We start from the raw sequence: 57,671 nt of genomic DNA on the forward strand, positions 1-57,671 counted from the left end.
CGCGGTTGCGCTCCAGCGCGTTGGACCACCGCGGGATCTTCCACTCGAAGGTGGTCTCCGGCTTGGTCATGGTGCGGGGCAGGTTGATGACCACGCTGTGGCCGGTGGCCTTGATGTAGCCGATGTCGACGAGCCCGGACAGGGCGGTGGACCACAGGCGGGCGATGGGGCCGCCACCGGTGTCCAGGGCGAGGTGGTCCTTGCCGTCGAACCAGCGCGGGGACATGACCCAGCTGTACTTGTCGTCGAAGTTCCGCTTCTGCGGGGCGGGGATGGTGTGCTGGTTCCACGGGTGGCGCGGGTCCACCGGGTTGCCGAGCGGGTCGTGGGTGACGAACTGCTCCTGGCCCTGCCAGTCCTCGTAGTAGGAGCTGCCCAGCAGGATGCGGATACCGAGGTTGATCTCGGTGAGGTCGTTGGTGACGAGCTTGCCGTCGACGATGACGCCGGGGGTGACGAACATCTTCCGTCCCCAGTCGGTCATGTTGGCGTAGGTGAAGTCGCAGTACTCGGGGTCGTTGAGCGCGCCCCAGCAGCCGAGCATGACCCGGCGGCGGCCGACCTCCTCGTACCCGGGCAGAGCCTCGTAGAAGAAGTCGAACAGGTCGTCGTGCAGGGGCACGACGCGCTTCATGAACTCGACGTACCGCATGAGGCGGCTCATGTAGTCCGTGAAGAGCTGTACGGAGGCGATGGTGCCGACGCCGCCCGGGTAGAGCGTGGAGGGGTGGACGTGGCGGCCCTCCATCAGGCAGAACATCTCGCGTGTGTAGCGGCTGACCTGGAGGGCCTCACGGTAGAACTCGCCCTCCAGGGGGTTGAGCGAGCGCATGATGTCGGCGATCGTGCGGTAGCCGTGCTCGGCGGCGTGCGGGGCCTCGGTGCGTTCGGCGAGTGCGAGGACGCCGGGGTTGGTCTCCCTGACCATCTTCTCGCAGTAGTCGACCCCGACCAGGTTCTCCTGGAAGATGTTGTGGTCGAACATGTACTCCGCGGACTCGCCGAGGTTGATGATCCACTCGCCGAGGTGCGGGGGCTTCACGCCGTACGCCATGTTCTGCGCGTACACCGAGCAGGTGGCGTGGTTGTCGCCGCAGATCCCGCAGATGCGGCTGGTGATGAAGTGGGCGTCGCGGGGGTCCTTCCCACGCATGAAGACGCTGTAGCCGCGGAAGACCGACGAGGTGCTGTAGCACTCCGCGACCCGCTTCTGCTTGAAGTCGATCTTCGTGTGGATGCCCAGGCTGCCCACGATCCGGGTGATCGGGTCCCAGGCCATCTCCACCAGGCCACTGCCGTCGCCGGCCGTCTTCGTCCTCGGTGCCATCGTCTGTGCCGTGCCCTTCGTTGCGCGGTCGGTTCATGTGGGGGGGTGCACGAAGCGGGGAGCGGGTTACCTTCGGCGGTCGCTCACCACGGGGGTCGGTATCCGGTGGTGATCTTGTCTCCGGTACGGCGCCACTTGGGCTCCTTGTCCACCGTCTTGGCCGTGATCGACCGCAGCTTGCGCACCACGGCGCCGTACGCCCCACTGGCGTTGCTCGACACCTTGGCGCCGGGGGGCTCGTCCATGAACGGCATGAACTTGTCGGGGAAGCCGGGCATGGTGCAGGCGATGCAGATGCCGCCGACGTTGGGGCAGCCGCCGATCCCGTTCATCCAGCCGCGCTTGGGCACGTTGCACTTGACGACCGGGCCCCAGCAGCCGAGCTTGACCAGGCAGGTCGGCGAGTCGTACGACAGGGCGAACTGGCCCTGTTCGTAGTAGCCGGCGCGGTCGCAGCCCTCGTGCACCGTGGCACCGAAGAGCCAGGTGGGGCGCAGCTTGTCGTCCAGCGGGATCATCGGGGCGGAGCCGGCCGCCTGGTAGAGCAGATAGGTGAGCGTCTCGGAGAAGTTGTCGGGCTGGATCGGACAGCCCGGGACGCACACGATGGGGATGCCCGCGTGGGACTTCCAGTCCCAGCCGAGGTAGTCCGGCACACCCATCGCGCCGGTCGGGTTGCCCGCCATTGCGTGGATGCCGCCGTAGGTGGCGCAGGTACCGATGGCGACGACCGCCAGCGCCTTCGGGGCGAGCCGGTCGATCCACTCGCTGGTGGTGATCGGCTGGCCGGTCTCCGGGTTGTCGCCGAAGCCGCACCAGTAGCCCTCTGGCTTGATCGCCTCGTTGGGGATGGAGCCCTCGACGACCAGCACGAACGGGTCGATCTCGCCCCGCTCCCCCTTGAAGAACCACTCGATGAACGTGTCCGAGCCGCCGACCGGACCGCACTCGAAGTCGATGAGCGGCCAGTGGACGGCGATCTTCGGGAGCCCCGGCAGCACGCCGAGCACGATCTCCTCGATGCTGGGCTGCATGGCCGCCGTCAACGCGACCGAGTCGCCGTCGCAGCTCAGCCCCGCGTTGATCCAGAGGATGTGGATCGTGGGTGTCTCGTCGGCGGGCGTGTCGCCCGCGTCCACGGCATCGACCGTGCCCGGCGTCGCCTCAGTCATGGGACCGCCTCCTGGGGAGGTAAGGGATGAAAGCCTGTATTTCGAACGTCGCTCTTCTTCGTATCAGCCGGTCGGCCGTGACGAGACGCCATCGAGGGCCGTTCCGGTGACATCGGCGACGGAGGGGGTCCGGGCGAGGTGCGCAACCGGGGCGGAAGCGAGGTGCGGCGGGGTGCGCGGGGGCCGCCTCTTGTGGACGAAGGAGCGACGCAGAGCGTGATAGGGCGCGTCCGCGTCGTCGAAGGTCCGGCGCATCCGGGCCAGCTCCTCTTCACGGAAGCCGGCCGGTGGGGTCGTGCTCTCCAGCCGGTCCAGCTCCGTCTTCTTCGCGGCGACGCGGTTCGCCGTCGCCGGAAGTGACGCCAGACGCGCGGCCAGACCGGCCGCCTCGCGTGCGAAGGCGTCAGGCCCGCAGTCGAGCACCCGGTCGACGAGTCCGAGGCGCAGTGCGCTCGCCGAACTCACCGGCAGGGCCTCACGCATGAGCCGTTCGGCCGTCGCGGGACCCACCCGGCGCGGCAGCGTGTACGTCCAGTACTCCGAGCCGTACAGGCCCATCAGACGGTAGTGCGGGTTCAGCACGGCGCCCGAGCGGCACCACACCTCGTCGGCGGCCAGGGCGAGCATCACCCCGCCCGCCGCGGCGTTGCCCGCGACCGCCGCGACCACGAGCCGGTCCGTGGTCGTCAGGACCGCCTCGACCAGGTCGTCGATGGCGTTGATGTTCGCCCAGGACTCGGCGGCGGGGTCGGCGGCGGCCTCGATGACGTTGAGGTGGATCCCGTTGGAGAAGAAGTCCCGTTCGCCGCCCAGCACCAGCACCGACGTGGGCCGTGCGCACGCCTCGCGGTAGGCGTCGAGCAGACGCCCGCACTGGTCGGTGCTCATGGCGCCGCCGGGGAAGGAGAACGAGAGGAAGCCCACGTTCCCGTCCTCCCGATAGCGGATGTCCGCCCAGGCGAGGTGCCCGACCTCGGGCAACCGGGGCAGGGCGTGCTCGGGCAGCGGCGGCAGCCGGTCGCCCAGGGCCGCCACGGCGGGCAGTTTGAACGTGGGCGGCTGCCCCGGTGCGCGCCGGGGCCGCAGCTCGGGGATCCACACGGCGCCGTCCTTGGTGGCCCGGCAGACCGCCCCGGCCCGGGTGGCCAGCAGCTCGCCCGGACGGCCGCGCAGCACGCTCTCGGGATGGCCGCCGTGCAGGTACCACTCACCGCCGAGCAGCACGTCCAGCACACCGGGCTGCGAGTCCGCCGCCCTCAGCTTGCGCAGGACGTCCTGGGTGGAGTCCTCGGCCCAGTCGATCCGCCGAACGCTCTGGTCGAGGTACGGACGCGGACGCAGCCAAGTGTCGGCCGTCCCTGCCGCGTGCTGCTCGCGCGGTACGTACGTGCCCCCGGCGAAGCGCTCCACCGCGAGCAGGACGGCCTCGATCGCGGCGTCGGCGATCTCGCCCCGGTACAGCTCGCTCTTGGGCACCTGGGGAATCCGGCACGGTACGGAGGCCCACACGGCACCGCCGTCCATCTCCGCGTCGGCCTGCAGGACGGTGACGCCCCACTCCTCGACGCCCTCGTGGATCGCCCAGTCCAGGGAGGACGGTCCCCGGTCGCCGACGGGCCCGGGATGGACGACGAGGCAGGTGTAGGCGGTCCACACCTCCTCGGGAATCGCCGTCTTCAGCATCGGCGCCACGACGAGCCGCGGTGCGTGCCGCCGCACGGCCTCCGGCAACGAGGTTCCGGGCAGGGCGAGTTCGACCGCCACGGTGTAGCCGCGGTCGCGCAGTTCGGCGTGGGTGCGCTGGGTGAGGCTGTTGAACGCGCTGGCTAGGAGCAGGATGTGCACGGCTGCCTCCGGGCGGACGAACGGCAGGCAGGGATGGCCGCCGACCGAGAGCCTCGGCCATGGAGGCCCGCCGGCCCCGGCGACAGACGGTGAGGTCATCCGAAAGCGGGCGCCCATCCGCCGTCCGGCCTCACCGGCTCTCGCCCGCGAGGGCACCGGCGACCCGGCTCACCGAGCCGGCCGCCGCGTACGGTCAACGCCGTCGCAGGCCGCTGATGATGCGCTCCCACGGGGTGCGGGTGGCCCCGAAATGGGTCTCGTGGGCCCAGATGTGCGTGCACGACCGGCACTGCAGATGGAGCAGGCTGCCGGCGTTGGAGAGCAGGTAGCGCCAGTGCTCGGAACAGGTGCGGCCCTGCTCGCAGGTGGCGCACCCGCGCCGGTCGTCGCAGTTCGGGCAGGCCACCCAGGCGCGACGCCCGATGTCGGCCTGCGGGTCAAGCGGCAGCATGGCCGCCGCCTCCCCTGGGAAGCACACCGGCCGAGACCAGTTCGTCGTACACGCGCTGCTGCTCCGCGCTGAGGCCGGAGTACAGCAGCTCGTACGCCGCCTCCTCGCCGCGCAGTGCGTCCACGGGGTCCCAGTCGGCGCCGAGAGCGTCCAGGACATGAGCGCGCCGGAGCATTTCGTGTGCGCTCAGGTCGACGACCAGGTCGACCGTCGGGGAGGCGCCCGTACGGTCCGCGGCAGGATCGCTCTCTGCGGCGGGTCCGTCCGGTTCGCCAGGAAGGGCGCGGCCATCGTGGGACATGCGACCGAACGTAGGTAAGCGCTCCTCGCCCCGGCAAGAGCAGGTGGGCGAAGTCACAGCAGGTCCATGTGCCCGGGGCCCCAGGAGGCGGCTCCCGCATCGGCCGGGTGGAGCCGGGCGAACGCGTCGCGGCGAGGCCGGCTCCTGGGGCCCCGGCCCGCTCGGCGGGGTACGACCGGCCGACCGCGACCACGTGTCCGTCTACGTCTACGACGGCGACGGCCTCCCCGAAGCGTTCGTCGGACTCAGAGGCTGGCGAAGAGGTCGTCCAGCGGGGCGGGCACCTGGTAGGGGGTGAGGGCTTCGACCAGGAGGCGGCCGTAGCGGATCTTGCGCCCCTTCTTCGTGCCCATGAAGCGCCGCAGCAGCTGGTGCCGGGGCCGGCCGTGCTGGGCGGGCTGCTGGAGGAAGGTCTGCCAGGCGCGCATCTCGTCCTCGGCCCGGACGATCTGCTCGACCCGCGCCGGGCCCAGCGCACGGATGAGCTCGTCCTCCAGGTCCGCCGTGCAGACGAAGACACCCGGGCGCGAGGCGGAGGCCGGGTCGAGGCCCCGGTCGAAGAAGGGTTTCTCACGCTCGTCGCACAGACCTGCCAGGCGAAGGCCGAGACCGGACTGCCCGAGGAGTCCCGCATAGCGGCCGACGCTCATCGCCCCGCCCATCGACAGTACGCACACCCCTTCCGCCGCCAGGTCACGCCCCCGCCCCCTGGCCAGCGCCTCGACGGCCGCGAGATCGCTCAGCCCCTCCAGCAGGACCGCCGTGTGCACCCCCAGCAGCTCTGCCATCGCCTTCGCCGACCCGCCGGAGCCACCGGCCGCCCAGCCTGTGACCTCGTCCCGGAACATGCGCATGTCGACCATGCCGGGGAGTCTGCTACGTCCACCGACGCCGGCGCACGCGATATTCGGCCGAGGACCGCGCCGACGAGACACCGGCATTCCGCCCGGGACCCGGCGGAGGCCGACGGCACCCAGCGGCTGACCCTCGGCTCGGGCGCCGTCAGGCCGTCAGGCCGTCAGGCCGGCTCAGCGCCCGCAACCTACGAGCACCAGCCCCCGGCCGCCGAGAGTCCGGCGCGGGTGTCGGTGTCGGTGTCGGCGGGCTCGGCCCCGTTCTTCGCGCACCACCGGTTCACCGGCCGCGACTGCACCGAGACAGCCGGTGGGCTCAGGGCTTCCCTCACCAGGGCTGAACCGCTGAGGATGAAAGCATCCGCCGTCGAGATCCCGCGCCACCTGCGGCTCATGAACGCCTTCCCGGTGTCCGTCGGCGGCAGGGCCGCGGCGTCGAACTGCGGGAGGGCGGTGGCGCGGGAACTCGCGGCCGGGTGCGGTGCCGGATCAGCGGATCTCGTTGACCCGGTGCTCCTTCAGGGCGGCGCAGTTGGAGTTGTTCACCGACACGTACACGTTGTCGATGCTGCCGCCCCAGCTCACGCAGTGACCCTTGCCGTAGACGTATGCCGGTCCCGCATACGACGTGTAGCTCTCGGAGTCCTCGGCCCACTCCTCCGTGTCCGGGACGTAGATGTACGCGGACATGTACTTGAGAGTGCCCGGGTTGGTGCGGATGGTCGCGACGCAGTTCTTGCCGTTCGAGGAGTTGTACGTCAGGTAGACGGTGCCCAACGAACCGACGGGCGCGGAGTTCACGGTCTTGTAGGCACTGCCGCAGACACCCTGCGGGGTGACGTTGGGTGCGGCGGAAGCGGTCGTGCCGAGCGCGATCGAGCCGCCCACCGCCAGCGCGGTTAACGCCCCAACTGCCGCGACATTACGCATGATTCCCATATTTCCCCCTTGCATCCATGAGAGCACTTTGCTCCCACTCCAGGTGACCGTCGAACGGCACGAATGGTTGCGCCGGGTTCACACCGGGCTCTTGAGCGGTCACCTGCGCTCGGGGGGAGCCCTGGCCGTCCGGGACGGCACCCGTGGACCGCCCCTTCGCGCCCTCGGCTCGGGAGCTGATCACCGCGCCGCGCCCGTCGCGCCCGTCGCGGATGCGAGCGGCAGCGGAGCATTCACGGCCGACCCGGCTACCTTTATCCCCGCAGAGGTAAGCGATACCGGCAAATCAACCCTTCCCCGTGAGGTCCTCCCATGCGTCTGAGCATCCGCAACCAGATCCCTGGCACGGTCACCTCCGTCACCCCTGGCGAAGCCATGGCCACGGTCAAGGTCCGCCTCGACGGTGGCCAGGCCCTCACCTCGGCGATCACCCTGGACGCCGTCGAGGAACTCGGACTCGCCGCGGGCTCCGCCGTGAACGCCCTGGTCAAGTCCACAGAGGTCTCGCTCGCCACCGGCGCGGTGGAGGGCCTGTCCATCCGCAACCGGCTGCCCGGCACCGTGAGCGACATCGCCACCGGTGCCGCGATGGCCTCCGTCAAGGTCACCGTCGAGGGCGGCGAACTGACGGCCGTCATCACCAGGGACGCCGTCAGCGACCTCGGCCTCGAGGTCGGCTCCCCTGTCACGGCGCTGATCAAGTCGACCGAGGTCGCCCTCGCCGCCGTGTGACCCGACGGCAGTCGAGCACGCCGACGGGCCGGGGCGGGTCGCGGTTCGTCACGGCTGGAAGCGTTTCCAGTCGATCGGCGAGCGAGCAGGCCGAGGCCTCAACACCCATGAACTCCAGGGATGTTGTGACTCCGACCGCCTTGACGCGCCCTCCTCGCGGTGCTTCCATCGCAAGCGTGTAAACGGTTTAACTCGTCAGGGTTTCCGTTCCGGGTCGGAACCGGACACCCAGGCCGTACGCCTCGTACCGCCACCGCGAGCCACAGGAGGTTGTCATGCGCATGGCATTATGGTCTGGTCCCTCGGTTGCCCGTCGGAGGTCCCTCGGCGCCTCGGCGGTCCTGGCCGTCTGCGCCGCGCTGGCCACCGGGCCGACGAGCCTCGCCTCGCCCGGCGTGACCACGGCCGTGGCCGACGATCCGACGCTTCAGGCCGCGCGCGTGATGGAGAACCTCGGGCGCGGGGTCGTGGCGGTGCGCTCCGGCAGCACCCAGGTGCTGGTCTCCTGGCGGTTGCTGGGACTCGACCCGGAGGGCATCGGTTTCGACGTGTACCGGTCCACCGGCGGCGGCGCGTACGTCAAACTCAACGCGAGCGTACTGACGGGTGGAACCAACTACACGGACTCCACGGCCGACTTGACGCGGTCCAACAGCTACCGGGTCGTTCCGGTGGTGGGCGGGCAGGAGCAGGCGCCCAGCGGGGCCTTCACCCTGACGGCCGATCACGCCACGGAGCCGGTGGTCCGCGTGCCGTTGCGCTCCGGCGGCCCGGTGAAGTTCGTCTGGGTCGGTGACCTCGACGGCGACGGCGAGTACGACTACGTACTGGACCGGCAGACCTCCCCCCAGAAGCTCGAGGCGTACAGCGGCCGCGGGCAGTTTCTCTGGGAGGTCGACATGGGGCCGAACAGCCAGAACCAGGACAACATCGAACCGGGCTCGTCCGCGATCGACGTGGGCCACTGGGACGGCGTCACCGTGTACGACTTCGACAGCGACGGCCGCGCGGAGGTCGCCCTGAAGATCGCCGACGGAGTCAGGTTCGGCGACGGGACCACCTGGACCCACGCGGACGACGCGCGTCAGTTCATGGCCGTCCTCGACGGCCGGACCGGGGCGCTGCGCAACTGGGCAGCGGTGCCGACCACCTACCTGGGCGACGGCCCGATGGGCGGGCGCCTCGGGGTCGCGTACCTCGACGGCACCACGCCGAGCCTGGTCGCCTACATGAAGAACCGGCGCGACGACGGCTCCTTCAACCTGATGGTCGCCTCCTGGCGGTTCACCGGCAGTGCGCTGAGGCAGGAGTGGACGTGGCTGCGCGGCAGCCAGAACGCACCCGACGGGCACAACACCCGCGCCATCGACGTCAACGGTGACGGGAGGGACGAGGTCGCCGAGATCGGGTTCGTCCTCAACGGCGACGGCTCCCTGCGCTACTTGATGGCACCCCAGGGCATCATCCACGGCGACCGCTTCCACCTCGCGGACATGGACCCCGGCCGACCCGGCCTCGAAGGCTACGGCGTGCAACAGGACAACCCGAGCGGGCTGCTGGAGTACTACTACGACGCCGCGACCGGTTCCGTCATCTGGAAGCACAACGGGGGCCCCTCCGACGTCGGACGCGGCATGGCGGGCGACGTCGACCCACGCCACCCCGGCATGGAGGTCTGGTCCTTCTCGGGCCTGTACAACGCCCCCTCCAACAGGCTCACCGAGCCGAACACCTCACTGCGCCCGTGGCCACAGCTGGGTCTGTGGTGGGACGGCGACCTCACCATGGAACTGCTCAACGACGGCAAGATCGAGAAGTGGAACCCGCTGAACCCGACGTCGAGCGGCAGCCTGCCCCGGCTGGTCAGCACCTGGAACCACGGTGCGGTCACGGCCGCGCAGGGCGGGCCCACCCTCGTCGGCGACATCCTCGGCGACTGGCGCGAGGAGGCCGTGTACACCAACGCCTCCTACAACGAGCTGATCATCTTCACCACGAACCAGCCCACGACCACCCGGCTGTACACGCCGGCCCACAACCCCGCCTACCGCAACGCCATGACCTTCAAGGGCTACCTGCAGTCCCACCACGTCGACTACTTCCTCGGCGCCGGCATGGCCCGGCCGCCCCGGCCGAACATCGCCTACGCGGGAGGCGGTTCCCTCAAGTAGACAGGGCGGCACAGCATCGTCACTCGGTGAAGCCCTCGCGAAACGGCCTCGGAGGCTGTCGTCTCGCCCTCACCGTCGGCGTCAGTACGGCCGGCGCGGCGGCCCAAGCCCAATACCGTCGAACCTTGCCTTGCCCACGGGGCCATGACGGTCGGATCAGGCGCCCGTCAGCCGGCGGACCGGGCTACCGGCCAGGAACGCGGTGATGTCCTCCACCGCTTCCGTGTAGAAGGTGCGGTAGTTCCGCTCGGTGACGTAGCCGAGGTGTGGGGTGGCGAGGACGTTCGGCAGCGAGCGCAGGGGGTCGTCGGCGGGGAGGGGTTCGGTTGCGAAGACGTCGAGGCCCGCTCCGGCGATCCAGCCCTCGCGCAGGGCGCGCAGCAGAGCCGTACGGTCGACGATGGCGGCGCGGGAGGTGTTGATGAGGTGGGCGTGCGGACGCATCGCGCGCAGTTCCGGCTCGCCGAGCAGGCCGCGGGTGCGGTCGGACAGGACGAGGTGGACGGACACGAAGTCGCTGCGGCGGAGCAGATCGTCCTTGCTGTCGGCCGGTTGGGCTCCGGCCTCGGTCGCTCGCTCGGTGGTGAGGTTCTCGCTCCAGGCGAGGACCTCCATGCCGAAGGCGGTGGCGACGCGGGCCACCCGGGTGCCGATCTTGCCGAGTCCGAGCAGGCCCAGGGTGCGGCCGTGCAGGTCCTGGCCGACGGTGGACTGCCAGGGGCCGCCCTCGCGCAGGGCCCGGTTCTCGGCGGTGATGTGCCGGGCGAGGCCGAGGAGGAGCGCCCAGGTCAGTTCGACGGGCGGGGTGGAACTGCTCGCCGTACCGCACACGGTGACGCCCTGGGCCCGCGCCGCGGCGAGGTCGATGGAGGCGTTGCGCATGCCGGTGGTCACCAGCAGGCGCAGCCGGGGCAGTCGGCGCAGGAGGTCGGCGTCGAAGGGGGTGCGTTCCCGCATCATGACGACGATCTCGCAGTCGGCCAGCTCGGCCACGAGCTTGTCCCGGTCGGTGACGTTCTCGCGGAGCGTGCGCACCTCGACCTGGTCGGCGAGAGGGCTCCAGTCCGCCAGGGTCAGGGCGGCGCCCTGGTAGTCGTCGAGCACAGCGCAGTGGAGGGTCATACGGACAGTCTGCCTTTCCCCGGTCCGCGCGGGGGTGTGGGTGAGGTCGGAGTTGAGACACAGGTGAAGGAGCCCCGTCGCCGCTCCCGGCGGGTGGGCCGGCGGCGTCAGGACGCGGGCCTGCGCGGGCCAGGTTACCTTCAGCGGTATGGACGGTGATCCTGGACGCTGGCGCTGGTGCGTGCTCAGCGGGTCCGTGTTCGCCGTATGCATGGCCGGCACGACGCTGCCGACCCCCCTCTACGGCCTCTACCAGGAGAAGTTCGGTTTCTCCGAGCTCACGGTCACCGTCGTCTACGCCGTCTACGCCGTCGGCGTCATCGCGGTGCTGCTGCTGACGGGCAACGTCTCGGACGCCGTGGGCAGGCGTCCGGTGCTGTGGTGGGGCCTGGGCTTCGCGGCCGCGAGCGCCGTCTGCTTCCTGTGCGCCACCGCGCTGGGCTGGCTGTACGCGGGGCGGCTGCTGTCGGGGCTGTCGGCCGGCCTGTTCACCGGGGCTGCCACGGCCTACGTACTGGAGCTGGCACCGCACGGCGGCGCCTCACGGGCCACCTTCGTGGCGACCGCCGCGAACATGGGCGGGCTCGGCTGCGGTCCGCTGCTCGCCGGGGTGCTCGCGCAGTACGCCGACTGGCCGCTGTACCTGCCGTTCGCCGTCCACCTCGCCCTGGTGGCCTGCTCGGCCATCGTCCTGCTGCGGCTTCCGGAGACGGTGCGGGAACGTCGGCCGCTGAGCACCGTACGGCCGCGACGGCCCAGCCTGCCCCCGCCGGTGCGGGCGGTCTTCGGACCGGCGGCGGCTGCCTCCTTCGCGGGGTTCGCCCTGTTCGGGGTGTTCACATCCATCAGCCCGGCCCTCCTCTCCCAGTCCCTGAACGTGCACAACCACGCGGTGAGCGGGCTGGTCGTCGCGCTGGCCTTCTTCGCCTCCACCGTCGGGCAGCTGGCCGTCGGCCGGGTCGGCGTGAGCCGGTCACTTCCGCTGGGCTGCGGTGGCCTCCTGGCCGGGCTGGCTCTGCTGGCGGGCGCGCTGCGCTGGGAACTGCTGCCGCTGGTGGTGCTGAGCGCCGTCGTCGGCGGGGCCGGGCAGGGGCTGGCGTTTCGGGGAGCGCTGTCCGCCGTGGCCTCGGTGTCCGAGGCGGACCGGCGCGCGGCCGTGATCTCGGCGCTGTTCGTGGTGGCCTATGCGGGTATCTCGGTGCCGGTCATCGGCGTGGGGCTCCTGTCGGAGTCGATCGGCCTGGAAGACGCCGGGCTGGTGTTCATCGCGTGCATGGCTGTTCCGGTTTCGGCCGCAGGCGTCTATCTGCTCCGGCGGCCGGTTCCGGCGCCGGAGGCCGACAGGGTGCGCTGACCGAGCGTTCGGGCATCTGGTGCTGGGGCCCTGCCTGGGGGACCTGCGTCGCCGCCGGGCCTGGGGCGTCCAGGGCCCGGCGCATCACATGCTGAGGAGCGACGCGTTCGAGGACGGCACCGGCGGCGTGCCACGAGGGTGGCGCAGGGGCGCTCGGGTCGGGCGGCGCGGGTGCTGCCGCGTCGGCCGCCGTGCCCGGCATCGGTGACGTGCTCCAGCCGGTCGACGTCGTCCGACCCACGTCTGTCAACGTGCGGCCTGATGGCGTCCCTTGAGGCGAGGAGTCGTCGCTGCGGTCTCCGGCAGCACGACGCCGACCACGACCGGTCTGGTCAGGAGGCCTGCCGGGCGGGGCACGGGCGAGACGTACGGGCTCGACGGCGCCGTCGGCGCCGTCGGGGCCGTCGGGGCCGTCGGGGCCGTCGGGGCCGTCGGGGCCGTCGGGGCCGTCGGGGCCGTTCGGCCAAAGCGGGGCTCTTGCTAAGGCGTGTGGTGCACGACAAAGCTTGCGTGGTCCCTGCTCGCCGCCTGTGACCTGGAGTCCTGCCATGCCCCGCCTGATCCCGGACACCCGGCCGCAGCGCGTCCTCGCGGCCTCGAACTTCGTCTACACCATGGGCAGCGGCCTCTATCTCACTGCCGGAGTGCTGTACTTCACCCAGGCGGTTCACCTTCCGGCGGGCACGGTGGGACTCGGCCTGGGCTTAGCCGGTCTGGTCGCGCTGGCCCTGGGTGTCGGGGTCGGTCATCTGGCGGACAGACATGGAGCACGCGGGGTCTACACGGTCACCCTGGTGATCCAGGCACTGGCCACGGCCTGCTTCGTACTGGCGGACAGCTTCTGGCCGTTCGTGCTCGCGGTCTGCGCGGCCGCCGGGGCGAAGACGGCCGGAACCGCCGCACGCTCCCCGCTCATCAGGCACTACGGAGGAGACCGGCCGCAGGAGTTCCGGGCCTACCTCCGTGCGGTGACCAACCTCGGCATCTCGCTCGGTGCCGTGCTGGCGGGCTGGGTGGTCCAGGTCGGCACGCTCACCGCCTATCAACTGATGGTCGTCGGCAACGCGATCGCCTTCCTGGTCTCCGCGGTGGTCCTGGTCCTCCTCCCGCCGGTCGCCCCGCTCCCCGGCGTCGGCGGCCCCCGCTGGACCGCCCTCCGCGACCGCCCCTACCTGCTCCTCACCGCCCTCGACGGCGTCATGGCCGTCCAGTTCAAGGTGCTCACCGTGGGCATCCCGCTCTGGCTCGTCGGTGCCACCACCGCCCCGCACTGGCTCATCTCGGGCACGATCCTCACCAGCACCGTCATCGTCATCGCGTTCCAGGTGCGCGCGAGCCGCAGCATCGTTTCCCCGGCGGCCGGCGGAGACGCCTATCGCAGGGCGGGCGTCGCCTTCCTCGTCTCCTGCTCGCTGATCTCCCTGGCCGCCGGCATACCGGCGTGGGCCGCCGCGGCCCTGCTCATCACCGCTGCGGTGATCCACACGATCGGCGAACTGTGGTATTCCGCGGCGGGCTTCGAGGTGTCCTTCGCCCTCGCCCCGCAGCACGCCACCGGCCAGTACCTGGGCGTGTTCGGCCTGGGAGCGGGACTGGCCGACGCCCTCGGGCCGGCTCTGATCATCTCGCTCTGCATCACCTGGGGCCGCCCCGGGTGGTACGTCGTGGGAGCCCTGTTCGCCCTGACGGGCCTGGCGGCGCCGCTCGCCGTCCGCTGGGCGCAACGCACGCAGCACGCCCGGCGGACGCACCCCGAACCTGCGGAGAACGCGTCAGCCGCAGGGCCCGTGTGAGCTCAGCGGGCGACGAGGCGCACGGTGGCGTGCGCCGGGCCGTTCACCGTGATCGAACGCAGCGGTTCCGTGTCTCCGGCCGGTTCGACGACGGCGACCGACTCCGCGAGTGTCTCCAGGAGCATCCGCGTCTGGTGGCGGGCCATGGTGCTCCCGATGCAGACGTGCTCGCCCGTGCCCAGGGCCAGATGACGGTTGGGCTGCCGACCGAGGTCGAACCGGTCGGGTTCCGGGAACACCGACTCGTCCCGGTTGGCCGAGGGGATCCACAGCACGACCCGGTCCCCGGCGGCGATGCGCCGGCCCTGGATGCGGGTGTCCGTGGTGGCCGTCCGCATGCTGTGCGTGGCGCTGCTCGTCCAGCGCAGCACCTCCTCCGCCGCGGTCCTGACGAGTTCGTCGTCCCGCTCCCGCACCAGCCGCTGCCACTGCCGCGGATGCGCGGCGAGGGCGAGGATCCCCGAGGCCATCGACAGGCCCGCGTTCTCCGACGCCCCGACGAGGTTCTCGACCCCCAGCAGGATCTCGGTCTCGGTCAGCAGGTCGTCCTGCACCTCGTTGTTGACGAACATGCCCATCGCGTCGTCCGCGGGCGCCTCCATCCGCGCGTACATCAGGTCGATGAAGTAGCGCATCAGCATGAGGTGGCTGGTGAGGGGTCTGCCGGACTCGAACGCCTCCGTGGTCCACCTCAGCAGCCGCTCGCGGTCCTTGGGCGGTACACCGAGCAGCCTGCCGATGTTGTGGCTGGAGAGCCGGGCTCCGATGTCGTGGACCACGTCGCAGGTCCCCGAGGCGACGGCGCGGGTCACCACCGAGCGGATCTCGGCGCGCATCTCGTCCGCCAGGGAGCGGGCGCACCGTTCGCTGAACCGGTCGGCGACCTGCCCCCGCAGGGCGCGGTGCCGGGGCGGATCGGTCAGGGCCATGGTCAGACCGCTGCCGGGGTCCTCCCCCAGCTCCGTCGGCCGCAGCAGGACGCCCCGCGCCGAGCTGAAGACGGCCGGGTTCTGGTACACGTCCCGGATGTCCTCGTACCGGGTGAGCGACCAGAAGCCCGGCAGGTCGCCCGGTTCGTGCCAGTGGACCGGGGCGTGCCGTCGCATCCAGCGCCACAGCCCGTACACCTCGCCGGAGGCGTGCAGCTCCGGGTCGACGACGTCGGCGGGGGTGAAGGCGATGACGGTCATGGCGCGGCTCCCGCGGCGATCAGGGCAAGACGGTCATGGAAGCCGTTGAGCAGCTTCGGCGCGGTGGCCTCGGCGACGGCGTCACACCGGAAGGAGAGCACCACGTCGAGGGCGCCGTCCTCGTCGGGCCACACTTCGAGGTGCAGTTCCAGGGGAAGGGCCGCGTACGGCCGGCGCAGATGCGTGGAGACGACGCCGGGCAGGTCGAGCCGGGGCGGAGCGTTGTCCTGGAGGGCGAAGAGGGACTGGAACACCGGCGGCCGGCCGGGCGTCGTCGTCGCGACGCCCTGCGCGACGGCCGTGAAAGGGACATCGCTGCGGCCGAAGGCCCGGTGGACCCGTCCGCCGGTCTCCCGGATGCCGTCCTCGCCACCGCGCAGGGCGGCGCCGCGAAGGCGCACCGGCACCATGTTGATCCGACAGCCGATGGCCTGCTCCAGCTCCAGGACGGTGCGCTCGGCGACGGGCACGCCCACCGCGAAGTCCCGCTGCCGGCAGACCTCGGCCATCGTGTCCGCCCAGGCCGACAGGAGCACCACGAACCGGCTCACCCCGAGCGCCGCGCCCCGTGCGTCGAGGTGTGCCGTGACGGGCGCGGGAACGGACATGTGGAGGTGCCCCGTCCCGGTCTCCCCGGGGCCGGGCCGTTCGGGCCAGCGGATCTCGGGCACGTCCTGGAACTCCGCCGTCACCCGCGCCGTCCTCCCCGCCGCGTCCGTCCCGGCGGTGGCCGCCGCCGTCAGCCGGGCGCGCTCGGCCAGGGTGGGCGGGGCGTATCGCGGCTCGCGTCCGGCGTAGGCGTCGGACAGGTCTCGCGCCAGGACGGATTCCGACCGGCCGTCGAAGACGATGTGGTGGACGAGCACCCCGAACAGCCGGCCGCCCGTCTCCGTCACCGGCACCAGCGCGGTGCGCCACAGGTCGGCGTCCTGGGGTTCGAGGGGCTCCTCGAAGAGCCGCCGCAGCGCGCGGACCGCCTCGTCCACGGTCGGCCGGGCGTCCAGGAGTTCCAGGGGCGGGGCGGAGATGTCGGTGACCTCGGCGTGGGGCCGGGGATCCGGCCGGAAGGCCGTGCGCAGCGTCTGGTGCCGCTCGTGCACGGCGGCGACGGCCGCCTCCAGGCGGTCCTGGTCGAGCGGGCCGTCCAGGTGCCATGTCATCAGGCAGTACGGGGACCGGTCCTGCGGCGCCGTCAGATGGCGGGTGAGGAAGACCGACTCCATGGCGGTCAGCGGGACGTCACCGGTCGGCCGCGGTGCGGCGTCCGTGTCCCGCGCCGACCGCAGCCAGGAGCCGAGGTGTTCGGCCGACGCGTGCTCGTACAGGCGTGACAGCGGAACCGGCCGCCCGGCCTGCTTCCCGATACGCGTGCAGGCACGGGCGGCCTGCAGCGAGGAGCCTCCCAGCGCGAAGAACGACAGGTGCGGCGGTACGGCCGGTCTGCCCAGCACGGCGGCGAACGTCTCGGCCACCAGTCGGACGAGGGGGTCGCCGACGGGACCGTGGTGGCCCCCGACAGACGGCTCGGCGGACGGCTCGACGGACGCCCCGACGGACACCTCGGGCACGCTCGCCAGCAGCGCCCGGTCGTCCAGCTTGCCTCTGCCGGTCAGGGGGAAGGAGTCGACGAAGGCGACGTCGACCGGGCGTTGGTAGGCGGGCAGGTGGCGGGCGAGGATCGCCGGTACGTCCGCAGGCGCGCCGCCGGCGGCGCGGTGGGGCACGCAAAAAGCCACGAGTTCGAAGGCGCCGCCGAGTGCGTTCCAGCGCGGGACCACCCGGCAGTCGGCGACGGACGGGACCAGGCGCACGATCTGCCGCTCCACCTCGACGGGTTCGACGCGGTTGCCCCAGACCTTCACCTGCCGGTCGATCCGCCCGCGGAACTCGACGATCCCGTTCTCGTCCCGGACACCCAGGTCGCCGGTGCGGTACAGCCGGACCCGCTCACCGCCGATGTCGGCGTCCGTGAACTTCTCGGCGGTGAGAGCCGGTTCACCGAGGTAGCCGTGGGCCAGGCCGTCGCCCGCGACGCAGATCTCCCCCGGCTCCCCGGCCGCGCAGGGGCGTTCGCCCCGGAGGACGAAGACGGAGGTGCCGGGTACCGCCCGCCCCAGCGGGATGCCGCCGGGCCGGGCGCAGTCCGCGGCGGTGATGCGGTGCGTGGTGGTGAACACCGTGCTCTCGACCGGGCCGTAGCCGTTGATCAGAGCCGTGTCGGGGAACCGGTCGAGGAAGCGGGCGACGTGGCGCGCGGACAGGCGTTCACCGCCGATGACGACCTGGGACAGGCCGCTCATCGCCGCCAGGTCCTCGTCGACGATCAGGTTGAACAGGCTGCTGGTCAGCCACGCCGTGTTCACTCCGTGGTCGGCGACCAGCGCGCGCAGGGCCTCGGCCGTCAGGAACGGCTCGCCGATCAGGGCGCAGGTGCCGCCGTTGTACAGCGCGGCCCAGAGTTCGAGGGAGAACGCGTCCCACGGCAGCGCGGCCGCGAGGGGGATGACCGTGTCCCGGTCGAAACGTGCGAAGGTGCCGGGCCGGAAGAGTCGTGCCGTCGCCCGGTGCGGGGTGATCACTCCCTTGGGCCGGCCCGTGGTGCCCGAGGTGAAGAACACGCAGCAGGCGTCGGAACCCCGTACCGCCACCGCGGCGCGGGCGGGGCGCTCCCCCGTGCCGTCCTCGGCGGGTGTCCACAGCGGCGCGGACAGCTGTACCGCCGTGCCCGGCCGGGCGACGACGAGGGGCGGCCGGAGCTGTTCCACCACCGCGTCGAGGCGGGTGGGCGGCCAGTCCGGATCGAGCAGCGCGTACGCGGCGCCGAGTTTGAGAACGGCCAGCGCGGTGGCGACCAGGTCGACGGATCGCGGCATCAGGATCGGCACGAGATGGCCCTGTCCGACACCGGCGGCGGCGAGTCGGCCGGCTAATCGCTCGGCGCGGTCGTCCAATTCACCGTACGACACCCGGGTGTTACCGGCAATGAGGGCTATGCGCCCCGGTTGGGCGCGCGCGTGCGCGGCGAAGACATCGTGCAGTCCTTCCCCCGGTGATTCATTCGACTGCAACTCGTCGGCTCCCTTCGCAATCAGGAGCGTACGACGTTGCCATGTCTGATCGTTTCCTGCCAGCCTCCTTTTCATAAAAAGGGGTTGAGGATGACTGCATCATGAATATGATCACGGGGCGACACGGCATCAGCGCAGCATGAGATGGAAATATCCGATTTCCAACGGCATGATGGGGGACGTTGTGACGAGTCGGGATCGTTCCCTGGACATCGCGGTCACGGGCATCGCGGCGCGGTTACCGGGCCCCCGTGGACTCGACGACTGGTGGGATTCCCAACTCCAAGGGAGCGTGCACAGCAGGAGATACACGCGAGAGCAGTTGCTCGCGGCCGGAGTGCCCGCCGCGTTGGCCGCCGCCCCGGACTATGTGCCCGTACGCGGCCATCTCGACGACTGGGACCGCTTCGACCACGACTTCTTCCAGATCCGGGGGCGCGAGGCCGAACTGATGGACCCTCAGCATCGCTGGATGCTGGAGGTCGCCTGGAACGCCCTGGAGGACGCGGGGGTTCCGCCCCGGGACGGCACGGAGGTGACCAGCGTCTACGCGTCCATGACGGGCAGCGGCTACCTTCGCGCGATGGTCCGTGGCGGAGACCTCGACGCGGGCCTGCTGGACGATGTGATCCACGGGACCGAGCCGGACTTCATGGCGAGCCGTGTGGCGTACAGACTCGGTCTGACCGGACCGGCCTTCGCCGTGCAGACGGCCTGCTCCTCCTCTCTCGTGGCCGTACACCTGGCGGTCCAGGCACTGCTCGGCGGCGACTGCGACCAGGCCCTCGTGGTGGGAGCCGGCTTCGGCTACCCCCAGGCGGGCCATCTGCACCAGCCGGGCGGCGTCCTGTCCGCGACGGGTGCGTGCCGGCCGTTCGACCGGCACGCGGACGGGGTGATCGCCGGGTCCGGCGCGGGTGCCGTGGTGCTGCGCCGCCTGTCGGACGTCACCGGGGACGACCCCGAGCCGTACGGCGTCATCCTGGGCAGCGCGATCAACAACGACGGGCACACGAAGGCCGGTTACTACGCGCCCTCCTCCGCCGGGCAGGAACGGGTCATCGGCGCGGCGTTGAGCGCGGCGGACGTCGACGGCGGGTCCATCGGCTATCTGGAGGCCCACGGCACGGGCACCCGGATCGGGGACCCGATCGAGTGGACGGCGGCAAGCACCGCGCTGCGCGGGGCGGGAGCCCGGCCGGGCAGTGTCGCGGTGGGCGCGCTGAAGGCCGTCATCGGCCACCTGGACGCCGCCGCGGGCGTCGCGTCGCTGATCAGAGCCCTGCTCGTGGTGCGCAGCGGTGTGATCCCTCCCCTCGTGGGGTTCACCGAGCGCAATCCCCTGCTGGAGACCGAGGACTCTCCCCTGTACATACCCACCGAGGCCGTCCCCTGGACCGGGGAACGTCCGCGGCGGGCCGGGGTGAGCGCCTTCGGTATCGGCGGCACCAACGCGCACGTCGTGATCGAACAGGCGCCGCCGCGCGAGCCGCTGGGCTCCGGGGCAGGGGCGTCGCGCGAGCAGGCCGTCCCCTCCCCCGTACCCGGGGCACCGGCTCCCCGCGAACGCCTGGTGCTCCTGTCCGCGGCGGACCCCGAGGCGCTCGGCCGTGTGGCCGACGGCCTGGCCGCCCACCTCAGGACCCACGACCCGGATCTCGGCGAAGTCTGCGGCACTCTGGTCAACGGCCGCCCCGCCCTGGGCGAGCGTCTCGCGGTCACCGGCCGGACGAGTGCCGAGGTCGCCGAGCGCCTCGTCGGCCGGACCGGGGTGTCCCGGGGCACCGTGCCGGTGACGGGCCCCGCTCCCGTGGTCTTCCTCTTCCCCGGCGGAGGCACCCAACGCCCGGCCATGGCCGAGCCGTTCATCGCCCTCCCCGGGTTCCGCCGGGCGCTGGACCGATGCCTCGCGGCCTTCGCCGCCCCGTCGGCGGACCGGATCCGGCAGGCGCTGTTCGACCCGGACTTCCCCGCCGACGAGCTGAACCGGCCCGCACTGGCGCAGCCGGCCCTCTTCGCCGTCGGCCACGCGGCGGCGGCCGCACTCATGGAACTGGGGGTCCGGCCGGCCGCGGTGTGCGGACACAGTTCCGGCGAGATCACCGCGGCCACGGTCGCCGGGGTCTTCCGTCTGGAGGACGCGGCCGCGTTCATCGCGGAGCGCGGCCGGGCCATGCAGGACTGCCCGGAGGGCGCGATGCTGGCCGTCGGGGCGGACGTGAAGCAGGCCCTCGGCCTCGCCGAGGAGTGGGGTCTCGACCTCGACGTGGCCGCGGTCAACGGCCCGGACTCCTGTGTGCTGGGCGGGCTTGCCGAGGAGGTCGACGCGTACCTGCGGCGCGTCGGCGACACCTGCTTCGTACGGCGCCTGCGCTACTCCCACGCGGGCCACTCCCGGTTGATCGAGCCCGCGCTGCCCGCGCTCACCGGGGCGATGGCACGGATCGAACTCCGGCCGCCGAACCTTCCGATCGCGCTCAACGTGTCCGGACGGGTCGTCGTGCCCGGCACCCGCCTCCCGCGCGACATGTTCGTCACGCAGGTCCGGCAGTCCGTGCTGTTCGGCGCCGCCCTGGACTCGCTGGCCGAACACGTGCCGGGCGCCCTGGCCGTGGAGATCGGTCCGGGGCGCCCCCTCTCACCGGCGGCGGAGGCGGCCGGTTTCCCCGCGGTCGCCCTGGACCGGGCCAGGGACGCGCCGGGAACGACCGCGCTCGCCGGCGTCGGCGCCCTGTGGACCCTGGGGCAGCCGATCGCGCGGGACGCGCTGACCGGCGGCGGCCGCAGGACCAGGCTGCCCGGCTATCCCTTCTCGGGGCCGCGCTCGGTGGCCCCGGAAGCGCTGGCCCCTCCCCCGGACTCGCCCGCTCCCGCGCCCCGTCCGGAACAACCGGGCGAAGACCCGGAACCCGAGATCCCGGCCCCCGTCGACCCGGCGGAGGGAGTGACACGGATCTGGGCGGAACTGCTCGGCCGTGACGATTTCCCGGCGGACGCCGACTTCTTCGCCGAGGGCGGCGACTCGCTGCTGATCACCCGGCTCATTCGCAGGGTCAACAGCGAGTTCGACGTGCGTGTCCCCGTACGCGAGATGCTGGCCCGGCGAACGCTGAACGGCCATATCGCGGTGGTCCACCGAATCCGGGACGAAACCGACCGCTAATCAGAATCCTCGTCATGGGCAGGCGAACACAATTCGACTGCCCCGCAACACGGATTACCCAATTCCGCTTATTGCATGGGGGAGTTCATCTCTTGTCGGCCCTGCCACACATGAAAGCAACCGGCGAACCACTGCCCGAAGTCGCGTTCGTACCCGCACACGAAGTGGTGGCCCGCCTGGCCGCCGACCGTCCCGCGGCAGTCGCCGTACGCTGCGGCGGCGTCGCCGTCACCTACGGCGAGTTGATCTCCTGGTCCCGGCGGTTGTCCCACCGCCTCGCCTCCGCCGGCGTGGGCGTCGGCGACCGGGTCGCCGTCCTCGCCGAGCCCTCCGCCGCGATGATCGCGACCGTGCTCGGCGTCCTCGGCGCGGGCGCCGCCTATGTGCCCATCGATCCGGCCCAGCCGGATGCCCGCGTCGCCACGATCCTCCACGACGCGCGGGTGAAGGCCGTCGTGGCCACGGCACACACGCGACATCGGGCGACCGGTTCCCACACGCCCGTCGTGACGGTCCCGGACATCCCCGACGAGGAAGCGGACACCACGGCCTCCGGCTCCTTCGCCGCCCCCGTCGGACCGGCGGACCCGGCCTACCTCATCTACACCTCGGGCAGTACGGGCGAACCCAAGGGCGTCGTCGTCGAGCACCGCAATCTCGCCGCCTCCACCCGGGCCCGCCTCATGCTATACCCGGGGAACCCGACCTTCCTCCTGGTGTCACCGCTGGCCTTCGACTCGTCGGTCGCCGGGATCTGGGGGACGCTCCAGGCGGGCGGCTGCCTGGTCGTGGCGTCCGCGGACGAACTGCGCGACCCCGATCGGCTGGTCTCCCTCGTCAGCCGTCACCGTGTGACCCGCGTCCTGTGCGTGCCCACTCTCTACGGGCTGCTGCTCGACGCCGCCGAACGCGCCGGTACCGGTCCACTGGCCTCCCTGCGCCAGGTGATCGTGGCGGGCGAGGCCCTGCCGCGGTCACTGGTCGACCGACACTTCACGCTCCACTCCCCCGAGGTGGAGCTGGTCAACGAGTACGGCCCGACCGAGACGACCGTGTGGGCCACCTTCCACCGCTTCACCGGCGCCGAACCGGTCAGCATCGGCGGCCCGGTCCCGGGCACGCTGCTCCACGTCCTCGACGACGGGCTCCAGCCCGTACCGCCGGGCACGGAAGGCGAGTTGTTCATCGGCGGGGCCGGGGTGACACGGGGATACTTCGGCCGCCCCGAGGCCACGGCGGCGGTCTTCCTCGACGACCCCTTCGCCGGCGAGCCCGGCGCGCGCATGTACCGGACCGGTGACATCGTGCGCCGGAACACGAACCACGGGCTGGACTTCATCGGCCGCGCGGACGACCAGGTCAAGGTCCGCGGCCACCGCGTGGAACTCGGTGCGGTCGAGTCGACGCTGCGCCCGCTGGAAGGCGTCCAGGACGCGGTCGTCCTGCCCGACGCACGGGGATCGGGCCTGATCGGCTTCGTCGCCTCACGGGAGGGCGCGGACCCGGTCGCGCTGCGCCGCGCCCTCGCGCGGGAGCTGCCCTCCGTGATGGTGCCCGGCGAACTGCGGGTCCTGCCGGAACTGCCGCGCAACCTCAACGGCAAACTCGACCGCGCGCTGCTGCGGACGCTCGCCGCGGAACCGCTCACCCCCCGCCCCTCGGCCGCGCCCCTCTCCGACGAACCGCTCACCACCCGCCCCTCGGCCGCGCCCCTCCCCGACGAACCGCTCACCACCCAGGTGACCGCCGCCTGGTCGGAGGTGCTCGGCGTGGCCACGGTGCCGCCGGACGTCAACTTCTTCGATCTCGGCGGCCATTCGCTCGCCATGTTCAAGCTGCAGGACGCGCTGGAGCAGCACTGCGGGCTGCGGCCGTCGATCGTCGCCCTGTTCCAGGAAACCACCGTGGCGGCACAGGTCACGCTCATCCGGACCAGTCGTGAGCAGGGGGAGGACGCGTCGCCGTCCACCTCCGCCGAGGCGGCCCGCCGGGCCCGTACGGCCCGGCTCCGCCAGCAGCGCGCGCGGAAGGGGGCCCGCCAGTGACCGCGCACACCTCGCGCTGGCTCACGCGCGACACCGCCCGGCCCGAAGCCCCTATACGTCTGGTGTGCTTCCCGCACGCCGGGGGGTCGGCCGGTTTCTACCGTTCCTGGGGCCAGTCACTCACCGAGGTGGAGGTCCATGCCGTCCAGTACCCTGGGCGCGCAGAACGGCTCGACGAGGAACCTCCGCACGATCTCGTCCGGCTCGCCGCCGACATCGCCGAAGCGCTCGAACCGCTGGCTGATCTCCCGCTCGCCTTCTTCGGACACAGCCTGGGCGCTCCCATAGCTCTGGAGACGGCGCGCGCGCTGCAGCGCCGGGGCATCCACATCGAGCACCTGTTTGCCTCGGGCTCCCGTGACGCCCCGCTGCCCACCGGCCTCGTCGCCGAGGAGGACCCCGACCGGCTGCTCGACGATCTGGTCAGGATGGGCGGCACCGACGCGGAGATGGCGGCCGACCCCATCTTCCAGGAGGTGGTCCTGCCCTATCTGATCGCCGACGGCCGCATGTTCCACGACTACACCATGGCGCCCGAACCGTTGCTCGGCTGTCCGGTCACCACCATCGTCGGCGACCGGGACGACGACGCGGACCGCCGCCCGTGGAGCGCGTTGAGCACGGCTCCCGTCCAGGAGGTCAGCGTCCCCGGCAACCACTTCTACCTCATCGCCGACCCGCCCTACTCCGTCCTGCATAAGGCCCTCTCCGTACCGCGCCCCGATTCCTGCTGAATTGCGGAGAACGGCAGAAGTGAACGGCCGTAGCAATGCCGGAAACGCAAAGATTCGAACATCCGGGCGTGGTAGCGTGCTCCGGAGTTAACGGGGAGGGGGCATTTGTTGATCGACGTCGACATGGGCTCGGTGTTCGCGGAAGTCAATGAATTACGGGGAGAGCTCGGACCGCCTTCCTCGTTCCGCGAGGCGGACACCCTCAAGGAGTTGGCCCGCCGGCTCGAAGGATCCACTCACTTACGGCGACAGCCGATAGTCCAGGCCTTTCTGGAGGACCTCGGCACCTTCGTTCCCGGATCCAGACTCCGGGCCACGAAGGAACACATCAACAGCCGTCGGGACAACCACATCTTCTCGTTGTTCGACGCCTCGTACTTTCCGTCCCTGTCGCTCGACTACCTCACCTACGAGGTCCTTCCCTCCGACCCGCACCTCGCCGAGCGGTACTACAGCAACACCGCTCCGGTCACTGTCACAGGGCAGTCCGACGGCTTCCGGTCGCGGGTGGTGGTGGCCCTGTTCCCGGAGAACCACTTCGACGGGATCCAGGATCCGGACGACCTCATCTTCTATTTCATCGACAAGTTCGTCGAACGGCACAACCGGATCACCCGGAAGATGATCGACGCGGTGATGGCCGAGGGAAGCTTCCCGCTCCTTCAGGGAGCGACGGACAAGCAGGTGGAGCAGGCCTCTTCCTGGTGGGTGAGACTGCACGAATACCACCACCGGCAGGGCGACATGCCGATCCCCGAATTCCTGTCGGCGAAGAAGTACAAACCCCTGGCGGGACTCGAAGAACTGCGCGTGGACGTCTCCGCGATGCTGGTCCTGCTCAACGACCACAAGCTCCCGCGTGAGCAGGCGCGGACCGCGTACGAGTACATCCTCGCCGAGCGGCTGCTGCGCTACGCCGTCGAGGGCATCCCGCGGCCCAACTACGACGCCGTCGCCTCCCAGCTGCTCTTCGGGTACCTGAGCGAGCACGACGGGATCCGGGTGACCGGCGGCACGATCGGGCTGAGCCCGGACCTCCCGGTGGTCCTGGCACGGTTCCTCGGCGCGATCCAGGACATCGAGCGCAGGATCCACGAGGAGCCGGTCGCCGCCGTCCGTCAGCGGCTGCTGGAATTCACCAACCGGTACACGGACTACGATCCCGTGGCCCGCGACTACCGCTACATCCCGTTCTTCGCCGATGTGAAAGAACGACTCGGCGTCTGACCCCGGCCACGTATCGGCCGATTCAGCGAACCTCGTCATACTCACACTTCTCTGGAGTGATCGTGACTGCTGCAACCGAGTTCTCCCTCTCCGACCGGACCGAACTCGACGAGCGGGTGGACCAGGAAATCGACCGGGCGGGACTGCGGCGGGCGGACAACGAGTTCTTCGGCACCGCACGCACCGCCGTGTCCGTCTCCCCACAGGCCGCGCTCACCATAGGCGTGTGGTGGCGGGCGATGACCAAGAGCTTCATGTTCAGCACCATCGCCGGAATGGGCGAGATGGCCCGGGCCTTCTCGGCGCAGGACGCGCCGACGCACGACGTCCTCGGCGCCTTCCAGACGGTCTACCGGGTGATCGGCGACGACCTCGACAACGCTGCCCCGGAGTTCCGGGCCGTCGCGCCGCGCGGTCCGGCCGGCATCCACTACGTGTGGTGGGACGACACCATCGTCGCCCCGCTGGCGGCACGGCTGGGCGAGGACGAGCTGCGGAAGGCGGCGAAGCTGCCCGAGGGCATCGGCGAGCTCCTGGCGAACATGGACCGGCTCGCGAGCTCCCCGCTCGGGGCGGCGATCCAGCTCCGGGTGGTGGAGACCATCGCGCTGGACATCGCCGTGGCCTTCCGTCGGCTCTACGCGAAGGTCTCGGTGGACGGGGAGCGGGTCTTCGCCGACAACGACCAGTTCGCCTGGATCGACTCCCACATCAAGGCGGAGACCGTGCACGCGGCGCAGGTCAGCGACGACGAGACCGGCATGACCTGGGTGGTCACGGACCCGGCGCAGGCGGCCGAGTTCCTCGTCCTGGCCAGGGAGTACTCCGCCAACTGGTCCCGCGCTCTGGCGTGCTTCGCCGGCTGTCTCACCGACGTCCCGCCCGAGTCCGTCGGCTCTCCCGGGGCCGCGGACTCCGTGGCCGCGCGTGCCTGACCTGCCCGGCCCATGGAGATCGTGGACCGCTACGGCCTGGCGCTCGCCCTGATCGAGCCCTCGGAGCTGGCCGGGGAACCCTGGACCAGGTCCGATCAGTACATCGACGTCGTCCGACTGCCCAACCCCCCGGCCGACACCTGGGACGAACTCGCGCGCCGGGGGTTCGTCCGCAAGCCGTCCCTCCTCACCTGGGTGGCGGAGCTCGGCGCGGACGAGGACGGGTTCCTGGCCGGCCTCGACCGCTCGGCGCGCCAGACCGTCCGGCGGGCCCGGCGCCAGGCAGCCGCGGCCGGCGTGCGCGAGACGGTCGAGGACCCGGTGACACCGGACACGCTCGACCGGTTCCTCGCGCTCTACCAGGAACGGGTGGCCGACATGCGGTACGGCGTCCCGTTCGCGCTCGACCACCGGGACGCCATCCTGCACGGGCCGCGGAAGTTCTTCGGGGTCTTCGCGTACGACGGGGAGGAGCTGGTCGGCGGCTGTCTCGCGCTCGAATGCCCGGCGGTGAACACGCTGGTGCTCCGGTTCTCCGCGGTGAGCGCGGCGTACCGGCGGTCCAGTCTTCCCCGCGTCATCTACTTCTCCGTGCTGCGGGCGGCCCGGGCCAGGGGGTATGCGCGGGCGACGCTGGGAAACGAGCCGAATCTGATGGGCCATCTGACCCAGCCGGGGCTGCTCCGTTTCAAGACCGGGCTGGGGTTCCGCGCGGTGCCCTCCCACGAGTGCGCCGATCCCCAGGCCTCCGACGAGGCCGATCTCGTCCTGCGTCTGAAGGCCCTCAGCGATCCGACGCTCATCCTCGGGTACGCCGGGCGGCGGCTGGCCGCGCATCTGATCAGCGAGAAACCGATGGAGGCGGCGGAGGCACAGCTCTACACCGCGCCGTTCCTGGAGCCGACGCCCGTCCACCATCACCCGGAGTGGACGGACTGAACTCCCGGACCGACTCCCACTCCCGGACCCACAAGCCGATCCCCGGAACGGGCCCACGCGGTCCGCACCCACAAGCCGGACCCCTCGGACCGGACCCACGGTCCGAACCCGGCGGCTCAGGCCACGGGCACGACCGGAGCGACCACCCGGCCGGGGTCCCCGCCGATCAGGGAGTCCCGTACGAGACGGCCGATCTCGTGCGGGCTGCCCAGCTCTACGGCGCTCACCGCGTCCAGACGGGCCAGTTGCTCTTCCGTGAGCGTGACGGTGAGGGACGTGAGGTACTCCTCGAGCTGGTCGGCGCTGCGCGGGCCGATGACCGGTACGAACGCGGTCGTCGAGCCCGCCGCGCGGCCGCGCAGCCAGGCGAGCGCAACCTGGGGGGCCGAGAGTCCGGTCTCCTCGGCCACGGCGAGGACGGTGTTGACGACCGCCTCGATCCGGTCGGTGTCGTTGCGGGGGTGGCGGCGGTTCTCGTCGCTGACCCAGCCGGCCGCCGTACGCCGGTACTTGCCGGTGAGGAGTCCGCCGCCCAGCGGTGACCACAGGGCCGCGCCGAGGCCGAGCGCCTCCGCCATGGGCAGCAGTTCGCGCTCGCCGGTGCGGTTGACCAGGTTGTACTCCGTCTGGATGCCGATGACGGGGGCCCAGCCGCGCAGTTCCGCGATGGTCACGGCCCGGGAGACGCGCCAGGCGGGGAAGTTGGAGAGACCGGCGTAGAGGATCTTGCCGCCGCGTACGAGCTGGTCGACGGCGGTCAGGATCTCCTCGGCGGGGGTGAGCGTGTCGGGGAAGTGCGCCCAGTACAGATCGATGTGGTCGGTCCTCAGGCGTTTCAGGCTGGACTCGACGGAACGGATCATGTTCTTGCGGCTGTTGCCGGTGTCGGAGATGCCCGGGCGGACGGAGTCGCTGTTGGTGAACTTCGACGACAGGACGAAGTGGTCGCGGTCGGCGGCGAGGAACTCTCCGAGCAGCTTCTCCGACTCGCCGAACTGATAGCAGTCGGCGGTGTCGATGAAGGTGCCGCCCGCCTCGGCGAACCGGTCGAAGACCTTGCGGGCGTCCTCGCGTCCGGCGCCGTCGCCTCGTCTGGCCCACATGAGTCCGGCGGCCTCGGGATGTGCCCCGACGCCCGCGCCGAAGTTGGCCGTACCGAGGGCGAACTCCGACACACGCAGCCCGGTGTTCCGGCCGAAGGTCATGTAGCGCATGGCTCTCCTGGGGTCCTGGCGAGTACTGAGCTGGTGGCGGGACGGGGCAGGGCCTAGGCGGACGTCTTCGCCTCGACCCAGTCGAAGACACCGCCGAGCACCTCGCGGTGCTGCTCTCTGCCCAGCATCGAGAGGTAGCCGGGGACCGGGTTCACTTCGAGGATCACATAGCCGTCCGGGGCGGGGAGGATGTCCAGGCCGGCCAGGGTGATGCCCATGGCCCGGGTGGCGCGCAGCGACAGTTCGACCAGTTCGTCGGGGGCCTCGAACCGTTCGAAGGTCGCGCCCTCCATGGTCTTGCAGCGCCAGGAGCCCGGCGCCGGGAGCTTGAGCATGTTGATCGGGGTGGCCTCCCCGGCGACCGTGATCCGGTACTCGCCGCCCGCCGTCGGATAGAAGCGCTGGCACACCAGGGTCGGGTAGCGCGACAGCAGGTCCTCGGCGACGGCCTTGTCGGCGGCGAAGTCGGCGACGCGTTCCACGTCGGTGCCGCGATAGCCGAAGGAGGGCTTGAGGATGACCTCGCCCCACTCCTGGCAGGCCTCCTCGACATCCGCGAGCGAGGTCGCCGAGCGGATGGGCGGCACGGGCAGTCCGGCGGCGGCCAGCCGCTGGGCCATCAGAAACTTGCTGTATCCCGTCACCCAGACGTCCGCCGGGTCGAAGAGCCGCAGGCCGGGCACGTCGCTGAGCATGGTCAGCCGCTCGACGCGGTCCTGCCAGTCGTCGCCGTACAGCTTGGAGCGGTTGATGACGGCGTCGAAGGCCTCCGCGGGCTCCCCGCCCAGGGTGAGCGCCACGCCGGACGGGCCGGGGCGATAGGCGATCTCCTCGAGCGTGAAGAACGACATTTCATGCCCGCGCTCCCGACCGTACTCCACCAGGCTTATGCCATCGGGATCGATTCCCGAATAGTCCCAGCCGAGCAGGCCTATCTTCACCGTGCCTCCAGTGCTCTCGCGCATTGCCGTAGACAGAGCGGACGCCGTGGCAGCCTCACGCTCTCCGCCTCCGCCTGTCAAGTGCTTTATCGCTAAAGCGCACGGGACGCGGATCGCCGCAATCGTGGACACTGCACGCTTTTGAACGAAGGGTGAGGGCGCTGTGTGTTTGATAAACAGAATCGGATTTCCCCGTTCCGCCTACCGCGGCCTTCGGTCATCCTCTAGGCTCGGCCACCGGATTCGTGCTCACGTATCAATCTCGAAGTACGAAGACTCGAAGTACGGAGAGCGGGGGCGCTTCAGTGGGTAAATGGGACACGTTGGTTATTCCGGAACCCGAGACGGCCGCGAAATACCGGGCAGCCGGCTGGTGGCGGGAGGAAACGTTTCTGGCCGACTTGGCCGAAGCGGCCCGTACCAAAGCGGACCATCCCGCCGTCATCGCCTACGAGGGCCGGGAACTCGCCAGGGTGGTGAGCTACGCCGAACTGGCCGACCTGGTCGAGCGGTTCGCCGCCGCGCTCACCGAACTCGGCGTCGTACGCGACGACGTGGTCGCCTTCTACCTGCCGAACCGCTGGGTCCTGACACCCCTGTACCTGGCCTGCCACCGGGTGGGGGCCATCGCCTGCCCGGTGATCCCCGCGCTGGACGTGCGTGAACTGGCCCAGGTGCTGGAGGAGAGCGCCGCGCGGATCTGCGTCACGGTCGACCGCTTCGACGACATCGACTACGGCGCCCGGCTGGCCGAGGCGGCCCCCGCGTCCCTCGCCCATCGGGTCGTGGTGGGCGACGCCGCCGCCACCGGCGCGGTCGACTTCGACGAGTTCTTCGTCCGGATGCCGTGGGAGCAGCGGCACGACCTCCCGACAGCACAGCAGTCGGGCCCCGACGACCCGGCGCTGCTGCTCTACACCTCCGGCACCACCGGCCGGATGAAGGGTGTCGTGCACAGCCAGAACACCCTGCACGCGGCGGTGCTCGCGGTCTGCGAGCCCCACCGGCTCACCGGGGACGACGTCATCTCCATCCCCAACTTCGCCACACACATGGCCGGGCTGACCTACGCCTGCTACATGCCGCTGCTCCTGCACGCCACCTGTGTGATGCAGGAGGCCAACCGGGACATGGAACTGCTTCTCGATCTCATCGCCGCCCAACGTGTCACCTGGGCCTACGCCTCTCCCGCGTACCTCGTCGACCTGCTGGCCGCCCAGCGCAAGGAGCCGCGCGACACCGCGAGCGTGGCGCAGATCGTGTCCGGATCCGCCCCCATCCAGCCGCAGTTGATCGCCCAGGTGCGCGAGGTCTTCGACATCCCCGTGCGCGCCCTGTGGGGCATGACCGAGAACGGGGCCGTCACGGTGACCCGGGACGACGACCCGGAGGGCTGGGCAGGCCGCAGCGACGGCCGCGCGGAGCCCTGGATGGAGCTGCGGATCGCCGTCGAGGAGGGCGGCGACGCCGGGCGGCTGCTGGTGCGCGGGGCTTCGCAGTGCCTGGGGTATCTGGGCCGGCGCGAGGTCTACGAGGCCTGTCTCGACGAGGACGGCTGGTTCGACACCAGCGACCTGGCCCGTGACGACGGCCGGGGCGGCATCCGTATCGTCGGCCGCAGCGTCGACCAGATCACCCGGGGCAGCGGCCAGAAGGTCTCCACCCTGGAGGTCGAGTCCGTGCTGACCCGGCATCCGGCCGTCAAGGAGGTCGCGCTCGTCGGCTACCCCGACCCGCGGATCCCGGGCGGCGAGTTGGTCTGCGCCGTCATCGTGCCGGAGGGCGAGCCGCCCACCCTGGAGACGCTGCACGGCCATCTCGCGGACGAGCGGATGGCGAAGGTGCTCTGGCCCGACCGGGTCCAGTTCGTCTGGGAGCTGCCCAAGAACTCGCTGGGCAAGGTGCTGCGGCACCCCCTGCGCGATCGTCTCGAGATCGAATACGCCGCCCGCCGATGACGGCGTCCGCGCGCACCGCCGCCGACACCTCGGAGTCCCCCGAGGACGACAACGGCAGCCGGCGGCGGTCGGTCGCGCTCGCGGTGATCTCCTCGGCGCAGCTGATGTTCCTGCTGGACGCGACCATCGTCAATGTGGCGCTGCCCGACATCCAGGAGTCGCTGCGTCTGGACGGCTCCGCCCTGGAGTGGGTCGTGGCCTCGTACTCGATCGCCTTCGGCGGGCTGTTGATGCTGGGCGGCCGGGCGGGTGACATCCTCGGCAGGCGGCGTCTGTTCATGACCGGCGTGGCGGTCTTCACCGTCGCCTCGCTGCTCGGCGGGTTCGCCACCGAGGCGTGGCTGCTGACCGTGTGCCGTACGGCGCAGGGGGTGGGCGCCGCGGCGGCCTCGCCCGCCGCGCTGTCGCTGATCGCGGTGACCTTTCCGGAGGGGCCGGGGCGCAACCGGGCCGTGGGCTGGTACACGGCCGTGGCCACGGCCGGCGGCGGCGTGGGGCTGCTGGCCGGCGGGTTGATCACGGTGTATCTGTCCTGGCGCTGGGTGATGTTCGTCAACGTCCCGCTCGGCGTGGCGATTCTCGCCGTCGGCGCCGGGGTGCTGCGCGAAACACCCCGCGCACGTGGCGCGTTCGACGTCCTGGGCGCGGTCACCGGCACCCTCGCCGCACTCCTGCTGTGCTTCGGGCTGATCGACGGCGCCTCGGGGGGCGGCAACTGGTCCTCGGCCCCGGTCCTGGGCGCACTGGGCACGGCGGCCGTGCTGCTGCCCGTGTTCGTGCTGATCGAGCGGCGCAGCGCCCAACCGCTGGTGCCGTTACGGCTGTTCGTCGACCGCACCCGCTTGGGCACCTACGCCGTGACGGCGCTCATCAGCACAGCCGTGTTCGGCATCTTCTTCTTCCTCACCCTCTTCCTGCAGCAGGTCTGGGACTACAGTCCGCTGCGTACCGCGCTCGTCTACCTCCCACTGACCTGCCTGCTCGTCATCGGGGCCAAGGCCGGCTCCCCGCTCCTCGCACTGTTCGGCACCCGCGCGCTGGTCTGCGGCGGTCTACTGGTGGCCACCACCGGGATCCTGTGGCTGGCGAGGATCGGCGAGTCGGACGGTTACGCCACCGGGATGCTGGTGCCGACCGTGCTGACGTACGCGGGTCTGGGCGTCACCGGGGTGCCGCTGACTCTGGCCGCCCTCTCCAGGGTCGCCGACGAGGACTCGGGCGCGGCTTCCGGACTGGTCAACATGGCCCGGCAGATCGGCGGCGCGACCGGACTGGCGGTGCTCGGCGCGGTGGCGTGGTCGTCCGGGGCCGGGGGGTCGGGCGAGGCCGGGGCCGGACTGTCCACGGGGGTGGCCCGGGGGTTCGCCGTGGCGGCCGGTCTCACCCTGCTGGCACTGTGCGTGGCGGCCGCCACCCTGCCCAGGAAGGGCCGGTGAGCGGCTTGTCGGACGTCCTGGTCGTCGGGGGAGGCATCGCGGGCGCCGCGGCCGGGTACTTCCTGGGCCGCTCCGGCGGCCGGGTGACGCTGCTGGAGGCCGAGCGGGCTCCGGGCACGCACGCGACGGGGCGGTCGGCGGCGCTCTTCTCCGAGTACTACGGGACCACCGTCGTACGGGAGTTGACCGTGGCGTCCCGCGCCTTCTACGAGAGACCTCCGGCGGGGTTCTCGCCCGTCACCGCATTGCTGCGGCCGCGTGGTGTCCTCGCCCTCGGGACCCCGGACACCGGGCGGGAGTTCGACGCCGCGAAGGCCTCGGGCGCGACCGCTCCGCGGCCGGTGGTCGAGCTGGACCGCGACCAGGCGCTCGCCCTGTGCCCGGCGCTGCGGCCCGGTGCCTTCGACCGCGCGCTGTACAAGCCGGGGGCCCGCGACATCGACACGGACGCCGTACTCCAGGGCTTCCTGCGTGGTCTGAAGGCAGCCGGCGGGACTGTCGTGACCCGCGCACGGGTGCACGGCCTGACCTTCCGCCGAGGGCGGTGGCACGCCGCCACGGCGGCCGGGGAGTTCTCCGCGCCGGTCGTGGTCGACGCGGCGGGTGCCTGGGCCGATCAGGTGGCGGTGTCGGCCGGTGTCGCCGTCCAGGGCCTGGTGTCGTACCGGCGCACGGCGGCGCTCGCCTCCGTCCCGGAGGACCGGGCGTCGGCCTACCGGGCACCGGCGGACCGCTCCGGCGACGAGCTGGGCCGCGGCCACCCGGGGCCGCCCCACCCGCGTCGCCCGGGAGCCGAGGGCCCGCCCGGCGGTACGGCGGCCGGCGTCGCGGGCTGGCCGATGATCGCCGACGTGGCGGACACGTTCTACGCCCGCCCGGAGTCCGGTGGGCTGCTGATCTCGCCCGCCGATGCCACGCCCGTCCCGCCCGGTGACGTACGGCCCGACGACCACGACGTGGCGCTGGCCCTCGAACGGTTCCGGGCGGTGGTGGCGCTGCCGGTGCGGCACATCCGCCGGGCCTGGGCCGGGCTGCGCACCTCGACGCCCGACGACACCCCCGTCATCGGCCCCGACCCGGACGCGCCCGGCTTCTGCTGGCTCGCCGGACTCGGCGGCTACGGGATCCAGACAGCCCCCGCGGCGGGCGCGCTGCTCGCCGCGCTCATCGCGGGGCACGAGCCACCACCCGGGCTCACCACGGCCGTCGCGGGCGTCACCCCTGCCCGCACCGGCCGGTCGTGACAGCCACCTCTCTGGCGCCCCCATCCCACATCAGCATCAGCAGAGAGCTCGGAGGATATGTCGGAAGCGAACTGGCAGGTCGCCGGCGCGGAGGTCGACCACGGACCGTACCGTCCGGTGGCGGCCCTCATCGAGGAGCAGGCCGACCGCACCCCAGGCCGTACTGCCCTCGTCCACCGGGGCGAGACCGAGACGACCCTGACCTACGCGGAGTTCGACGCGCTCGCCAACGGGCTCGCCGCGGAGCTGACGTCGGCCGGTGTGCGTGACGGCGACTTCGTCCCGCTCCTGATCGGCAACAGTGTGGAACTCCCGCTGTGCATGGTCGCCCTGATGAAACTGGGCGCGGTGTTCGTCCCCTGCGACCCGGCCTGGCCGGAGGAGCGGCTGCGCACCGTCCTGAAGGTACTCGATCCCCCGCTGTCACTGACCACCGGGCCCGTCGTCCGCACGGACCGGCCGTCCCGTGTCGTCTCCCACCGGACCATCACCCCACGCACCGAACGCCCCGGGCCACGGCCCGCCGCCGGGCGTCCGGTGTACGGCGTCTTCACCTCCGGCACCACCGGCGTCCCGAAGTGCGCCGTCAACCTGCACGGCGGACTGACCAACCGGTTCCGTTTCATGTCCCGCCACTTCGGCGCCACCGGCGACGAAGTGGTGCTGCAGAACAGCCGCCACACCTTCGACTCCGCGATCTGGCAACTGCTGTGGCCCTTGACGACGGGCGGCCGCACGATCATCCCCGAGCAGGGCGAGTTCCTCGATCTCGAACGGACCGTGGACACCATCGCCCGGTACGGGGTGACCGTCACCGACTTCGTGCCGGCGATCCTCGGCATGCTGGTGGCCCTGCTGGAGGCCGAGCCGGCACATGTCGCCGAGATCGCCTCGCTGCGCCATCTGGTCGTCGGCGGCGAGGAGATCATCCCGCACGCCGTGCACCGGCTGAGGGAACTGGTGCCGGGGCTCGGCATCACCAACGGGTACGGGCCGTCCGAGGCGAGCATCGGCATGGTCTTCCACCGCGTCGACGGCACCGAGGGCGACCACATCCCGCTCGGGCGGCCCATCGACAACTGTTACGCCGTCATCGACGGGGCGAACGCCGACGGCATCGGGGAGATCCTCATCGGGGGTGCCTGCCTGGGCGCCGGATACCTCGGCGATCCGGACCGCACCGCCGAGGCGTTCGTCCCCAACACCTCCCCCGGCGTCCCCGGCGAGCGGTTGTACCGCACCGGTGACCTCGGATGGTTCGACGACGCGGGGCTCCTGCGCTTCGCCGGGCGCCGGGACCGGCAGGCCCAGGTCGACGGCGTACGGATCGAACTCCGCGAGATCGAGACGACCGCCGAGGCCTGTCCCGGCGTCATCCAGGCCAAGGCGCTGACGCTGCGGCGGTCCGGCCGCACCCGGCTGGTCGTGGCCGCAGCGTCCGAGGAGGGCACGACCCCGGCGACGCTCCGCGGGCATCTTGCGTCCGTGCTGCCGCGTATCCAGGTGCCGCAACACTGTTTCGTGCTGCAGGCACTGCCGCTCACCGACAACGGCAAGGTCGACCTGCGGGCGCTGCGCACGATCGTGGAGGAGAAGCTGGAGTCCGGCGCGGGTACCGGCCCCGGTTCCGACCCCGGCGGCACGGCCGGGCCCACCCGCGCCGAGCGGGTCGCCGGGGTCATGGGCGCCGTGCTCGGCCTGCCCGGCTTCGGCGTCCGGGACGACTTCCTCGACCACGGCGGGGACTCCCTCACCGCGCTGACCGCCGCCCTGCGCATCCGGGAGACGCTCGGCCTGCGCGTCGGCATCTCCGACCTCTACGCGCACCGCACACCGCTGGCGCTCGCCGCCGCCGTCCCGGACGACCGGACCCCGGACACCTCCACCGCCGACGACGCCGCCCTGATGGAGCGCGACGCCGAACTGCCGGAGGAGCTGGCCGCGTCGGCCCGCCGGGCAACGGGCAGCCGCCCGGCCGTGCCACCCCGCACCGTGCTGGTCACCGGGGCCACCGGCTTCGTGGGAGCCAGGGCCGTACACCGACTGCTGACGGCCACCGGGGCGCGGGTGGTGTGTGTGGTGCGGGCCCGCGACGACGCGCACGCCGGACTTCGGCTCGTCGAAGCCCTGCGCGCGCAGGGCCTGTGGGACGAGACAATGGCCGGACGGCTCGACGCCCGGCGCGGCGACCTCGCCCGGGCCCGGTTCGGCTGGACGCGGGAGGTCTGGGAGTCGTACGCCGACCGGTGCGACGCCGTCCTGCACATCGGGGCGCTCGTCAACTTCCTGCTCGACTACCGGGCCCACCGCCCGGCCAATGTCGCCGGCACGGTCGAGGTGCTGCGGTTCGCGCTGTCCGGGCGGGCCAAGGCGCTGCACCACGTCTCGACCCTCGGTGTACTCGACCGGCAGGCGGCCCGCGCGGGGGGCCGCCTCGGCGAGGACTTCGATCCCACGGAGGCGGTCCCGCCGACGAGCGGCTACAGCCGCTCGAAGTGGGTCGCGGAGCGACTGGTGCTCGCGGCCGGGCGGCTCGGCGCGCCGGTGACCCTCTACCGGCTCGGCGAGATCATGCCGGCCGCCGACAACGGCGTACCGAATCCGAAGGCGCTGACGCATCTGCTGCTGTCGGCGTTCCTCCGGCTGGGTCTGCGGCCCGACGTGCCCATGCGGTCGGACTACACGCCCGTGGACGAGACGGCCGCGCGGCTGGTGGCCGGGCTCGCGGAACCCGCCGAGGGTGCCGTCCACCATGTGTTCCGGGACGGCGGTGTGGACTTCGCCGCGATCGGTCTCGCGCGGGGCGAACGGACCGTGCCGCCCGCGGAGTTCATGGCGGCGCTGCGGGCCGCCGCCGACGAGGACGAGGGTTCCGCCGCGGCCGTGCTGGCCGCCGTGCTGACCATGCTGCCCGCCTCCGGGCGCGACGGCACGCCGGACTTCCGGCGGCTGCTGACCGACAACCCCGGCCTGTTCACCCGCGACTCCTGTACGGCGCTCGATGCCCGGCACGGCGTGCGGGAACCGCCGCTGGAGGCGGCCCTGGCCGCCTACCGCACCACCCTCACCCACTGAAACGAGAGGACGACATGCGCCATCGCACCATGGGCCGGCTCGGCTGGCAGGTCAGCGAGATCGGCTACGGCATGTGGGGCATCGGCGGCGGCCCCGGCGGGTTCACCGGCTGGGACTACGACACGGCGCCCGACTGTCTGGACCTGGCGGTGGAGGAGGGCTGCACCTTCTTCGACACCGCCTGGGTCTACGGCCGGGGCGTGAGCGAGCAACTGCTCGGCGCCCTGCTGCGCCGGCGTCCGGACCGGCGCCTCCGCGTCGCCACCAAGGTCCCGCCGCTCAACCGTGAGTGGCCGCCCGGCCCGCAGGACACCCTCGACGACGTCTTCCCGCCCGGCCACATCCGGGAATACGTGCACCGCAGCCTGGAGAACCTCGGCACGGACCGTATCGACCTGCTGCAGTTCCACGTCTGGGAGGACCGCTGGAGCGACGACGAGCGGTGGCAGCGAGTCATCGCCGACCTCAAGGCGGAGGGCGTCATCGAGGGCTTCGGCATCAGCGTCAACCGCTGGGAACCGGCCAACTGCCTGCGCGCGATCGACACCGGACTCGTCGACGTCATCCAGGTGATCTACAACATCTTCGACCAGGCCCCGGAGGACGAACTGTTCGAGCGGGCGCTGCGCGACGACATCGGCATCATCGCCCGCGTCCCCTTCGACGAGGGCGGCCTCACCGGCCGGCTCACCCGGGACACGACGTTCCCCGAAGAGGACTGGCGCGCCGTCTACTTCGGCCCGGAGAACCTCGGCCCGACCGTCGAACGCGCCGATCTCCTCAAGAAGATCCTCCCAGTCGGCGTCACCCTGCCCGAGCTCGCGCTCCGCTTCATCCTGCACCACCCCGCCGTCAGCACGGTCATCCCGGGCATGCGCACCCCCGAGCACGCACGCGCCAATCTGGCCGTCTCCGGAGCCCCGCCGCTCGACCCGGCGCTGCTGGCGGAACTGCGCGAGCACCGCTGGGACCGGCAGCCGACGGCATGGTCGATGTGACCGGGACCCCAGCCCCGCGAGCGACGCCGCGCCCGACCGTCATCGCGATGTGGGCGCACCCGCGCGCGGTCTCCACCGCCTTCCTCCGCATGATGATCGAGCGCGGTGACCTCACCGTCGTGCACGAACCGCTGGTGCTGCTCACCGACCACGGCGAAGTGTCCGTCCCGGACCCGGACGGCGGGGAGGCGACACTGCGCGACCCCGGCGAGCTGCTGGCCCACCTCGCGCGGCTCGGCACGCGCCGGCCCGTGTTCTTCAAGGACACCCTCGAATACCACTACCGGCATCTCTTCGACCATCCGGAGCGGATCGCCGGGTTCGAGCACACTTTCATCGTCCGCCATCCGGCCCGCACCATCGCCTCGCACCACGCGGTCAAGCCCGAACTGGCGTGCCACGAGGTCGGTTACGAGCACCAGTACGCCCTCTACGAGCTGGCCTGGAAGATCACCGGCCGACGCCCGGTGGTCGTCACCGCGGAGCGGCTGCTCGCCGACCCGGCGGCGGTCGTCTCGGCGTACTGCGAGCGGGTCGGGCTGCCGTTCCTGCCCCAGGCGTTGAACTGGCAACCCGGAGAGCGCTCCGAGTGGCGGCAGAACCGGCGCTGGCACCTCGACGCCATCGCCAGCGCGGGGTTCCGCGCTCCGGAGAAGGAGTACGCCGTCACCGTCGACAACGACGCACGGCTGCGCGGCTTCTACGAGCACCATCTCCCGTACTACGAGCGCCTGGTCGAGCACGCGCTCTGATGCCCACCCCGATCCCAAGGACGTACGCCCTGATGACGACCACCGGCTCGACGACCACCGCTTCCCCGGGCGAGCAGTTCGCCCGGGCCTTCGCCGAGGACCCGGACAAGGCCGAGGTCCGGTTCGACTACACCATCACCGACTCCTTCCAGCCCGGGAAGGACCGGCCGCGGCTGACCGCCCGCAATCTGTTCAAGAAGCAGCGTGTCACGACGGAGACCGTCCGGTCGTGGTTCGAGACCCGGCCCCCTGTGCCGGGGGCGTCGGGCGGACTGCGGGAGAGCGCGTACCGCTTCGAGGCGGCCACCTACGGAGTGCGGCCGATCACCGCCTGGGTGCAGATACCCGAGGCACTCGCCGGACAGCCCGACGCGCTGGCCCAGTTCATCGACCACCGGCTCATGGTCCGCCTCGGCACCGCGGAGAACCGCGCCCTGACCCGGGACATCGTGGACCACCCGGATGTGGCCACGCTGCCGTACACCGGCTCCTACGCCGCCGGGGTGCTCGCCGCCTTCAACGAGATAGAGCAGCAGGGCGGCACCGGCCACGCCCTGATGATCAACCCGCAGGACTACTACGGGGAGTTGGTGGGCGCCGGCAGCCTCCTCGCCGACCTCGCCCGCGAGCAGGTGATGGTCTGCCGCCACCGGCATGTGGCGCCAGGATCCGCGCTGGTCGGCGACTTCGCGATGGCCGCACGGCTGCTGGAGGCCGGCCGCTCGGTGATCAAGGTCGCGGAGGCCCCGCCCGGCGTCTTCGAGCGGCCGGGCACGGCGGTCTGCGCCGAGGTCCACGAGAGCGTCGCCGTGCGACAGCCGACCCACTTCTTCCACGCGGTACGCGCCTGAGCGGACTCCCGTCAGCGTCAGGTGCTGGCTCCGTCCAGGCCGTTGCCGGGCTGTTCTCCTGGGGGACCTGGCGGTGCTCCGTCGGGTCCCCGCCACTGCTTCGCCAGCGGCGACGCCGACGTCGGCCAGTGCGGGGACCCCGTGCTGCTCGACCTCCGCTCTACTCTCTTGTGGTTACTCGGGAACTGTCGGAGAGTGGCTGCCGAACGGGACGAACGCACTTTCGGTGACTGGGGAACGTGATGGGGACCAAGCAAGAGCTCAAGGGCCTGCCCGAGGACGCGGACCTCAGGCGCGCGGACTCCCTGGCGCGGGAGATCTTCTCGGATGTCGCCAACAAGTGGGCACTCCTGATCATCGAGGCGCTCGGCGAACGCACCCTGCGCTTCAGCGAGTTGCGCAACGAGGTCGAGGGCGTCAGCCACAAGATGCTCACCCAGAACCTGCGCATGCTCGAACGCAACGGCCTGGTCGACCGCAAGGTGCACCCCACCGTGCCACCACGGGTCGAGTACACCCTCACCGAGCCGGGCCGCGCCCTGCGCACCACCGTCGACGCCCTCTGCGGCTGGACGCACCAGCACCTCGGCCACATCGAGAACGCCCGCCACCGCTTCGACACCTGACGGGCGTCCAGCACCCCGGCCGGGTTCTGGGCTTCGGGCGGCCCACCGGCCACGCTCTCCGGACAGCCGCTCACATCGCGCCCGGCGGTGTGCTGGTCTTCAGCGACGCGGTCGACCTGACGAGCGGGTTGACGCGAGGCACCCCGACTCGTCTTGGCCGGACGCCCCCATCGCCACCTCGCCGGACACACCGTTGTGACGGCACGGCGAGGCCGGTCCATGCCTGTTGTGTGGATCGTGCGTGCGCTATAAACAGGCCGGTGACATTGATCGTTGAGCGAACCGACGCACGTACGTGGCCCGACGAGCAGATACGAGAGCTCTTCAGTGAGGGCTTCCCGGAGTTCATCACAGCCGATCGGCTGGCCAAGCAGTACATCGGAAGGATCAGGGAGTGGTTCGCCGACCTCGACCTCACGCTGGTGGACGAGCACGGCATTCCTGTCGCGGCCGGCTGGGGCATACCGATCCGCTGGGACGGGCGTACGGAGACACTCCCCTCGGGCTACACCCAGGCGACCATCCGCGCCGTGGAGGGCCGAGAACAGGGCATCGCCCCCGACACCTTGGTGATCTGCGGGGCGATCGTCTCCCCGTCACTCAAAGGTCGCGGCCTGGCCGGGGAGACACTCACCGCACTGCGTCGGCTCGCCGAGGAGGCCGGGTGGCCACATGTCATCGCGCCGGTACGCCCGACGTCGAAGGCCAGCTATCCCCTGACCTCCATCGAGACGTTCATGAAGTGGACCCGCGAGGATGGTACGGCCCTCGATCCATGGGTCCGGACGCACCAGCGTCTCGGAGCACGCATCCTCGCGGCGGCTCCCGAGTCGCAGACCATGACCGGCACGATCGCCGAGTGGGAGCGGTGGACCGGCATGGTGTTTCCCGAATCGGGTGACTACGTCATCCCAGACGGGTTGAGTCCGCTTAGGATCGACCGTTCCGACGATCAGGGCACCTATGTGGAGCCCAACATCTGGATGCGGCACCTCTGAGCACTGGACGACACGATGCTCATGCGGCCCCGATCCGGGGCCTGAACTGACGCAGCCTCAGCCGCACAGGGAGTGCCTCATGCCCTCCGGGTCACGGGCGGCGCGCCACCTCGGCAACAGAGATTCGCCACCGGCACCGGTCGGCGTCATGGTGGCTGGTGGCGGCCTGCGACGATGAGACCGCAGCAGGCCGCCACCGGCCACGACGGGATCCCCGGGGCGAGCGGCTACGGATCGGCGCGCCGACCGAGTGAGCCGGGCCGGCCTCTCAGCCGGACATGGCCTTCCCGGCCCGCTTCTCCAGTTCCTCCGGGGGGACGTCCTCCACATGTGTGGCGACGTGCCACCGATGACCGAAGGGGTCCTCGAACTGCCCGACCCGGTCGCCGTAGAACTCGTCCTTGACCGCGCTCAGCTCCGTCGCGCCCCTGGCGAGGGCCTCGGCGAAGACCGCGTCCACGTCCTCGACGTACACGTACAGGTTCACCGGCGTGCCGCCGAGCGACTTCGGCCCGCGGAACCCCAGGTCCGGGAACTCGTCCGCGACCATGACGATCGAGTTGCCGATCCCCAGCTCGGCGTGATGGACCCTGCCGTCGGGTCCCGCCATCCGCATGCGTTCCGTGGCGCCCAGGACAGCGACGTAGAAGTCGATCCCGGCCGCCGCACCGTCGACACAGATGTACGGCGTGACACGCGGATACTCCTCGGAAAAGGGCTTCACACTCACTGTCTGCCACCTTCCGGTCAGCGAGGACCGTGCCCGGGGACGTGTGACGGTCCTCGCCGCCACCCGGCATGCCGGCCACCCCGACGAACGCCGAGACGCAGCCAAGCCTGGCACTCATCACCGGCCCACGCAGCCCGACGGCCAGTCCCGTTGGTACCGGCCCGGGTGCGCTCCGGCCCGGAGCCACGTCGCCCGATGCCACTCCGGCCGATGCCACTCCGGCCCGGGTGCCGGGCATCGGCCCCCCGATGCATCGGCCGACGTCCCAGCCTCGGACTTTCGGCCGACCGCTCCCCGCCGGAACCGACGAGTCCTGACCGATCGGCCGAGGTCGGGGCCCGGGGCGCGACGGGAGATTGGAGCCTTCTTCCTTCCCGTCCGTCAGGAGCACGGCCATGCCGCTTCAGCCACCCCTCGCCGCGCCCCCGCGTCCGGTCGTTTCCGGTGCTTCCTCGGGCGATGGCGCACCGGCCGCTGGTCGGAGAGGTCGGTGGGAGGGGGTGCGCCGGGACCGTGTCCACTGGGTCTACTGGTCGGTGTGCGCGGGGTTCGCGCTGATGCTGGCGGTGGTCACGACGATCCAGGAGCATCGGGTGTGGGGCGGGTGCGCGGCCGTCGGCTACGGCGCCGCGGCCCTGCTGACCCGTCGGGCCCCGCGTTCCTGGAGCAGGACCGGCGCGATCGCGGCGCTCGTGGGGGCGGTGGGCGTTCCGCTGGCCGTGCTGATGGTGCTGGGGGTGGCTCAGCCCGAGGTCGGTGTCGTCGAACACTCGGCCGGTCTGCTCCTCGGTTCCGGCAGCCCCTACGCGGCGCACCCGCTGCGGGTCGACGACTTCAACCCGTATCTGCCGGGCATGGCGATCTTCGGACTGCCTCACGTGCTGCTGGGCGGGACACCGCTCGGTGACGCCCGGTTCTGGTTCGCCGGGGCCTTCCTGGTGACCATGGCGCTCGCCGTCCGCCATGGAGCTGCCGGGCGCGGGCCCGTCGCGGCGGGCCGGACGAGGCGACCGAACACCGTGCTGCTGCTGGTGGGCTTTCCGGCGGTCGCCCTGCCGCTGGCGGTGGGCGGGGTCGACCTGCCGGTGATCGGACTGATGTGTCTGGCACTCGCGCTCGCGGGACTCGGTGGATCCGGGACGGCGGCGGGTCTGGCCATGGGAGCGGCGGCGGCGCTGAAGTGGACCGCCTGGCCCCTGCTGCCCGTGGGCCTGGCGCTGGTCGCGGTCACGGCGGGCCGCAGGGCCGCCGCCCGCGCGGGTCTCGTCGCCCTCGGTGTGGCGGGTCTCGTGGTGGTGCCCGTGGCGTTGGTCAATCCCCGGGCGTTCACCGAGCACGTGGTGCTCTTTCCCCTCGGCGCGGCCGGCGTGACATCGCCGGCGACCAGTCCGCTGCCCGGGTATCTGCTGGCCACGTATGTGCGGGGTGGGCGTGCCGTCGCGGTCGCGGCGCTCGTGACGACCGCCGTAGCGATGGCGGTCTCACTGGTCGTGCGTCCGCCGCGCACCGTCGTCGCCGCGGCGGACCGGCTGGCGCTCGGACTCGGCCTGGCCATGTGCCTCATGCCGGCCACCCGCTTCGGATACCTGGTCTACCCACTGCTCCTGGCCGCGTGGTTCCGCCAGGACAGGACAACGCCGGTGACCGGCTCCGCGCACACCACCGCACCGCGCCGCGCCGACGGCGGCGCCGGACCTCACCCCGGTGCAGGGGCGCATGGCCGGAGGACGAGTGAGAGCAGGGCCGCATGACGATCCGCGTGGTCCTCGTCGACGACCAGGACATGGTGCGCTCGGTGTTCGCCGTCCTGCCGGCCGCGCAGGGCGACATCGACGTGATGGGTGAGGCCGCCTACGGCCGTCGAGGCGTCGAGGCCGCCGTACGCACCCCGACGTGGTGCCGATGGACATGTGTGCGCCGCTGTTCCTGTGAGAGGTTCGCCCGCGCGCACACTTGTGTGACCGCCCGCCCGGGGTCAACCACGTACGGGGCGTTCGGTGGTGGCGGAAGACCTGTGCGGCCGGGTCCGACGGTCGTGGCCCGGACATCGTCGCCGTCGGCGGTCGCAAGGAAAGGTGCTGTCCGCGCCGAAAGAGACGCGATGGTGAGTACCATCCGCACACAGCGTCATTCGTTTGCCGGGAGGAACTGCCATGACCGAAACACCGTCGGAGACAACCGATCTCAAGGCGCAGTACACCGCCCAGGTCGCCGCCGACCTTGAGCGCAACGCCAAGGAGCAGGACCGTCTCCGTGCGGAGATCGACGCCCTGCAGGAGCAACTCCAGGGCATGCAGCGGGATCAGAGCGTGCTGGTGAACATGCAGCAGGCCCTCGGTGTCGTGACACCTGAGGCCGCTCCCGAGGCCGAAGGGGTCGCGGCACCTTCCGTACCCCGGCAGAAGGCCGCCACCACCTCGGAAACAGGCAAGCGAACCCGCGCGAAGAAGGCCACTCCCCCTCCCCCGCAGGGCGGCAAGCAGACGAAGAAGTCCGCCGCCGCCAAGACCACGGCCCCCACGAAGGCCCAGCCCACCCTCGTCGAGCTCATCCGCCGCCACCTCACCGAACAGAGCGAACCGCGCTCCGCCGCCGAGGTCGCCGCCGCGCTCACCCAGGCTCACCCCGACCGCCGTATCCAGACCAACGTCGTGCGCACCACCCTCGAAGGGCTGGTGGCCAAGAGCAACGCCCAGCGCACCAGGCAGGGTTCGTCCGTCTACTACACCGCTCCCGACGCACAGGAGCCGAGCACATCACCCCAGGCCGAGTCCGAGTCCGAGTCCGCGCAAGCGAAGGGCTGAGGCTGGGCCCTCCACTCCCCGGAGAAGTGGCCTGGGGCCGCACCGAGCAGGCCGTATGCTCGCGTAAGTCACGCAACCTGCTGCGACAAGGGTTCCGAGCATGCGCGGTAACGATGAGGGGTCGACGACGTCCCCAGGGGACCGGCCGAGCGTTCTCGTCGTGGCGGGCGATCCCCAGGACGTCGAGGGACTCACCCGGGTACTGGAGCCGGCGGGCTACCGCGTCGACACGGCGGGCGGTGCCGCCGAGGGGGTGGCACGGCTCAGGCGGGCCGGGTTCGATCTGATGGTCTGGGACGCCACTCTGCCGGAGAACAAGGATCTCACCCGGGGTCGCCGTCTCGTCCTGGACCACCGACCGGCGTCGTCGACACCCCGCAGGGCCGGCAGGAGGCGGCCAACCATCCGTCGATGCGGCGGCTGATCGACGCCACGCCCCTCGGCCGCACCGGCCGGTCGGAGGAGATGGCCTCCGTCGTCGCCTTCCTGCTGTCGGACGAGGCGAGCTTCCTCAGCGGCGTCGACATCCTGGTCGACGGCGGCGTCTACGCGGCCGTACGTGACCGCTGACCCGACGCTTTGGTGAGTAAGGGCCGAACACACCCGGCCCTGACCCGCCGCGCTACAGGGCCATCAGACCGGCGGTCGTCTCCTTGAAACCGCAGGCATCGACGTAGAACGGCCGCAGGTGCTCCTCGAAGTCGACGTGGAGCCATGCGCACTGTGCGGCACGGGCTTCACGAGCTGCGGCGGCGACCAGCGCGGCGCCCACACCTTCCGCGCGGCGATGCCGGGCGACCACCGTGTCCAGAAGGAAGGCATGGACGCCACCGTCCCAGACGACGTTGACGAAGCCGATCAGGGAGCCGTCCTCCCACGCGCAGACCCAGCCGAGGCTGTGGCGCTCAAGTCGTCCTCGCCAGTCGGTCTGAGCGACCGGGTGGCCGAAGCCGTCGGCGTGGAGCGCGTTGAGGGCGCTGTTGGCGAAGTCGCCTCGCCACTCATACGTGATCGTCATTCCGCAATCGTTCCACCCCGGTCGGGGCACGCGCCCCCAGAACGAGTTGGTTCGCCGATCGCGAGGCCGACCCCACCGAAGACGACGGTCGCGCCGACGTACACGGGTAGCGCGATCCGCTTACCGGGGAGGCAATCGCGAGGTGGCCGAGAGCCGTGCGCCACGGGGAGGCCCCGGGGCGCAGGGCTCTCGGTAGCTGGTCACCTCCGGTGTCCGGCCTGGCCTTCGCTCAGGACGACGGCGCTCGTGCGGTTGGTGTGGGCGTCCTGCAGGCAGCCACGCAGGCGCAGCACGTCGTGGGACGGCAGGGCGGGGCGGATGAGTGTGGTGGAGACACCGTCGTCCACGCGGCTCAGCGTGGCGTCCTCGTTCCGGGCGGCGCTGGAGCGGCGGCATGTCTCCCATAGGTCCGCCGCGGCGAGTTGCACAGCCCGGGGGCTCTGGTCGCCGTAGGTCTCGACACGGAACACCACGGTGGTGCTCGCAGCCTCGGCACCGGGTCACGGGGCTGTTCGAGCCGCTTGCGCACTTCCTCGATGCGGGCGTCGGACTGCTCCAGCCGACCCTGCAGTCGGGTCAGGCGGTGAGCAGCACTCGTCCCGGCCGCGCACATCCAGCAACGACTCGAACCGCCCCGCCATGGAGGACTCCTCGGTGCCCCGTACACGGAGGAGGAGCATACGACCAGTGGGCGCTCCCGCCCCTCGGGGCCGGCCAGTGCCCGACAGGCGGCGCGCACGGCGTCATCCCCGGCGGCCGCCCGGGGCGCCCGATGGACGGGCACCAGCACGAACCCGGCAGCGGGCAGCCCCGCGACGGCGGCACCCGCCAGATTGGCGGCCTTCGCTCCAGTGACGGCCGCGTCCTCGACGTCTTCGGCGTCTTCGGCGTCCGGCGGTACGACCGCCGGTTCCGCACCTGTGACCGCCAAGGCCATCAGGACGTACCAACCCGCACGGACACCCGGCAGCGCCAAGTAGTCGACGATCAGGTGGCCGTTTCGGCGAACTGGTTGGTGTCGAAGAGCTGGTTGATGTGGCCACCGAGTTCGGACCAGTGGTGTCCGGAGAGTTCGCCGGCGGCGCGGGCGTCACCGCCGGCGCAGACGTCGATGAGTTCGTCGTGGTGCTCGATGGTGTTGCGGCCGCCGAGCAGCGTGGAGAACTTGCGGTAGAGGATGCGGTGGATCTGCGGGTGGAGCTGCTCGACGATCCGGCTGAGCACGGGGTTGTCCGCAGCCGCGATGGGGATGGCGTGGAAGCGGTCGTCGGCGGCGAGTGCGGCGGTGGTGTCGTTGGCGGCGACCGCACGTTCGAACGCGCGGTTGGCTTCGCGCATCCGCCGCAGGTCCTGTTCGGTCATAACCGGAACCGCTGTCTCGATGGCGAGTTGATCGAGGGAGCGCAGGACGGCGAGGGTCTTTTCGACATCACGGCGGTTGAGGGTGGTGATACGGGTGTAGACGCCGGGCTTGGACTCGACCAGGCCGATGTCGGCGAGCCGGGCGAGCGCCTCGCGCACCGGAGTGCGGCTGAGGCCGAGGCGCTCGGCGAGCTCACCGTCCCTGACCTTCTCGCCCGGGGGAAGTTCACCGCGCACGATGGAGTCGCGCAGGCGGTGGAACACCTCGTCGCTGAGGAGGCGGCGAGAGACAGGGCGGTCAAGTGACATATTGCGTACAGTACATCGCCACTCACTCGCCCCGTACGGTCTCTCGCCGTAAGGCGTCCTGTACGGCTTCCTGTACGACTTCCTGTACGGCTCCGCCTTCGGCCAAGGCCCGGCGGACCAGGGCCTGGGCCAGCACGAGCGCCGGATCGACGAGGGGTACGGCCACGGCGTCCACGGGAAGCCCGAGGGGGATCTCGGTGCAGCCGGCGATCACCGCTTGCGCGCCCTGCTCGGTCAGGCGCTGTGCGGCGCGGGCCAGCGACGCGGTCGTCGCGTCGTCGCGGGCGCCTGCTTTCACCGCGCGGATGGCGGTCATGACCTCATGTTCCTGGACAATGTCGTCGGGCAGGATGAGGCGGATCCCGAAGCGGTCCAGCCACTCCTGGTAGAGGCCCGCACGGACGGTGCCCGTGGTCGCGAGCAGTCCGGCGGTGTGGATGCGCGGGCTCAGCAGGGTGAGATGCCGGGCGACTTCTCCGATCATGTGGACGATGGGCAGGCCGACATGGTCGGCGATGCGCGGGACGAAGGCGTGCGCGGTGTTGCACGGGATGGCGATGACGGTGGCGCCGGCCTCGCGCAGGACACGGCTGCCGTCGAGCAGCCAGGGAGTGGGGTCGGGGCCGTCACCCAGCAGGGCCTCGGTGCGGTCGGGGATGGTCGGGTCGGACCAGATGACCGCACGAAGGTGGTCCTGGTCGCTGGAACCGGGCGTCATGGAGACCAGCTTGGCGTAGAAGTCGGCCGTGGCGGCCGGGCCCATGCCGCCCAGGATGCCGATGATCTCAGTGGCGCGGGCGGGGGTGTGGGCGGGGGCGCTGGTGGGGGCAGTCACTGGACGGGTTCCTTCTGCAGGGCCTCGACCTCGGGCTGGGCCGGGGTAGGGGCGGCCTCGCCGGTGCCGCGTTTGGCTTCGCGCCGGTTCTCGGAGCTGTCGACGACGGCGGCTGCGAGGGAGTTGCCGATGACGTTCACGCCGGTGCGGGCCATGTCGACGATGAAGTCCACGCCGAGGAGCAGTGCGACGCCTTCGGCGGGCAGGCCGATGGAGTTGCCGGCGGCGAGGAGGACGACGATGGAGGCCGAGGCGACGCCGGCCATGCCCTTGGAGAGGATCACCAGCACGCCGACCATGAGCAGCAGGGCGGGCAGGGAGGTGTCGGCGCCGTAGGCGTTGGCGAGGAAGACCAGGGCGGCGGCCTGGTAGAGAACGGAGCCGTCGGTGTTGAAGGAGTAGCCGAGGGGGACGACGAACGAGGTCGTGGAGCGGCTGAGGCCGAACGCCTCCAGCTTGCCCATCAGCGGGGCCAGCACCGATTCGGAACTGCGGGTGACGAAGGCGATCCCGGCCAGACCGGCGATGGACTTCAGCAGGTGGACGTAGCGGACGCGGTAGATCGCGGCGATGAGCGGGAAGAGCACGCCGACGACGATGGCCAGTCCCGCGTAGACGACGGCGATGAAGCCCATCAGGCTGCGCAGGTTGCCGAAGCCGTAGTGGGCGACGTCGTAGGAGATGAAGCCGAGCACACCGAGCGGGGCGATCCGGATGACGTAGCCGACGACCTTGAACATCACCGAGGCGACGGACTCCAGCACGGCGGCGAAGGGCTCGGACTTCTCCCCGATCGCGGCCATCGCGACGCCCACGAGGAGGGCGAAGACGATCGCGCCGAGCAGGTTGCCCTCGCCGAACGCGGCGAAGATGTTCTTCGGGAAGGCGTGCAGGACCAGTTCGTGGAAGTCGACGCCCTGGCTCAGGCCGTCCAGGTCCTTGGCGTCGGAACCCTCGACGGGGGCGCCCTTGCCGATGCCCGTGAACTTGGCCAGGCCCACCGCGATCAGCAGGATGAGGGTGGTGACGATCTCGAAGTAGAGGATCGCCTTGCCGGCGATGCGGCCGACCTTCTTGACCGACTCCATGCGGGCGATGCCCAGCACGATCAACGGGAAGACCAGGGGCAGGACCACGACCTGCACCATGTTGAGGAACACGTCTCCGAGGATCTTCATCTGCTCGCCCGCGGAGGGGGCGAGGGATCCGATGAGGGCTCCGAGACCGACGGCGACGATCGACTGGATCCCGATCGGCATCCGCAGACATCGCCGCAGGAATCCCGAGGGCCGGGGCGATGGGGTGGCCGGGTCGGCGGGGCGGGGACGAGCGGTGTTCACGAGAAGACCTCCTGCCATACGCAATATATTGCGTTCTGCATGTTGGTCGGTAACACTGAAGCCGGAGGCGGTGGCCTGTCAAGGGGTCCCACGTCGGCAGCCCGCCTCATGTCCGGCGGCAGGAGACGAGGAGCATCAGATGGCGCGGACCACACGCATCGAGCACGACCTGGTCGGAGACAAGGAGGTGCCCGCCGACGCCTACTACGGCGTGCACACCGTGCGGGCCGTGGAGAACTTCACGATCACCGGATCGACCATCGCCCGGTTCCCCGACCTGATCGCCGCACTGGCCTCGGTCAAACAGGCGGCAGCACAGGCCAACCGCGAACTCGGCCTGCTGCCGCCGGACATCGCCGGAGCGGTCATCGACGCGTGCGAGGAGATCCGCGCCGGACGGCTGCACGACCAGTTCGTCGTCGACCCCGTCCAGGGCGGGGCCGGCACCTCGACGAACATGAACGCCAACGAGGTCATCGCCAACCGGGCCTTGGAAATCCTCGGCCATCCCCGCGGTTTCTACGACGTGATCCATCCCCTCGACCACGTCAACCTCGGCCAGAGCACCAACGACGTCTACCCCACCGCCGTACGTCTGGCGCTGGTCACCTCACTGCGCCGGCTCGGGGACTCCCTGGGGGCTCTGGCCACGGCCTTCACCGAGAAAGCGGCGGAGTTCGGCGGCATCCTGAAGATGGGCCGCACCCAGCTCCAGGACGCCGTCCCGATGACGCTGGGCCAGGAGTTCACCACCTACGCCGTCATGATCGAGGAGGACCGCCAGCGCCTCACCGAGGCCGCCGCCCTGCTGCTGGAGTCCAATCTCGGTGGCACCGCGATCGGCACCGGAATCAACGGCCACCCGCGCTACGCCGAACTCGCCTGTGCGTACCTCGCCGGGATCAGCGGCGAACCCGTGCGGCCCGCGGGCGACTTCATCGAGGCCACCCAGGACTGCGGAGCCTTCGTACAGCTCTCCGGCGTCCTCAAGCGCGTCGCCGTGAAGCTCTCCAAGACCTGCAACGACCTGCGCCTGACGTGCTCCGGCCCCACCACCGGACTCGGCGAGATCAACCTGCCGCCGGTGCAGGCGGGTTCGTCGATCATGCCCGGCAAGGTCAACCCGGTGATCCCCGAAGTCGTCAACCAGGTCGCCTTCGAGGTCATCGGCAACGACCTGACCGTCACCATGGCCGCCGAAGCGGGACAGCTCCAACTCAACGCCTTCGAACCCGTCATCGCCTACAGCCTGCTGCGCTCCCTGACCCATCTGCGCGCCGCCTGTGACGCCCTGGCCACCCGCTGCGTCCCCGGCATCACCGCCAACCGCGCACACCTCCACGACAGCGTCCACCGCTCCATCGGCCTCGTCACCGCGCTCGCCCCGCACATCGGCTACGCCGCCTCGACCACGCTGGCCCGCCGGGCCCTGGCCACCGGCCGTCCCATCAAGGACCTCGCCGCCGAGGCCGGCCTGCTCACCACCGACCAACTGGACACGATCCTCCGCCCGGAGAACCTCACCGGTCACTCCGCCCGTCCATCGGCGGAAGTCGTCCAGGCGTGAAGGGGAAGTCCGCCCAGTCCGGAATCGCAGCGCTACTCGGCCGGCCCTCGATCCCGGTCCACATTCGCGTGGGGGGCCTCAAACAGGGGGACCGTCCTGCGAGTTGGAGGGCCTGAACGTCGGCGCCACGCCGTCCGGCGGAGCACCGGCGTGCACACGCAGAGCGGCATGGACGGTTGCGGAGATATGACTCCGGTTGCGGTCGACGACGCGGTTTCCGAGGGGCTCGTCCATGACGCCGTTTCCGAGGGGCCCGTCCCTCCGTCTGCCGACTCAGTCGAGCGGGACGCCGGTGTGGTGCTCCAGGGCTTGGACGAGGCGTGCCTGGAAGGCTTCGTCCCGCGCCGCGGAGTGTGGTGTCTGGGTCCGTCGGTGGTACCAGTAGCCGCCGGTGTGCGGGGTCACGTCATGGTGGGTGGCGAGCCACGTCTGTGTCTGGTGCCCGGCCGCCAGGTCGTCCGATGCGCCGGCACCGCCCATGCGTGTGGGAACCCATCCGGGGTCGACCGCGTGGCTGGTGGTTCCTTCCCAGCGGGAGGCGCAGGCGAGCGCGAGGGCGGTGACCCACAGTTTGGTGTCGTCGTAGGAAGCGGTGCCCGCCGTCAGTCGGCGCAGGTCGGTGGAGCCGGTGCGGTGCATGGAACTGCTGAGGTAGATGAGCCTGGCCGGCTTGTCCATCAGAGCCGTCAGCAGGTAGGGCGCGACCGTGTTGACGGTGACCTGTTCGGGCGAGTTCAGGACGCCGGCGTTGTGGATGACGGTGTCGAAGCGGCCGAACTCGGCGGCCTGCCGGGCCACGTCGCGGATCTCGTCGACCTCGGCGAGATCCCCGGTGACGACGCCCTTCCACCAGCCGGTCTCACCGCCGCCGGTGAGGCGGGCCGGGTCGCGGACATGGGCGACCACGTCATGCCCTTGGCCGGCCAACGCCTCCGCCGTGTCGCGCCCGAGTCCGCTGGATGCCCCGGTCACCAGAACCAGTGCCATGTCAGTCATCTCCCGTCCGCATGTGCGTCGACGACGGCGCCCGTCCGGCCACTCCGGATCGCCGTCTCGACGACGTCCGGAACGGCTGCGGCCTCCCCCAGTATCACCGGTGGTGCGCACTCGCTCCGGTTCGTCTCCTCGACCGCTCGGTAGAAGTCCGGGCAGCAGCCGGGGAGCAGGGTGACGGGCTCCTTCTCGGTCATTTCGGCGGGGCGCTCGGAGGCCGAGGGGCAGAGACGGTGGCGGTGTCGTGGGTGGCTGCCCAGGAAGCGAGCAGGTGGAGGCCTTCCGCGGAGGGCGAGCCGGGTTCGGCGGTGTAGACGGTGAGGGTGAGACCGGGTTCGGCGGTCAGGGCCAGGGACTCCCAGGACAGGGTGAGTTCGCCGATGACCGGATGGTTGAAGCGCTTGGTGCCGGTGCCGTGGTGGGTGACGTTGTGGGCGCCCCAGCGGGAGCGGAAGGCGTCGCTCCGCGTGGAGAGCTCCCCCACCAGATCGTGGAGCTCCTTGTCGTGGGGATCGCGACCGGCTTCGGTACGCAGGATGTCCACGGTCATGCCGGAGGCGAGGTCCCAGTCCGGGTAGAAGCGCCGGGCCGCGGGATCGAGGAACTGATAGCGGGCGAAGTTCGGCGGCTTCGTGCCGCCGTCGTAGAGGTCACCGAAGAAGGCGCGGGCGAGCTGGTTGGCGGCGAGCAGGTCCAGGCGGCCGTTGATGACGACCGCGGGGCCGGCGGTGACGGCATCCAAGGTCCATTGCAGGCTCTGGCGCAGGGTCCGCTCCTTGCCGGAGCGCCGTCGGGGGCGGGCGAGGGAGTCGGAACCTTCCTGGGCCTGGGCCAGGTGCAGCAGGTGGACGCGTTCGGCGTCATCCAGCCGGAGGGCTCGGGCGACGGCTTCGAGCACGTTGGGCGAGACACCGGCGAGGTTCCCGCGCTCCAGCTTGGCGTAGTACTCCACGCTCACATCGGCCAGCGCGGCGACCTCGCTACGACGCAGACCGGTCACCCGGCGCCGGGAACCGGCCGGCAGCCCCACCTGCTGCGGAGTGATCTTGGCTCGCCGCGAGGTCAGAAACTCGCGGACTTCGTCACGGTTGTCCACACCCTGACCGTACGACCGAGTCCGGCGGATTGGGATGTACTGCCAGTACACCCCTCATCAGTAACTGGCTGCCCTCACGCGATGGGGGTTGCCTGGACGCCGTGGTGCTGACGAGTCGCCGTCACCCGAACAGCGGTGACGACGAGCGCTCCACACCTGGACGGTGCGGTTCCCCCGAAGAGGATTCGGCGCCGCAGGCGCTGGTACACGCGAAGCAAGTGAAGCAAGTGAAGCACGTGGAGCAAGGAAGGCAAGGAGCGTCAGGTATGCGTGGAGTGGTGATGTACAAGGCCGGCGACGTGAGGGTGGAGGAGCGTGACGATCCGAAGATCGTCGAGCCCACCGACGCGGTCATCCGGCTGACCGCGACCTGTATCTGCGGGTCGGACCTGTGGCCCTACCGGGGGATCGAGCCCGTCGACCACACGGCCATGGGGCACGAGTACGTGGGCGTGGTCGAGGAAGTCGGCTCCGACGTGAAGAACGTCAAGGTGGGCGACTTCGTCGTCGGGTCGTTCGTGATCTCCGACAACACCTGCGAGATCTGCCGCTCGGGCTACCAGTCGGGCTGCGTGCACCGGGAGTTCGTGGCGCAGTCGGTCGGCACCCAGGCGGAGAAGGCCCGCATCCCCCACGCGGACGGCACTCTCGTCCCGACCCCGGGACAGCCGGACCCCGAGCTGATCCCCTCGCTGCTCGCCGCCTCCGACGTGCTCGGCACCGGCTGGTACGGCGCCGTCGCCGCCCAGGCCGGCCCGGGCAGGACGGTCGCGGTCGTCGGCGACGGCGCGGTCGGTCTGATGGCCGTCCTCGCCGCCAGGCAGCTGGGCGCCGAGCGGATCATCGCGATGTCCCGCCACCCCGAACGGCAGGAGCTGGCGCGGTTCTACGGCGCGACCGACATCGTCGAGGAGCGCGGTGACGCGGGCGTGGCGAAGATCAAGGAACTCACGGGAGGACTCGGCGCACACTCGGTGGTCGAGGCCGTCGGAACCGAACAGTCGACCATGCAGGCGATCGGCGCCACTCGCCCCGGTGGGCACATGGGCTTCGTCGGCGTCAACTACGACGTCTCCATCCCCGGCTTCGACCTCTTCCTCGCCGGCATTCACCTGGAGGGCGGTCCCGCCCCGGTGCGCCGCTTCCTGCCCGACCTGATCCAGCTCATCTGGGACCGCGAGATCGACCCGGGCAGGGTCTTCGACCTCACCCTGCCGCTGGAGCAGGCCGCGGAGGGCTACAAGGCCATGGACGAACGGCGCGCCACCAAGGTGCTCCTCACGTTCTGACCCGCCACCGCGCAGGGCCCCGGGAGCGGTCCCTGTTCTTGTTGAGGCGCGTCCCGTGATCTCCAGCTACTTGCTTACAGGTCGGGGCGGGAGGGCGGGGGTGCGGTCGAGCCGCGGAGGACGAGTTCGACCGGTAGCTCGCTCGCGGGAGGCAGATCGGTGTCGGGCGTCTCGATGGCGTGGACGAGGAGCCTGATTCCCTCTCGTGCCGCCTCGTCGAAGGGCTGTCGCACAGTGGTCAGGGGCGGGGTGACGTAGGCGAAGACGGGGTTGCCGTCGAAGCCCACGACGCTGATGTCCTCCGGCACCCGCCGGCCGGCTTCCCGCAGCGCGTGGATCAGACCGATCGCCATCTCGTCGCCCGCCGCGAACACCGCCGTCACCGAGCCGTCCGCAGCCAGCTCACGGCCCGCCGCGTAGCCGGACTCGGGTGACCAGTCGCCTTCGAGCGCGGGAGGTTCATGCGCTCCTCTCGCCGCGAGCGCCGCCCGCCAGCCCTCGATACGGTCCTTCGAGGCGTACCACTGCCCCGGACCGGCGAGGTGATGGACCGTTGTGTGGCCCAGATCCAGCAGGTGCTCGGTGGCCGCCCTCGCCAGGTCGTACGCGCCCACGCCCACGGTCAGGGTTTGGGCGGAGGTGAAGGCCGGTGGCGCGCCCAGGAAGAGGAGCGGCACGTCGACCCCGACCCTCACCTCCCCCTCCACGATGGGCTCGGAGACGACGATGCCGTCCACGCCCTGTTCGAGGAGTGAGGTCACGGCGCCGGCGATGCCGTCCGGTTCCCCGTCCACCGTGTTGACCATGCGCAGGGCGTAGCCGGCGTCCCGTACGGCCCTCTCGATGCCCACCAGGAGCGAGGCCGTTCCGTATCCGGCGGTCCCCAGGGCCACGACACCGATGGACCGGCTCCGGCCGGAGGCCAGCGCCCGCGCCGCATGGTTCAGGCGGTAGCCGAGCTCCTCCGCGGCTTCGAGGACGCGTCGACGGACCTCGTCGGAGACGTACGGCTCGTTGTTGAGGACCCGCGACACCGTCTTGCGCGAGACCCCGGCCAGGCGGGCCACATCCGCGCTGCGCGGTGCGGCCGCAGCCGTACCGCGCGCCGCCACTCGTGTCATCGATTCTCCCGGCGAGCGTGAGCCTGTATGAGCGAGGCCCACCATATGACCGCGCGGCGAGTGACCGCGCGGTCATATCTACGGAGTCGCAGGGGCGTGCGTCAAGAGCGCCGACCGATTTTCTCGCGAGCCGGTGTCCACGGCTTCAGCGCAGGTCGACGGTCAGTCGGTACCGGCCGGAAGGCAGGCGGTACGAGGACACCCCGTCCGCGTGGCCGAGGAAACGCACGCCGTCCACGCGGGTCAGCGGGGTCCGTCCCGCACGGACCGCATCCGCCGAGGCGGCCGGGAGGCGCGGAGTGGCCTCGCTGTTCGCGGGCACGACCGCCTCGTACGCCAGGGTCCGGCCCCGGCCCTGGACCTCCCACTCGCTTCGGATCTCACCGTACGGCGACTCGTAGGTGCCGCGGACCTGGGTGATCCGCCCCGTGGGATCGAGGTGGGGCCGGAGAACGAAGCGCCTGAAGCCGGGGCTGTCCGGGTCGCGGGCGATGCCGGCCGTGTACGCGTACTCGCTGTGAGCACGGTTCGGCGACGTCATGCCGGTCCGTGGCCGCGAGGTGAGAACCCCTCGCGGCCATCGCGGTCGGCATCGTCCGCACCGCGCTCTGCATGGCTCACGCCGTGGTCCTTTCGGTTCGCCGGGGGAATCGGTCACAGATCGCGGGTGGTGAACGTGTGCTGCCCCGAACCGACGACATGGGTGGCGCGGTCGCCGGTGGGCAGCCGGATCTCCGCAGTGGCGTTCGGCGGGAGCTCCACATGGAGCCGGAACCTGTTCTTCTCGCGCGTCCACCGCGCGGACACCACGCCGTACGGGGTGCGATAGCTGCCCTCGGCATGGGTGAGGTCGCCGACCGGGCGGGGGTCGATGACCAACTCGCGGTATCCGGCCCTGCCGCGCGCCTGGCGGATGCCCACCACGCCGCTGTGGAACCACTCCTCGATCTGCAACAGGATCATGTGGTTCTTGGAGTTGCCCATGTCCCACTGTTCGGGGATGGTCGTCAGACCTTCGGGATGGGAGGTGGTGGGTGCCATGAAGTGGCCGTAGCCCGGGCGGGTGTCCTCCTGGAGGACGGCCCACAGGACGTCGTCGTGGCGGCCCTCGTGCAGGGCCCTGACGATCGGGGCGAGACCGATGGTGCCGCCGCTGAGGTGCGGCCCGCCCCCGAACGGCCGGTGGGCGTAAACCAGTTCCACCAGCGCGTCGAGGACCTTCCCGCGCTCGCCCTCCGGTACGAGGCCCTCGTCGAGCGCGAGCGCCTGCGCGGCCTGCGTGGCTCCGGCGGCGCCCCGGTCGCCCTCGGCGGTGTACCGGCCGAGCGCGGTGTTGTAGAAGGCGTCGTTGAACGCGTCCTTGATGGTGGCCGCGAGGTTGCGGTACTCGGCCGCGTCCGCGTCACGCCCGATCAGGGCCGCCATCCGGGCCATGCGGTCGGCGATCTGGTGGTAGCCCCAGGTTCCGGTGATACGGCCCGAGGTGTTCTCACTCGCGATCCAGTCGCCCAGGGCCGCGTCCACGAGACAGGCGTCCGCGCCAATGCCGGCCTTCCTGGTCCTGATGTAGTCGAGGAAGGCCCGCATCCGCGGGTAGTGGCGGCTCATCGTCTGTGTGTCGCCGTACGTCTCGTACAGCAGCCAGGGCACCAGGATGATGCCGTTGCCCCAGTTGATCTCGTCGCCGAACCGGCCGGTGTACCCCCAGTCGTACACCGGGGCCTTGAGCGCCACGTTGCCGATGCCGTCACC

49 protein-coding genes and 1 pseudogene (2 of these 50 only partly in view) are annotated in these 57,671 nt (G+C 71.1%); 25 read left to right on the plus strand and 25 right to left on the minus strand.

Annotation, left to right across the window (positions count from 1 at the left end; genetic code table 11):
- From OG272_RS01070 to OG272_RS01105, 8 genes are all read right to left on the minus strand, one after another.
- On the minus strand, positions 1-1,327 hold the 5' portion of the coding sequence (locus OG272_RS01070; RefSeq protein WP_327731928.1) for a nickel-dependent hydrogenase large subunit. It extends 458 nt beyond the left edge of the window; only the first 1,327 of its 1,785 coding nucleotides appear in the window; it begins with the start codon at positions 1,325-1,327; its stop codon lies beyond the left edge, outside the window.
- An 83-nt stretch (positions 1,328-1,410) separates the two neighbouring features.
- Positions 1,411-2,499: a hydrogenase expression protein HypE gene (locus OG272_RS01075; protein WP_326573311.1), complete on the minus strand. Its 1,089-nt coding sequence runs from the start codon at positions 2,497-2,499 to the stop codon at positions 1,411-1,413.
- Positions 2,500-2,562: 63 nt separating this feature from the next.
- Positions 2,563-4,344, minus strand: a complete 1,782-nt coding sequence (locus tag OG272_RS01080) for an enoyl-CoA hydratase-related protein (protein ID WP_327731927.1) — start codon at positions 4,342-4,344, stop codon at positions 2,563-2,565.
- Between the two features lie 193 nt (positions 4,345-4,537).
- On the minus strand, positions 4,538-4,795 hold the full coding sequence (locus OG272_RS01085) for a hypothetical protein (RefSeq protein ID WP_327731925.1): 258 nt from the start codon (positions 4,793-4,795) through the stop codon (positions 4,538-4,540).
- Entirely contained in the window at positions 4,782-5,096 is a 315-nt protein-coding gene (locus tag OG272_RS01090) for a DUF6400 family protein (RefSeq protein WP_327731924.1), read from the minus strand. Before OG272_RS01090 ends, OG272_RS01085 begins: the two co-directional genes overlap by 14 nt.
- A gap of 245 nt (positions 5,097-5,341) precedes the next feature.
- Positions 5,342-5,959, minus strand: coding sequence for a TOPRIM nucleotidyl transferase/hydrolase domain-containing protein (locus OG272_RS01095; RefSeq protein WP_327731923.1), 618 nt, complete (start codon positions 5,957-5,959; stop codon positions 5,342-5,344).
- 179 nt (positions 5,960-6,138) lie between these two features.
- Positions 6,139-6,345, minus strand: a complete 207-nt coding sequence (locus OG272_RS01100) for a hypothetical protein (RefSeq protein WP_327731922.1) — start codon at positions 6,343-6,345, stop codon at positions 6,139-6,141.
- Between the two features lie 94 nt (positions 6,346-6,439).
- Positions 6,440-6,889 carry a spore-associated protein gene (locus OG272_RS01105; protein WP_327731921.1) on the minus strand — a complete coding sequence of 150 codons (450 nt, stop codon included), beginning with the start codon at positions 6,887-6,889 and terminating at the stop codon, positions 6,440-6,442.
- Between the two features lie 312 nt (positions 6,890-7,201).
- On the opposite strand from OG272_RS01105, the gene OG272_RS01110 reads away from it, so the two are divergent.
- Together OG272_RS01110 and OG272_RS01115 are read left to right on the plus strand one after the other, a co-directional pair.
- Positions 7,202-7,621, plus strand: a complete 420-nt coding sequence (locus OG272_RS01110) for a TOBE domain-containing protein (protein WP_327731920.1) — start codon at positions 7,202-7,204, stop codon at positions 7,619-7,621.
- Positions 7,622-7,902: 281 nt separating this feature from the next.
- Positions 7,903-9,792 (plus strand): hypothetical protein, encoded by a 1,890-nt coding sequence (locus OG272_RS01115; RefSeq protein WP_405892197.1) that lies wholly within the window; start codon positions 7,903-7,905, stop codon positions 9,790-9,792.
- Between the two features lie 156 nt (positions 9,793-9,948).
- On the opposite strand, the gene OG272_RS01120 is transcribed toward OG272_RS01115, so the two are convergent.
- Positions 9,949-10,914 (minus strand): D-2-hydroxyacid dehydrogenase family protein, encoded by a 966-nt coding sequence (locus tag OG272_RS01120; protein ID WP_326573325.1) that lies wholly within the window; start codon positions 10,912-10,914, stop codon positions 9,949-9,951.
- Positions 10,915-11,062: 148 nt separating this feature from the next.
- On the opposite strand from OG272_RS01120, the gene OG272_RS01125 reads away from it, so the two are divergent.
- The gene (locus OG272_RS01125; protein WP_326573327.1) at positions 11,063-12,268 is read left to right on the plus strand and encodes an MFS transporter; all 1,206 of its coding nucleotides are present in this window, start codon (positions 11,063-11,065) and stop codon (positions 12,266-12,268) included.
- A 548-nt stretch (positions 12,269-12,816) separates the two neighbouring features.
- Positions 12,817-14,061 carry an MFS transporter gene (locus OG272_RS01130; protein WP_326573329.1) on the plus strand — a complete coding sequence of 415 codons (1,245 nt, stop codon included), beginning with the start codon at positions 12,817-12,819 and terminating at the stop codon, positions 14,059-14,061.
- Between the two features lie 2 nt (positions 14,062-14,063).
- On the opposite strand, the gene OG272_RS01135 is transcribed toward OG272_RS01130, so the two are convergent.
- Positions 14,064-15,251, minus strand: a complete 1,188-nt coding sequence (locus OG272_RS01135) for a cytochrome P450 (protein ID WP_326573331.1) — start codon at positions 15,249-15,251, stop codon at positions 14,064-14,066.
- The gene (locus OG272_RS01140) at positions 15,248-18,319 is read right to left on the minus strand and encodes an amino acid adenylation domain-containing protein (RefSeq protein ID WP_405892199.1); all 3,072 of its coding nucleotides are present in this window, start codon (positions 18,317-18,319) and stop codon (positions 15,248-15,250) included. Before OG272_RS01140 ends, OG272_RS01135 begins: the two co-directional genes overlap by 4 nt.
- A 172-nt stretch (positions 18,320-18,491) precedes the next feature.
- Here OG272_RS01140 and OG272_RS01145 point away from each other — a divergent pair, with 172 nt between their 5' ends.
- The 6 genes from OG272_RS01145 to OG272_RS01170 all read left to right on the plus strand — a co-directional run bounded on the left by OG272_RS01145 (position 18,492) and on the right by OG272_RS01170 (position 27,362).
- Positions 18,492-21,482, plus strand: a complete 2,991-nt coding sequence (locus tag OG272_RS01145) for a type I polyketide synthase (protein ID WP_405895970.1) — start codon at positions 18,492-18,494, stop codon at positions 21,480-21,482.
- A gap of 110 nt (positions 21,483-21,592) precedes the next feature.
- Complete coding sequence (locus OG272_RS01150; protein ID WP_405892200.1) at positions 21,593-23,527, plus strand: non-ribosomal peptide synthetase; 1,935 nt, start codon at positions 21,593-21,595, stop codon at positions 23,525-23,527.
- Complete coding sequence (locus OG272_RS01155) at positions 23,524-24,261, plus strand: alpha/beta fold hydrolase (RefSeq protein WP_328222152.1); 738 nt, start codon at positions 23,524-23,526, stop codon at positions 24,259-24,261. Before OG272_RS01150 ends, OG272_RS01155 begins: the two co-directional genes overlap by 4 nt.
- Before the next feature lie 108 nt (positions 24,262-24,369).
- Entirely contained in the window at positions 24,370-25,488 is a 1,119-nt protein-coding gene (locus OG272_RS01160) for a DUF6421 family protein (RefSeq protein ID WP_326573339.1), read from the plus strand.
- A 62-nt stretch (positions 25,489-25,550) separates the two neighbouring features.
- Positions 25,551-26,423, plus strand: coding sequence for a DUF6202 family protein (locus OG272_RS01165; RefSeq protein ID WP_405892201.1), 873 nt, complete (start codon positions 25,551-25,553; stop codon positions 26,421-26,423).
- Positions 26,424-26,435: 12 nt separating this feature from the next.
- Positions 26,436-27,362: a GNAT family N-acetyltransferase gene (locus OG272_RS01170; protein ID WP_327731910.1), complete on the plus strand. Its 927-nt coding sequence runs from the start codon at positions 26,436-26,438 to the stop codon at positions 27,360-27,362.
- Between the two features lie 116 nt (positions 27,363-27,478).
- Here OG272_RS01170 and OG272_RS01175 read toward each other — a convergent pair whose 3' ends face one another.
- Both OG272_RS01175 and OG272_RS01180 read right to left on the minus strand, forming a co-directional pair.
- On the minus strand, positions 27,479-28,576 hold the full coding sequence (locus tag OG272_RS01175) for an aldo/keto reductase (protein ID WP_328222154.1): 1,098 nt from the start codon (positions 28,574-28,576) through the stop codon (positions 27,479-27,481).
- A gap of 53 nt (positions 28,577-28,629) precedes the next feature.
- The gene (locus tag OG272_RS01180; RefSeq protein ID WP_326573347.1) at positions 28,630-29,427 is read right to left on the minus strand and encodes a hypothetical protein; all 798 of its coding nucleotides are present in this window, start codon (positions 29,425-29,427) and stop codon (positions 28,630-28,632) included.
- 413 nt (positions 29,428-29,840) lie between these two features.
- On the opposite strand from OG272_RS01180, the gene OG272_RS01185 reads away from it, so the two are divergent.
- The 9 genes from OG272_RS01185 (at position 29,841) to OG272_RS01225 (ending at position 41,455) form a co-directional block, all read left to right on the plus strand.
- The gene (locus tag OG272_RS01185; RefSeq protein WP_405892202.1) at positions 29,841-31,475 is read left to right on the plus strand and encodes an AMP-binding protein; all 1,635 of its coding nucleotides are present in this window, start codon (positions 29,841-29,843) and stop codon (positions 31,473-31,475) included.
- Positions 31,472-32,911, plus strand: a complete 1,440-nt coding sequence (locus OG272_RS01190) for an MFS transporter (RefSeq protein ID WP_405892203.1) — start codon at positions 31,472-31,474, stop codon at positions 32,909-32,911. Before OG272_RS01185 ends, OG272_RS01190 begins: the two co-directional genes overlap by 4 nt.
- Positions 32,908-34,155, plus strand: a complete 1,248-nt coding sequence (locus tag OG272_RS01195) for an NAD(P)/FAD-dependent oxidoreductase (protein ID WP_405892204.1) — start codon at positions 32,908-32,910, stop codon at positions 34,153-34,155. Before OG272_RS01190 ends, OG272_RS01195 begins: the two co-directional genes overlap by 4 nt.
- Positions 34,156-34,212: 57 nt before the next feature.
- The gene (locus OG272_RS01200) at positions 34,213-37,230 is read left to right on the plus strand and encodes a non-ribosomal peptide synthetase (protein WP_405892205.1); all 3,018 of its coding nucleotides are present in this window, start codon (positions 34,213-34,215) and stop codon (positions 37,228-37,230) included.
- Positions 37,231-37,244: 14 nt separating this feature from the next.
- On the plus strand, positions 37,245-38,228 hold the full coding sequence (locus OG272_RS01205; protein ID WP_327731902.1) for an aldo/keto reductase: 984 nt from the start codon (positions 37,245-37,247) through the stop codon (positions 38,226-38,228).
- A gap of 47 nt (positions 38,229-38,275) precedes the next feature.
- Positions 38,276-38,980 (plus strand): sulfotransferase family protein, encoded by a 705-nt coding sequence (locus OG272_RS01210; RefSeq protein ID WP_327731900.1) that lies wholly within the window; start codon positions 38,276-38,278, stop codon positions 38,978-38,980.
- A gap of 32 nt (positions 38,981-39,012) precedes the next feature.
- The gene (locus OG272_RS01215) at positions 39,013-39,831 is read left to right on the plus strand and encodes a family 3 encapsulin nanocompartment shell protein (protein WP_405892206.1); all 819 of its coding nucleotides are present in this window, start codon (positions 39,013-39,015) and stop codon (positions 39,829-39,831) included.
- Positions 39,832-40,073: 242 nt separating this feature from the next.
- On the plus strand, positions 40,074-40,457 hold the full coding sequence (locus OG272_RS01220; RefSeq protein ID WP_326573363.1) for a helix-turn-helix domain-containing protein: 384 nt from the start codon (positions 40,074-40,076) through the stop codon (positions 40,455-40,457).
- A gap of 260 nt (positions 40,458-40,717) precedes the next feature.
- On the plus strand, positions 40,718-41,455 hold the full coding sequence (locus OG272_RS01225) for a hypothetical protein (RefSeq protein WP_328505239.1): 738 nt from the start codon (positions 40,718-40,720) through the stop codon (positions 41,453-41,455).
- 268 nt (positions 41,456-41,723) lie between these two features.
- Here the strand turns inward: OG272_RS01225 and OG272_RS01230 are convergent, their stop codons facing one another.
- The gene (locus OG272_RS01230; protein ID WP_326573367.1) at positions 41,724-42,185 is read right to left on the minus strand and encodes a VOC family protein; all 462 of its coding nucleotides are present in this window, start codon (positions 42,183-42,185) and stop codon (positions 41,724-41,726) included.
- Positions 42,186-42,685: 500 nt separating this feature from the next.
- On the opposite strand from OG272_RS01230, the gene OG272_RS01235 reads away from it, so the two are divergent.
- From OG272_RS01235 to OG272_RS01250, 4 genes are all read left to right on the plus strand, one after another.
- The gene (locus OG272_RS01235) at positions 42,686-43,936 is read left to right on the plus strand and encodes a glycosyltransferase 87 family protein (protein ID WP_328222160.1); all 1,251 of its coding nucleotides are present in this window, start codon (positions 42,686-42,688) and stop codon (positions 43,934-43,936) included.
- A gap of 402 nt (positions 43,937-44,338) precedes the next feature.
- Positions 44,339-44,989 carry a hypothetical protein gene (locus tag OG272_RS01240; protein WP_328222161.1) on the plus strand — a complete coding sequence of 217 codons (651 nt, stop codon included), beginning with the start codon at positions 44,339-44,341 and terminating at the stop codon, positions 44,987-44,989.
- A 100-nt stretch (positions 44,990-45,089) separates the two neighbouring features.
- Positions 45,090-45,413 (plus strand): hypothetical protein, encoded by a 324-nt coding sequence (locus tag OG272_RS01245; RefSeq protein WP_327731893.1) that lies wholly within the window; start codon positions 45,090-45,092, stop codon positions 45,411-45,413.
- On the plus strand, positions 45,401-45,559 hold the full coding sequence (locus OG272_RS01250) for an SDR family oxidoreductase (protein WP_327731892.1): 159 nt from the start codon (positions 45,401-45,403) through the stop codon (positions 45,557-45,559). The genes OG272_RS01245 and OG272_RS01250 overlap by 13 nt, the downstream gene beginning before the upstream one ends.
- 52 nt (positions 45,560-45,611) lie before the next feature.
- Here OG272_RS01250 and OG272_RS01255 read toward each other — a convergent pair whose 3' ends face one another.
- The 5 genes from OG272_RS01255 to OG272_RS01275 all read right to left on the minus strand — a co-directional run bounded on the left by OG272_RS01255 (position 45,612) and on the right by OG272_RS01275 (position 49,853).
- The gene (locus tag OG272_RS01255) at positions 45,612-46,007 is read right to left on the minus strand and encodes a GNAT family N-acetyltransferase (protein WP_327731890.1); all 396 of its coding nucleotides are present in this window, start codon (positions 46,005-46,007) and stop codon (positions 45,612-45,614) included.
- Positions 46,008-46,207: 200 nt separating this feature from the next.
- Positions 46,208-46,477, minus strand: a complete 270-nt coding sequence (locus tag OG272_RS01260) for a hypothetical protein (protein WP_328222162.1) — start codon at positions 46,475-46,477, stop codon at positions 46,208-46,210.
- 517 nt (positions 46,478-46,994) lie between these two features.
- Positions 46,995-47,678, minus strand: coding sequence for a GntR family transcriptional regulator (locus OG272_RS01265; RefSeq protein WP_405892207.1), 684 nt, complete (start codon positions 47,676-47,678; stop codon positions 46,995-46,997).
- Between the two features lie 22 nt (positions 47,679-47,700).
- Positions 47,701-48,513, minus strand: coding sequence for an amino acid racemase (locus OG272_RS01270; RefSeq protein ID WP_328222164.1), 813 nt, complete (start codon positions 48,511-48,513; stop codon positions 47,701-47,703).
- On the minus strand, positions 48,510-49,853 hold the full coding sequence (locus OG272_RS01275; protein ID WP_405892208.1) for a dicarboxylate/amino acid:cation symporter: 1,344 nt from the start codon (positions 49,851-49,853) through the stop codon (positions 48,510-48,512). The genes OG272_RS01270 and OG272_RS01275 overlap by 4 nt, the downstream gene beginning before the upstream one ends.
- Positions 49,854-49,992: 139 nt before the next feature.
- On the opposite strand from OG272_RS01275, the gene OG272_RS01280 reads away from it, so the two are divergent.
- Complete coding sequence (locus OG272_RS01280) at positions 49,993-51,420, plus strand: aspartate ammonia-lyase (RefSeq protein ID WP_405892209.1); 1,428 nt, start codon at positions 49,993-49,995, stop codon at positions 51,418-51,420.
- A 273-nt stretch (positions 51,421-51,693) separates the two neighbouring features.
- Here the strand turns inward: OG272_RS01280 and OG272_RS01285 are convergent, their stop codons facing one another.
- The 3 genes from OG272_RS01285 to OG272_RS01295 are packed head-to-tail and all read right to left on the minus strand — an operon-like array spanning position 51,694 to position 53,509.
- Complete coding sequence (locus OG272_RS01285) at positions 51,694-52,407, minus strand: SDR family NAD(P)-dependent oxidoreductase (RefSeq protein WP_405892210.1); 714 nt, start codon at positions 52,405-52,407, stop codon at positions 51,694-51,696.
- A gap of 5 nt (positions 52,408-52,412) precedes the next feature.
- Complete coding sequence (locus OG272_RS01290; protein WP_327731881.1) at positions 52,413-52,610, minus strand: hypothetical protein; 198 nt, start codon at positions 52,608-52,610, stop codon at positions 52,413-52,415.
- Entirely contained in the window at positions 52,607-53,509 is a 903-nt protein-coding gene (locus tag OG272_RS01295) for a helix-turn-helix transcriptional regulator (protein ID WP_327731880.1), read from the minus strand. The genes OG272_RS01290 and OG272_RS01295 overlap by 4 nt, the downstream gene beginning before the upstream one ends.
- 266 nt (positions 53,510-53,775) lie before the next feature.
- Here OG272_RS01295 and OG272_RS01300 point away from each other — a divergent pair, with 266 nt between their 5' ends.
- Positions 53,776-54,798, plus strand: coding sequence for a zinc-dependent alcohol dehydrogenase family protein (locus OG272_RS01300; protein WP_326573388.1), 1,023 nt, complete (start codon positions 53,776-53,778; stop codon positions 54,796-54,798).
- Between the two features lie 74 nt (positions 54,799-54,872).
- Here OG272_RS01300 and OG272_RS01305 read toward each other — a convergent pair whose 3' ends face one another.
- From OG272_RS01305 to OG272_RS01315, 3 genes and pseudogenes are all read right to left on the minus strand, one after another.
- Entirely contained in the window at positions 54,873-55,919 is a 1,047-nt protein-coding gene (locus OG272_RS01305) for a LacI family DNA-binding transcriptional regulator (protein WP_405892213.1), read from the minus strand.
- 145 nt (positions 55,920-56,064) lie between these two features.
- A pseudogene (locus OG272_RS01310) lies at positions 56,065-56,430 on the minus strand (alpha-L-rhamnosidase C-terminal domain-containing protein); the annotation flags it as partial.
- Between the two features lie 143 nt (positions 56,431-56,573).
- Positions 56,574-57,671: the 3' end of a family 78 glycoside hydrolase catalytic domain gene (locus OG272_RS01315; RefSeq protein ID WP_405892214.1), read on the minus strand. It continues 2,049 nt past the right edge of the window; only the last 1,098 of its 3,147 coding nucleotides appear in the window; its start codon lies off the right edge, out of view; the stop codon is at positions 56,574-56,576.

The organism is Streptomyces sp. NBC_00104, from assembly GCF_045160825.1.
Taxonomy (GTDB): domain Bacteria; phylum Actinomycetota; class Actinomycetes; order Streptomycetales; family Streptomycetaceae; genus Streptomyces.

Coding starts and splice junctions, on each gene's coding strand:
- OG272_RS01075 (WP_326573311.1), bottom strand. CDS start 2,499: ATGACTGAGGCGACGCCGGGCACGGTCGATGCCGTGGACGCGGGCGAC.
- OG272_RS01085 (WP_327731925.1), bottom strand. CDS start 4,795: ATGCTGCCGCTTGACCCGCAGGCCGACATCGGGCGTCGCGCCTGGGTG.
- OG272_RS01090 (WP_327731924.1), bottom strand. CDS start 5,096: ATGTCCCACGATGGCCGCGCCCTTCCTGGCGAACCGGACGGACCCGCC.
- OG272_RS01095 (WP_327731923.1), bottom strand. CDS start 5,959: ATGGTCGACATGCGCATGTTCCGGGACGAGGTCACAGGCTGGGCGGCC.
- OG272_RS01100 (WP_327731922.1), bottom strand. CDS start 6,345: ATGAGCCGCAGGTGGCGCGGGATCTCGACGGCGGATGCTTTCATCCTC.
- OG272_RS01105 (WP_327731921.1), bottom strand. CDS start 6,889: ATGGGAATCATGCGTAATGTCGCGGCAGTTGGGGCGTTAACCGCGCTG.
- OG272_RS01110 (WP_327731920.1), top strand. CDS start 7,202: ATGCGTCTGAGCATCCGCAACCAGATCCCTGGCACGGTCACCTCCGTC.
- OG272_RS01115 (WP_405892197.1), top strand. CDS start 7,903: ATGGCATTATGGTCTGGTCCCTCGGTTGCCCGTCGGAGGTCCCTCGGC.
- OG272_RS01120 (WP_326573325.1), bottom strand. CDS start 10,914: ATGACCCTCCACTGCGCTGTGCTCGACGACTACCAGGGCGCCGCCCTG.
- OG272_RS01125 (WP_326573327.1), top strand. CDS start 11,063: ATGGACGGTGATCCTGGACGCTGGCGCTGGTGCGTGCTCAGCGGGTCC.
- OG272_RS01130 (WP_326573329.1), top strand. CDS start 12,817: ATGCCCCGCCTGATCCCGGACACCCGGCCGCAGCGCGTCCTCGCGGCC.
- OG272_RS01135 (WP_326573331.1), bottom strand. CDS start 15,251: ATGACCGTCATCGCCTTCACCCCCGCCGACGTCGTCGACCCGGAGCTG.
- OG272_RS01145 (WP_405895970.1), top strand. CDS start 18,492: ATGGGGGACGTTGTGACGAGTCGGGATCGTTCCCTGGACATCGCGGTC.
- OG272_RS01150 (WP_405892200.1), top strand. CDS start 21,593: ATGAAAGCAACCGGCGAACCACTGCCCGAAGTCGCGTTCGTACCCGCA.
- OG272_RS01170 (WP_327731910.1), top strand. CDS start 26,436: ATGGAGATCGTGGACCGCTACGGCCTGGCGCTCGCCCTGATCGAGCCC.
- OG272_RS01175 (WP_328222154.1), bottom strand. CDS start 28,576: ATGCGCTACATGACCTTCGGCCGGAACACCGGGCTGCGTGTGTCGGAG.
- OG272_RS01180 (WP_326573347.1), bottom strand. CDS start 29,427: ATGTCGTTCTTCACGCTCGAGGAGATCGCCTATCGCCCCGGCCCGTCC.
- OG272_RS01190 (WP_405892203.1), top strand. CDS start 31,472: ATGACGGCGTCCGCGCGCACCGCCGCCGACACCTCGGAGTCCCCCGAG.
- OG272_RS01200 (WP_405892205.1), top strand. CDS start 34,213: ATGTCGGAAGCGAACTGGCAGGTCGCCGGCGCGGAGGTCGACCACGGA.
- OG272_RS01205 (WP_327731902.1), top strand. CDS start 37,245: ATGCGCCATCGCACCATGGGCCGGCTCGGCTGGCAGGTCAGCGAGATC.
- OG272_RS01210 (WP_327731900.1), top strand. CDS start 38,276: ATGTGGGCGCACCCGCGCGCGGTCTCCACCGCCTTCCTCCGCATGATG.
- OG272_RS01215 (WP_405892206.1), top strand. CDS start 39,013: ATGACGACCACCGGCTCGACGACCACCGCTTCCCCGGGCGAGCAGTTC.
- OG272_RS01220 (WP_326573363.1), top strand. CDS start 40,074: ATGGGGACCAAGCAAGAGCTCAAGGGCCTGCCCGAGGACGCGGACCTC.
- OG272_RS01240 (WP_328222161.1), top strand. CDS start 44,339: ATGACCGAAACACCGTCGGAGACAACCGATCTCAAGGCGCAGTACACC.
- OG272_RS01245 (WP_327731893.1), top strand. CDS start 45,090: ATGCGCGGTAACGATGAGGGGTCGACGACGTCCCCAGGGGACCGGCCG.
- OG272_RS01250 (WP_327731892.1), top strand. CDS start 45,401: ATGCGGCGGCTGATCGACGCCACGCCCCTCGGCCGCACCGGCCGGTCG.
- OG272_RS01255 (WP_327731890.1), bottom strand. CDS start 46,007: ATGACGATCACGTATGAGTGGCGAGGCGACTTCGCCAACAGCGCCCTC.
- OG272_RS01265 (WP_405892207.1), bottom strand. CDS start 47,678: ATGTCACTTGACCGCCCTGTCTCTCGCCGCCTCCTCAGCGACGAGGTG.
- OG272_RS01280 (WP_405892209.1), top strand. CDS start 49,993: ATGGCGCGGACCACACGCATCGAGCACGACCTGGTCGGAGACAAGGAG.
- OG272_RS01285 (WP_405892210.1), bottom strand. CDS start 52,407: ATGGCACTGGTTCTGGTGACCGGGGCATCCAGCGGACTCGGGCGCGAC.
- OG272_RS01290 (WP_327731881.1), bottom strand. CDS start 52,610: ATGACCGAGAAGGAGCCCGTCACCCTGCTCCCCGGCTGCTGCCCGGAC.
- OG272_RS01300 (WP_326573388.1), top strand. CDS start 53,776: ATGCGTGGAGTGGTGATGTACAAGGCCGGCGACGTGAGGGTGGAGGAG.
- OG272_RS01305 (WP_405892213.1), bottom strand. CDS start 55,919: ATGACACGAGTGGCGGCGCGCGGTACGGCTGCGGCCGCACCGCGCAGC.